Source organism: Pseudarthrobacter sp. J1763 (assembly GCF_050490295.1).
In the GTDB taxonomy this organism is placed as follows: Bacteria; Actinomycetota; Actinomycetes; order Actinomycetales; family Micrococcaceae; genus JBNPEO01.
The window spans coordinates 173015-230685 of sequence record NZ_JBNPEN010000003.1; the positions used below are offsets into that span (position 1 = coordinate 173015).

Annotated in this window: 49 protein-coding genes (2 of these 49 running past the window's edge); 11 read left to right on the forward strand and 38 right to left on the reverse strand. The window is 57.4% G+C overall.

From position 1 onward, the window contains the following. Both ACQQCD_RS04370 and ACQQCD_RS04375 read left to right on the forward strand, forming a co-directional pair. Nucleotides 1-655 carry the 3' portion of a DUF3097 domain-containing protein gene (locus ACQQCD_RS04370; RefSeq protein WP_430267185.1) on the forward strand. It extends 185 nt beyond the left edge of the window, so the window shows 655 of its 840 coding nt (coding positions 186-840); its start codon lies beyond the left edge, outside the window; its stop codon occupies nucleotides 653-655. Nucleotides 656-779: 124 nt separating this feature from the next. After that, nucleotides 780-1220: a DUF4870 domain-containing protein gene (locus ACQQCD_RS04375; protein WP_430267186.1), complete on the forward strand. Its 441-nt coding sequence runs from the start codon at nucleotides 780-782 to the stop codon at nucleotides 1218-1220. 41 nt (nucleotides 1221-1261) lie between these two features. Here the strand turns inward: ACQQCD_RS04375 and hemW are convergent, their stop codons facing one another. Next, nucleotides 1262-2494, reverse strand: a complete 1233-nt coding sequence (gene hemW / locus ACQQCD_RS04380; protein ID WP_430267187.1) for a radical SAM family heme chaperone HemW — start codon at nucleotides 2492-2494, stop codon at nucleotides 1262-1264. Nucleotides 2495-2506: 12 nt separating this feature from the next. After that, nucleotides 2507-4360 carry a translation elongation factor 4 gene (gene lepA, locus ACQQCD_RS04385; protein WP_430267188.1) on the reverse strand — a complete coding sequence of 618 codons (1854 nt, stop codon included), beginning with the start codon at nucleotides 4358-4360 and terminating at the stop codon, nucleotides 2507-2509. Nucleotides 4361-4544: 184 nt separating this feature from the next. Here lepA and ACQQCD_RS04390 point away from each other — a divergent pair, with 184 nt between their 5' ends. Then, complete coding sequence (locus ACQQCD_RS04390; RefSeq protein ID WP_430267189.1) at nucleotides 4545-5147, forward strand: type II toxin-antitoxin system PemK/MazF family toxin; 603 nt, start codon at nucleotides 4545-4547, stop codon at nucleotides 5145-5147. Between the two features lie 164 nt (nucleotides 5148-5311). Continuing rightward, complete coding sequence (gene rpsT, locus ACQQCD_RS04395; RefSeq protein ID WP_430267190.1) at nucleotides 5312-5572, forward strand: 30S ribosomal protein S20; 261 nt, start codon at nucleotides 5312-5314, stop codon at nucleotides 5570-5572. Nucleotides 5573-5673: 101 nt separating this feature from the next. On the opposite strand, the gene holA is transcribed toward rpsT, so the two are convergent. The 5 genes from holA to leuS form a co-directional block, all read right to left on the reverse strand. Further along, a complete protein-coding gene (gene holA / locus ACQQCD_RS04400; protein ID WP_430267287.1) occupies nucleotides 5674-6690 on the reverse strand; it encodes a DNA polymerase III subunit delta in 1017 nt (338 codons plus the stop codon). Nucleotides 6691-6762: 72 nt separating this feature from the next. Continuing rightward, a complete protein-coding gene (locus ACQQCD_RS04405) occupies nucleotides 6763-8130 on the reverse strand; it encodes a ComEC/Rec2 family competence protein (RefSeq protein WP_430267191.1) in 1368 nt (455 codons plus the stop codon). Between the two features lie 282 nt (nucleotides 8131-8412). After that, entirely contained in the window at nucleotides 8413-9378 is a 966-nt protein-coding gene (locus ACQQCD_RS04410) for a ComEA family DNA-binding protein (protein ID WP_430267192.1), read from the reverse strand. A gap of 74 nt (nucleotides 9379-9452) precedes the next feature. Next, nucleotides 9453-10433, reverse strand: coding sequence for a DegV family protein (locus tag ACQQCD_RS04415; RefSeq protein WP_430267193.1), 981 nt, complete (start codon nucleotides 10431-10433; stop codon nucleotides 9453-9455). A gap of 76 nt (nucleotides 10434-10509) precedes the next feature. Then, on the reverse strand, nucleotides 10510-13020 hold the full coding sequence (gene leuS / locus ACQQCD_RS04420) for a leucine--tRNA ligase (protein WP_430267194.1): 2511 nt from the start codon (nucleotides 13018-13020) through the stop codon (nucleotides 10510-10512). A 350-nt stretch (nucleotides 13021-13370) separates the two neighbouring features. Here leuS and ACQQCD_RS04425 point away from each other — a divergent pair, with 350 nt between their 5' ends. After that, nucleotides 13371-16871 carry a bifunctional proline dehydrogenase/L-glutamate gamma-semialdehyde dehydrogenase gene (locus tag ACQQCD_RS04425; protein ID WP_430267195.1) on the forward strand — a complete coding sequence of 1167 codons (3501 nt, stop codon included), beginning with the start codon at nucleotides 13371-13373 and terminating at the stop codon, nucleotides 16869-16871. An 84-nt stretch (nucleotides 16872-16955) separates the two neighbouring features. On the opposite strand, the gene glpK is transcribed toward ACQQCD_RS04425, so the two are convergent. The 3 genes from glpK to ACQQCD_RS04440 form a co-directional block, all read right to left on the reverse strand. Continuing rightward, nucleotides 16956-18470: a glycerol kinase GlpK gene (glpK, locus tag ACQQCD_RS04430; protein ID WP_430267196.1), complete on the reverse strand. Its 1515-nt coding sequence runs from the start codon at nucleotides 18468-18470 to the stop codon at nucleotides 16956-16958. 99 nt (nucleotides 18471-18569) lie between these two features. Continuing rightward, the gene (locus ACQQCD_RS04435) at nucleotides 18570-19319 is read right to left on the reverse strand and encodes an MIP/aquaporin family protein (RefSeq protein WP_430267197.1); all 750 of its coding nucleotides are present in this window, start codon (nucleotides 19317-19319) and stop codon (nucleotides 18570-18572) included. A 75-nt stretch (nucleotides 19320-19394) separates the two neighbouring features. Further along, nucleotides 19395-21101: a glycerol-3-phosphate dehydrogenase/oxidase gene (locus ACQQCD_RS04440; protein ID WP_430267288.1), complete on the reverse strand. Its 1707-nt coding sequence runs from the start codon at nucleotides 21099-21101 to the stop codon at nucleotides 19395-19397. Between the two features lie 151 nt (nucleotides 21102-21252). On the opposite strand from ACQQCD_RS04440, the gene ACQQCD_RS04445 reads away from it, so the two are divergent. From ACQQCD_RS04445 to ACQQCD_RS04460, 4 genes are read left to right on the forward strand one after another with little or no spacing between them, the layout of a single operon-like run. Further along, nucleotides 21253-22227 carry a sugar-binding transcriptional regulator gene (locus tag ACQQCD_RS04445; protein WP_430267198.1) on the forward strand — a complete coding sequence of 325 codons (975 nt, stop codon included), beginning with the start codon at nucleotides 21253-21255 and terminating at the stop codon, nucleotides 22225-22227. 10 nt (nucleotides 22228-22237) lie between these two features. Beyond that, nucleotides 22238-23086, forward strand: a complete 849-nt coding sequence (locus tag ACQQCD_RS04450; RefSeq protein ID WP_430267199.1) for an aldo/keto reductase — start codon at nucleotides 22238-22240, stop codon at nucleotides 23084-23086. A 2-nt stretch (nucleotides 23087-23088) separates the two neighbouring features. Beyond that, nucleotides 23089-24027 carry an alpha/beta fold hydrolase gene (locus ACQQCD_RS04455; RefSeq protein ID WP_430267200.1) on the forward strand — a complete coding sequence of 313 codons (939 nt, stop codon included), beginning with the start codon at nucleotides 23089-23091 and terminating at the stop codon, nucleotides 24025-24027. Then, a complete protein-coding gene (locus ACQQCD_RS04460; protein ID WP_430267201.1) occupies nucleotides 24028-25128 on the forward strand; it encodes a glycosyltransferase family 4 protein in 1101 nt (366 codons plus the stop codon). It begins immediately after the preceding gene. Here ACQQCD_RS04460 and ACQQCD_RS04465 read toward each other — a convergent pair. From ACQQCD_RS04465 to pyrR, 13 genes are all read right to left on the reverse strand, one after another. Continuing rightward, complete coding sequence (locus ACQQCD_RS04465; RefSeq protein WP_430267202.1) at nucleotides 25125-27275, reverse strand: primosomal protein N'; 2151 nt, start codon at nucleotides 27273-27275, stop codon at nucleotides 25125-25127. The two genes, ACQQCD_RS04460 and ACQQCD_RS04465, sit on opposite strands and share 4 nt — an antisense overlap. Before the next feature lie 21 nt (nucleotides 27276-27296). Beyond that, nucleotides 27297-28505 carry a methionine adenosyltransferase gene (gene metK, locus ACQQCD_RS04470; protein ID WP_430267289.1) on the reverse strand — a complete coding sequence of 403 codons (1209 nt, stop codon included), beginning with the start codon at nucleotides 28503-28505 and terminating at the stop codon, nucleotides 27297-27299. Nucleotides 28506-28606: 101 nt separating this feature from the next. Then, nucleotides 28607-29869 (reverse strand): bifunctional phosphopantothenoylcysteine decarboxylase/phosphopantothenate--cysteine ligase CoaBC, encoded by a 1263-nt coding sequence (coaBC, locus tag ACQQCD_RS04475; protein ID WP_430267203.1) that lies wholly within the window; start codon nucleotides 29867-29869, stop codon nucleotides 28607-28609. Nucleotides 29870-29884: 15 nt separating this feature from the next. Further along, nucleotides 29885-30145, reverse strand: coding sequence for a DNA-directed RNA polymerase subunit omega (gene rpoZ, locus ACQQCD_RS04480; RefSeq protein ID WP_430267204.1), 261 nt, complete (start codon nucleotides 30143-30145; stop codon nucleotides 29885-29887). A gap of 38 nt (nucleotides 30146-30183) precedes the next feature. After that, entirely contained in the window at nucleotides 30184-30756 is a 573-nt protein-coding gene (gene gmk, locus ACQQCD_RS04485) for a guanylate kinase (RefSeq protein WP_430267205.1), read from the reverse strand. 20 nt (nucleotides 30757-30776) lie between these two features. After that, nucleotides 30777-31094 carry an integration host factor, actinobacterial type gene (gene mihF / locus ACQQCD_RS04490; protein WP_430267206.1) on the reverse strand — a complete coding sequence of 106 codons (318 nt, stop codon included), beginning with the start codon at nucleotides 31092-31094 and terminating at the stop codon, nucleotides 30777-30779. Nucleotides 31095-31299: 205 nt separating this feature from the next. Continuing rightward, entirely contained in the window at nucleotides 31300-32136 is an 837-nt protein-coding gene (gene pyrF / locus ACQQCD_RS04495) for an orotidine-5'-phosphate decarboxylase (protein ID WP_430267207.1), read from the reverse strand. Then, nucleotides 32129-35428, reverse strand: a complete 3300-nt coding sequence (gene carB, locus ACQQCD_RS04500; protein WP_430267208.1) for a carbamoyl-phosphate synthase large subunit — start codon at nucleotides 35426-35428, stop codon at nucleotides 32129-32131. Before carB ends, pyrF begins: the two co-directional genes overlap by 8 nt. Beyond that, entirely contained in the window at nucleotides 35428-36663 is a 1236-nt protein-coding gene (gene carA / locus ACQQCD_RS04505) for a glutamine-hydrolyzing carbamoyl-phosphate synthase small subunit (protein ID WP_430267209.1), read from the reverse strand. Before carA ends, carB begins: the two co-directional genes overlap by 1 nt. Further along, a complete protein-coding gene (locus tag ACQQCD_RS04510; RefSeq protein WP_430267210.1) occupies nucleotides 36641-37174 on the reverse strand; it encodes a hypothetical protein in 534 nt (177 codons plus the stop codon). Before ACQQCD_RS04510 ends, carA begins: the two co-directional genes overlap by 23 nt. Continuing rightward, a complete protein-coding gene (locus ACQQCD_RS04515) occupies nucleotides 37174-38514 on the reverse strand; it encodes a dihydroorotase (protein WP_430267211.1) in 1341 nt (446 codons plus the stop codon). The genes ACQQCD_RS04510 and ACQQCD_RS04515 overlap by 1 nt, the downstream gene beginning before the upstream one ends. Next, nucleotides 38514-39527 carry an aspartate carbamoyltransferase catalytic subunit gene (locus ACQQCD_RS04520; protein WP_430267212.1) on the reverse strand — a complete coding sequence of 338 codons (1014 nt, stop codon included), beginning with the start codon at nucleotides 39525-39527 and terminating at the stop codon, nucleotides 38514-38516. Before ACQQCD_RS04520 ends, ACQQCD_RS04515 begins: the two co-directional genes overlap by 1 nt. Beyond that, nucleotides 39524-40099 (reverse strand): bifunctional pyr operon transcriptional regulator/uracil phosphoribosyltransferase PyrR, encoded by a 576-nt coding sequence (gene pyrR, locus ACQQCD_RS04525; protein ID WP_430267213.1) that lies wholly within the window; start codon nucleotides 40097-40099, stop codon nucleotides 39524-39526. The genes ACQQCD_RS04520 and pyrR overlap by 4 nt, the downstream gene beginning before the upstream one ends. A gap of 122 nt (nucleotides 40100-40221) precedes the next feature. Between pyrR and ACQQCD_RS04530 the strand changes: the two genes are divergently transcribed. Then, a complete protein-coding gene (locus ACQQCD_RS04530; RefSeq protein ID WP_430267290.1) occupies nucleotides 40222-41382 on the forward strand; it encodes a PrsW family intramembrane metalloprotease in 1161 nt (386 codons plus the stop codon). A 111-nt stretch (nucleotides 41383-41493) separates the two neighbouring features. Here the strand turns inward: ACQQCD_RS04530 and nusB are convergent, their stop codons facing one another. The 14 genes from nusB to ACQQCD_RS04600 all read right to left on the reverse strand — a co-directional run bounded on the left by nusB (nucleotide 41494) and on the right by ACQQCD_RS04600 (nucleotide 54811). Further along, nucleotides 41494-41904 (reverse strand): transcription antitermination factor NusB, encoded by a 411-nt coding sequence (nusB, locus tag ACQQCD_RS04535; protein ID WP_430267214.1) that lies wholly within the window; start codon nucleotides 41902-41904, stop codon nucleotides 41494-41496. Next, complete coding sequence (gene efp, locus ACQQCD_RS04540; RefSeq protein WP_430267215.1) at nucleotides 41904-42467, reverse strand: elongation factor P; 564 nt, start codon at nucleotides 42465-42467, stop codon at nucleotides 41904-41906. Before efp ends, nusB begins: the two co-directional genes overlap by 1 nt. Nucleotides 42468-42599: 132 nt before the next feature. Continuing rightward, a complete protein-coding gene (locus ACQQCD_RS04545) occupies nucleotides 42600-43124 on the reverse strand; it encodes a tetratricopeptide repeat protein (RefSeq protein WP_430267216.1) in 525 nt (174 codons plus the stop codon). Beyond that, nucleotides 43124-44215, reverse strand: coding sequence for a 3-dehydroquinate synthase (gene aroB / locus ACQQCD_RS04550; protein ID WP_430267217.1), 1092 nt, complete (start codon nucleotides 44213-44215; stop codon nucleotides 43124-43126). The genes ACQQCD_RS04545 and aroB overlap by 1 nt, the downstream gene beginning before the upstream one ends. After that, on the reverse strand, nucleotides 44212-44796 hold the full coding sequence (locus ACQQCD_RS04555) for a shikimate kinase (RefSeq protein ID WP_430267218.1): 585 nt from the start codon (nucleotides 44794-44796) through the stop codon (nucleotides 44212-44214). Before ACQQCD_RS04555 ends, aroB begins: the two co-directional genes overlap by 4 nt. Before the next feature lie 77 nt (nucleotides 44797-44873). After that, entirely contained in the window at nucleotides 44874-46073 is a 1200-nt protein-coding gene (aroC, locus tag ACQQCD_RS04560) for a chorismate synthase (RefSeq protein ID WP_430267219.1), read from the reverse strand. A 31-nt stretch (nucleotides 46074-46104) separates the two neighbouring features. Further along, nucleotides 46105-46956, reverse strand: coding sequence for a shikimate dehydrogenase (locus ACQQCD_RS04565; protein ID WP_430267220.1), 852 nt, complete (start codon nucleotides 46954-46956; stop codon nucleotides 46105-46107). Continuing rightward, nucleotides 46953-48389, reverse strand: coding sequence for an endolytic transglycosylase MltG (gene mltG, locus ACQQCD_RS04570; RefSeq protein ID WP_430267221.1), 1437 nt, complete (start codon nucleotides 48387-48389; stop codon nucleotides 46953-46955). The genes ACQQCD_RS04565 and mltG overlap by 4 nt, the downstream gene beginning before the upstream one ends. Further along, nucleotides 48373-48927 carry a Holliday junction resolvase RuvX gene (ruvX, locus tag ACQQCD_RS04575; RefSeq protein ID WP_430267222.1) on the reverse strand — a complete coding sequence of 185 codons (555 nt, stop codon included), beginning with the start codon at nucleotides 48925-48927 and terminating at the stop codon, nucleotides 48373-48375. Before ruvX ends, mltG begins: the two co-directional genes overlap by 17 nt. Nucleotides 48928-48933: 6 nt before the next feature. Next, on the reverse strand, nucleotides 48934-51612 hold the full coding sequence (gene alaS / locus ACQQCD_RS04580; protein WP_430267223.1) for an alanine--tRNA ligase: 2679 nt from the start codon (nucleotides 51610-51612) through the stop codon (nucleotides 48934-48936). A gap of 145 nt (nucleotides 51613-51757) precedes the next feature. Beyond that, complete coding sequence (locus ACQQCD_RS04585) at nucleotides 51758-51988, reverse strand: hypothetical protein (RefSeq protein ID WP_430267224.1); 231 nt, start codon at nucleotides 51986-51988, stop codon at nucleotides 51758-51760. A gap of 25 nt (nucleotides 51989-52013) precedes the next feature. Then, nucleotides 52014-52391 carry a DUF948 domain-containing protein gene (locus tag ACQQCD_RS04590; protein WP_430267225.1) on the reverse strand — a complete coding sequence of 126 codons (378 nt, stop codon included), beginning with the start codon at nucleotides 52389-52391 and terminating at the stop codon, nucleotides 52014-52016. A 141-nt stretch (nucleotides 52392-52532) separates the two neighbouring features. After that, nucleotides 52533-53159 carry a 30S ribosomal protein S4 gene (gene rpsD / locus ACQQCD_RS04595; protein WP_430267226.1) on the reverse strand — a complete coding sequence of 209 codons (627 nt, stop codon included), beginning with the start codon at nucleotides 53157-53159 and terminating at the stop codon, nucleotides 52533-52535. 233 nt (nucleotides 53160-53392) lie between these two features. Then, entirely contained in the window at nucleotides 53393-54811 is a 1419-nt protein-coding gene (locus tag ACQQCD_RS04600) for a replication-associated recombination protein A (protein ID WP_430267227.1), read from the reverse strand. Between the two features lie 156 nt (nucleotides 54812-54967). Here ACQQCD_RS04600 and ACQQCD_RS04605 point away from each other — a divergent pair, with 156 nt between their 5' ends. Continuing rightward, a complete protein-coding gene (locus ACQQCD_RS04605; protein ID WP_430267228.1) occupies nucleotides 54968-57028 on the forward strand; it encodes a hypothetical protein in 2061 nt (686 codons plus the stop codon). Between the two features lie 90 nt (nucleotides 57029-57118). Here the strand turns inward: ACQQCD_RS04605 and ACQQCD_RS04610 are convergent, their stop codons facing one another. Beyond that, nucleotides 57119-57671: the 3' portion of an amino acid permease gene (locus tag ACQQCD_RS04610; protein WP_430267229.1), read on the reverse strand. The gene runs 992 nt beyond the window's last position; 553 of the gene's 1545 nt are visible here — the last part of the coding sequence; its start codon lies beyond the right edge, outside the window; the stop codon is at nucleotides 57119-57121.

Below are 57671 nucleotides of genomic sequence, written 5' to 3' on the forward strand. Positions count from 1 at the left end.
TAAGTCGTTCCGCCTAGGCTTCGGGTTTTTACTTGAAGGTGTGCCCATCAAGCTCACCGCGCCTGCCCCCAAATCACGCACCATGGCCCCAGCACTCACCGCATCCGGTTCAATCCGGGTTGAGCAGCGCGCTCAAGTGGCCAAAGCGAGCCGAATTTGGGTTGAAGGAAAACACGACGCCGAACTCGTTGAGAAAGTTTGGGGTGACGATCTGCGTGTTGAGGGCATTGTGGTTGAACCTCTTCACGGTGTTGACGACCTCGCCGCCGCCATCCGTGCTTTCCAGCCAGGGCCCCAGCGGAAACTAGGAATCTTGGTTGATCACTTGGTCCACGATTCAAAGGAATCAAAGATCGCAGCCGAGGCAATGGCGGTTCCCGGTGCAGCAGCAAACGTACTTATTGTGGGACACCCCTACGTAGATGTGTGGCAAGCCATCAAACCAACAACTTTGGGAATTCCGGCGTGGCCACAAGTCCCCCGCGGTACCGATTGGAAAACTGGAATCCTCAAGGCTTTTGGTTGGCCACACGGCACTGCCGAGGACACCGGTCTAGCCTGGCAACGTTTGCTATCTCGGGTTAATAGCTACGCAGACCTAGAGCCCTCGCTCTTGGGCCGCGTTGAAGAAGTCATTGACTTTCTGACGGCCTGAGTGTTGGAGCTCATTTACGCAAATAGCGGGGCACAGCAAGTATCCTTGATAGAGGCCGCATCCCGGCGAACCCAAAGCACCTCGGTGGACCAACCGCCGCCAAGAGATTTGAAGGAAACGCACCGTGGCACAGGACGCCAGCACCCCACCACCCGCCTCACAGAATTCCTCCCCAGGGCCGCATCACGGCGAGCCGACGGAATTCCATGGCGTAGCAGCAAATGCGTTGCCGCTCACGGCCAGTGAAGATCGTCAGTGGGCAACTTTGGCGCACTTTGGCGGGATTCTTGGCTTTGTGCCGTCTCTGTTGATCTACCTGATTTTCAAGGAGCGCGGCCCTTTTACAGCGCAAGAATCCAAAGAAGCATTGAATTTCACTTTGCCTCCAACGATTGCTGCAGTGTTGGCCAACATCTTGGTCCTTGTCCCCGTAGTGGGAAATATATTTGCGGTGATTGCCACGCTGATCTGGATTGCTCTGACCATTTTATCGGTCAACGCCGGTGTTCACGTAAACCGCGGCCAACCGCACCGTTACGCCTTTAATCTGCGCCTCATTCACTAGCCAAGAGGATAGAAATGATGGTCCCCCTTGGCGGCTAGCGTCTAGAGGTCAGGGAGGATTTGGCGCACCACAGCGTCAGCCAGCAACCGGCCCTTGAGGGTCAGCTTAAGCGTCCCGGCAAAGGCAGCTAGCGGTTCGACCAGCTCCTGGGCAATCAGACCGGCAATTTGTTTACGGCCCTCCTCGGACAACTCAGCAACGTCTAGACCGGTAGCCAAGCGGGTAGCCAGCATCACGTTCTCCACGTGTCTAGTTGCCTCATCTAGCGTTTCGCGGCCAGCCGCTGGCGAAGCGCCCGTCCCCAAGCGGTTGGCATAGGCGGTGGGATGCTTAACATTCCACCACCGGACACCGCCAACGTGTGAGTGGGCGCCTGGCCCAATCCCCCACCAATCAGTTCCGCGCCAATACGCCAAATTGTGTTCGCAACGATCTGCCGGTGTTCGCGCCCAATTGCTCACTTCATACCAACTTAGTCCGGCTGCGCTGATGAGCTCATCGGCGAGTTCGTACTTAGTGGCGTGATCGTCGTCGTCCACGTCCGCCACTTCACCACGACGAATCTGTGCAGCGAGTTTAGTACCGTCCTCAATGATCAAGGCATAAGCACTAATGTGGTCTGGACCGTAACTGAGCGCTGTCTCTAGAGAGGTGCGCCAATCGTCGACCGACTCACCCGGGGTTCCATAGATGAGGTCCAGACTCACGGCCAGCCCGGCTTCTCGAGCCCATGCCACAGCCTGCGGAACGCGATCAGGATTGTGGGTTCGGTCAAGAGTTTTCAGAACATGCGGTACTGCAGATTGCATACCGAAGGAGACTCTAGTGAAACCCGCATCCGCCAATAGCTGGAGCGATTCGGCAGTCACTGAGTCCGGGTTGGCTTCGGTGGTGACCTCAGCGTTTTCCGCGAGGGTCCAATGTGTGCGGGCACGGCCCAGAATCTCGGTCAAGTCAGCGGCAGGGAGCAAAGTTGGTGTCCCGCCACCAAAAAACACGGTGCTCAATTCACGCTTGGGCAGCCCCGATTTTGTCAGCACTTCTGCTGCGAAATCGACTTCTGACGCCGCAGTCTGGGCGTAGGCGTCTTGCGAAGCACCGCCGCCCAGTTCCGTTGCTGTGTACGTGTTGAAGTCGCAATAACCACAACGCACTGCACAAAACGGGATGTGGACATAGAGCCCGAAGGCTCGCTGCTCGGCACCAACGCCCGCTTGCGCCGGCAAAAGACCGTCAGCGGGCGCCGGATCCCCGAGAGGAAGAACACTTGGCACTAGGTAACTGCCCTACTTTTTCTCTTTGCCCTTGGACTCATCAGTAGTGAGCGCAGCAATAAATGCTTCCTGCGGAACTTCCACACGGCCCACCATCTTCATACGTTTTTTGCCTTCTTTTTGCTTTTCCAGCAGTTTGCGCTTTCGAGTGATGTCACCGCCGTAGCACTTAGCCAAAACGTCTTTGCGGATAGCTCGAATACTTTCGCGGGCAATAATGCGCGCGCCAATGGCAGCCTGAATGGGAACCTCAAATTGCTGGCGGGGAATCAATTCACGCAGCTTGCCAGTCATCATCACACCGTACGCATAAGCCTTATCGCGGTGAGTAATGGCGCTGAACGCATCAACTTGCTCGCCTTGGAGCATAATGTCCACTTTGACTAGGTCGGCGACTTGCTCGCCGTCGGCCTTCCAGTCAAGTGAGCCGTAGCCCCGCGTCTTGGACTTAAGAATGTCAAAGAAGTCGAAAACAATTTCCGCAAGCGGTAGCCGGTAGCGAATTTCAACGCGATCTTCCGAAAGGTAGTCCATTCCGCCCAACACACCACGGCGACCTTGGCACAGTTCCATAACAGCGCCAACGAATTCGCTGGGCGCCAAGATGGTGGCAGCAACCATAGGTTCGCGGACTTCACCAATTTTGCCCACCGGGAATTCGCTGGGGTTGGTTACCTTAACAACCTTTTTGTCCTCGAGCGTGACCTCGTATTCAACGTTGGGCGCTGTGGAAATCAGGTCCAGGTTGTATTCGCGTTCTAGGCGTTCTCGAGTGATTTCAAGGTGCAAAAGTCCCAAGAACCCAACCCGGAACCCGAACCCTAGCGCCGCAGAAGTTTCCGGCTCGTAGACTAGGGCGGCGTCGTTGAGCATAAGTTTTTCAAGAGCGTCCCGCAGCACCGGATAGTCGGCACCGTCCAGTGGGTAAAGTCCGGAGAACACCATAGGTTTTGCGTCCGCGTAACCCGGCAAGGATTCCGACGCCGGTTTGGCAAGGTTAGTGACCGTGTCACCAACCTTTGACTGGCGAACGTCCTTCACACCGGTAATGAGGTAACCCACTTCGCCAACACCCAGGCCCTTGGAAGGTGTGGGCTCCGGGGAGCTGACGCCGATTTCCAAAAGCTCGTGAGTGGCACGGGTGGACATCATCTGAATACGTTCGCGCGGAACGAGGTGACCATCCACTACACGCACATAGGTGACCACGCCGCGGTAGGTGTCGTATACAGAGTCAAAAATCATGGCCCGGGCCGGAGCGTTCGGGTCACCGACGGGTGCGGGGAGGTCGCTAACAATCTTGTCCAGCAACGCTTCAACGCCGGCGCCAGTTTTGCCTGAAACGCGGAGAACGTCTTCAGGCTCGCCGCCAATGAGGCTCGCCAACTCGGCTGCGTACTTTTCAGGCTGAGCTGCGGGCAGGTCAATCTTGTTGAGTACCGGAATGATCGTGAGGTTGTTCTCCATGGCCAGATACAAGTTCGCCAGGGTTTGAGCTTCGATGCCCTGCGCTGCGTCCACCAGCAAAATAGCGCCTTCGCACGCAGCCAATGAGCGCGAAACTTCGTAGGTGAAGTCCACGTGCCCGGGGGTATCAATCATGTTCAGCGCGTAGCTGGTGCCATCCAGCTCCCAAGGCATACGGACAGCCTGGGACTTGATGGTAATTCCGCGCTCACGCTCAATGTCCATACGGTCAAGGTACTGAGCCTTCATATCGCGCTGTTCAACAACGCCGGTGTACTGCAGCATACGGTCGGCCAAGGTGGACTTGCCGTGGTCAATGTGCGCGATGATGCAGAAGTTCCGAATGATTGCCGGATCAGTCGCGGCGGGCACCGGGGCGGTGCGGGCCATGGGAGACACGCAGGTTCCTTACTTTTGGATGGGCTCCCAACACCGTGGCGCGCCTAAAGGGGCCAAGACATCGGGATGCTCAGAATTCTTCGAACTACTAGTCTCCCACGACTGACGGCATTGCTCCGTAACTAGGCGGGCTTTTGCACGGTGAGCCGGTTCATTTCACCAGGTGAGTGGGTAACGTGGAGACATGGCAACGATTCTTGGGCGATTTTTTAACGCCCTCCTTAAGTCATTTGCATCAGGGGCCTCCACTAGAAGCGACCGCCCGTCACGCCAGACGTCTAGGCCAAAAACGTCTAGGCGAAAAACAACGACGCGCCCCGGCTCCAGTTCTGGTGTCCACAACGACCGCGTCGCCGCTGCCCGCAGCGGCGAGCCCGCGTCGTCGGACGCTGTATTAGCGGACTTTACTGGCGCAAGCACTGTCCAGTACTCCCCCAACCCTGACGGCAAGGCTGACCCAGGTGAAGTTGTATGGACATGGGTTCCGTACCAAGAAGATCCGAGCCAAGGTAAGGATCGCCCGGTGTTGCTAGTGGGAAAAAACGGCAAGCACTTGCTAGCACTAATGCTCACGAGCAAGGACCACACCGGTGCAGGTCGGCGCGACGAAGACTACCTGGACATTGGCGCTGGCCCTTGGGACAAACAAGGCCGCCCCAGCGAGGTCAAAACAGACCGCGTGCTCCGCGTGGACCCTGCCGGTATCCGTCGCGAGGGTGCCATTTTGGACCCTACTAAGTTCAAGCTCGTTGCTCACGCCCTGCGAGAACAACACGGCTGGACGTAAGACCCTTCGCTCCGCTCACGCTTCTGCTAAGATGTATAGCTGTGTGTCCGTGCAGGTCGACGGTCACTGAAGATTGGCCGCCATAGGCATCCCCACGCCGCTCAGTCAATGGCCAATCCGAAAGCCCTCTAGACCATTTTCCGCATTAAAAAGAGAGTTCACACGTGGCTAATATCAAGTCCCAGAAGAAGCGCATCCTGACCAACGAGAAGGCTCGCCAGCGCAACAACGCTGTCAAGTCTGAGCTGAAGACCGCCATCCGCGCGGTAGCAGTTGCTGTTGAGTCCGCAGACAAGGATGCTGCTGTCTCTGCAGTAGCAACGGCCAGCCGCAAGCTGGACAAGGCAGTGAGCAAGGGCGTTATTCACAAGAACAACGCAGCGAACCGCAAGTCGGCGATCTCCAAGAAGATCAACGCACTCTAAGGTTTTCCGGTTTATTACTAAACCGACGACAGTGGCCGGTACCCTTCGGGGTGCCGGCCACTGGTCTTTAACGCTCTTGACCTGGGGTGAGGAACGCGACCCTATCGGGGTGAGACCGAGCCTGCTATAACGGACACTGCATTTTCAACTGCGTAGAGCGGGTCCTTAGACAGGCCCTTCACTTGTGCGTCGGCCTCGGCAACTACCTTGATGGATTGCACTAATCCCTCGGGCGTCCAACGGCGAACTTCTCGTTGAGCTTGTTCTACCAGCCACGGCTGCATCCCAAGTTGACGGGCAATCGCAGCAGACGATCCCTGCGAACCGGCCACTTTAGCAATGGTCCGCAGCTTCGCCGCGAGAGCTGCCACAAGCGGCACAGGGTCCACACCGGTGGCAAAGGCGTGACGAAGCGTGGATAGAGCCAAGGGAGCGTTGCCAGCCATTGCCGCATCAGCAACCTTAAAGGCTGACGCTTCCACGCGGCCGCCGTAATACTTCTCGACCGTCTCAACCGTTATGGCTCCGTCAGTGTCTGCGATGAGTTGGGTGCACGCCGATGCGAGCTCAGTAGCATTGGCCCCCAAAGCGTCCACGAGTGCTTGGGCCGCATCCGATGCGATGCGCCGAGCCGCGTTTTTGAATTCACTCAGCACAAACTGAAGTTTGTCTGAATCTTTTTTCAGCGGCTGGCAGTCAAAAACCGGAAACCCGGAGGCCTTAATCGCATCCAAAACCTTTTTGCCTCTGGTGCCACCGGCGTGACGGAGCACCACCACAGTGTCCTCCGAAGGTGAAGCAACATAGGTCAATGCGTCGGCCAAAAAGGCCTCGTTCATGGATTCGAGCGAGTCAACTTCAATGAGCTTGTCTTCGCCAAAAAGTGACGGACTCGCAGTCATCAATAGCTGACCTACGGTGTAGGTACTTGCATCCATCCGAGTCAGTTCAACGTCCGGTGACTTCGAACGAACGGCGCCGCGAATCAAGTCCTTAGCACGGGAGCCGAAGTATTCTTCGGGCCCGAGCACTAAAACAACCGGCGCGGGGGTTGCCTCACGCCAGGACAGTCCGGAGCTGGTAGCTCCTGTTGTTCGCGTTGTCCGAGCCGCAGCCATGGTTGCCTTCTTCCAATGATTCTTGACCACCCAAGCTTGCCACCTTGCAGCCGACGATCCAAGATTCGGTTTCTAGAGCCCTACCTCCACTATTTTGCGATGAACCAGTTCCACCGCCTTGCCGCATTGAACCGGATGAAAGGCACACCACAAGGCGAGGTACCACAGTGCAGAAAGGGCAGCCATGGTAGCAAGGCCAAAGCCGCCTTCGGGCCACGGCAATGCAGCTCCTGGGAGATGCGCAAAGAAGGTAGCCACAGCCGCTATACCTTGCGCACACCAACCGGTAGGCACTAGAAGTATGCCGCTAATCTCCGGTACCAGAGTGCACAAAGCCAGGGCCGCTGTGCCCAAAAACGTCACCGGAGCCACTAGAAGGCCAGCTACTAAATTCGTGGGAAGCGAATAGGTGCTGACTTGGGGCTTCAAAAGAATCAGCACGGGGGCGCAAAAGAGCTGTGCACCCACGGTAATTCCGATCGCAGCAGCGCACCATGTAGGCACGTACCGCTCCAGCCACTTGGCGAGAACCGAGCCGCACAGGACAATCCCCAGTGTCGCTAACACGGAGAGGATAAAACCGAAGTCTGCAGCAAGGGTAGGTGTGGTCAGCAGCAGCCCCACGACAGCCAGGCACACAAACCCCAAGGACTGCCCACGCCGCCCGGCAAGGAGCGATACCAAGCCGATGGCACCCATTAGCGCCGCCCGAAGAACGCTCGGATCCGGGCCCACTACAAACACAAAGCCCAACAAACCAAGGCCTGCCACCACGCTTGCCATACAGCGCCGCAGCTTGAGCGAACGGGCGCCCAACAAGATGGCTCCAAGGATCAGGCTGCAGTTTGCGCCGGAAACCGCCGTGAGGTGAGTTGTCCCAGTTGTCTTCATGGCGGCGGTCAGCTCCTCCGGGGTCATTGAGGTATTGCCTATCACCAGTCCTGGTACTAGAGCGCCTCGGTCGGGGCTACGAGCCTTGGCTTGAGTCAGGAATGCAGCTCTGAGATTCTGGGCCACAGCGTGGTACCAAGGCGGTTCACTGAGGATGCGCGGATTCGCCCGTGCTTGTAGGCGTGGGGCACCAAAGAGGTTTTGGGGTGGCAGGAGTGCACCAGCGGCACGAACTTTTTGGCCAGGCACGACGTCAGACCAAGCTCCGCTGCCGGTAAGGACAACCGTCATCCGGCATGGGGTCTGTACCTGTGAGTCATTAACTCCCACAATCGTTGCTGCAACCTTCCACTGCTGGGCATCTCCTTGCCCATGTGAGGCAAGTGCTTTAGGTGGTGCATCAATCTGCAGTGTCGCAACAATGCCGGAGGCGCCGCCGCTATCCTGCGATACTGCAATCGGGGCAGCGAGAATTTTATTGCTTGCACTGACGCCTAGGGCCACCGCACCCATCAGCACCGCTAATGCCACCAAAGCCCGGCCACTCACCCTCGCACTTAACGCTTGGTACGGTATACGCTGTAGCCGGTTGTGCCTCCTAATAGTTGAGCCAGGGCTAGTGCTTGCGTTGAATGAAAAGAGCAGCACGGCCACACCTGCCCCTAAAACTGCAGCAAGCGTCAGTAGCCAAACGGCTGCAACCTCCAACCCTGCCAAAGTGCCTAACCACACCATGGCCGCAACGGGTACTAACCGCAGATCAGTTCGCGGGACAATCCTTCCCTCGGCATCCCTCCGGAGTACAGGCCGTTCCATGGGCGTAGTCATCCGCTACACCGAGACCAGAGGCAGAAGAGTCTCGAGCATCTTCGGTCCAACTCCATCAACCGCGTCGAGTTCCTCAGGGCTGGAGAATTTGCCATGCTCCGTGCGCCACTGAACAATGCGTTGCGCCAGGACCGGTCCCACACGAGGTAGCGTCCCCAGCTCTTCAGCAGAGGCGGTGTTGAGATTCACCGTCTCGCCCTTGCCGGACGGAGTGCCAGAACCTGAAGACCCGGAACCGCTTGCGGAGGTACCTGAGCTGGAATCACCAGTGCCGCCAGTATCTTTGCCAGCGGTGGAAGGAACCGCATCTTTGACGCTGGAACTAACCTCGCTAGAGCCCTCCCCTTGCAGCCCAATTTGGACGTGTTGCCCGTCTTCAAGCGGTGCGGCCAAGTTGATGGAGCCAAGGTCTGCTGAGGCCTTGGCTCCCCCGGCTGCCGCCAAGGCCTGATAAATTCGGCTACCCTGTGCCAGCCGCACTACACCCGGCCGCGCCACTGCCCCACTCACATAAATCACCAGGTCAGCCCCGTCATTTCCTTCCGCAGTAGCTGCGGCGGTAGGTGCAGCACCCCGCAAACTCGAGGAGGTTGAGGTCGGTGAAACTACTGTCTCTGCCGGCCGCGCAGCATCATCATCCAGCGGTACGGACGCTGCAGCATGTGGCCACATCACCCACAGAAGCAGCAACACGGTGATCCCCGCAATAACTCCGGCAAGCAAAAGGACACCTGAGTGCCCGGTACGCCACCGAAATCGGGAAAGGAGGCTTGAACGGAGGCCCTGCGCTGTTGGCGCCGTCAGGAGATCGGCGTGTTGTCCCTGTTCAGGAGGAGAAAGCGGTGGGCGTGCCTCTACAGGCTCAAGGAGGCTTTCCACTCCGGGCGGCGGACCCAAGAGCGCATCAAGGCGATGAACGCGTCCACGCGCACGCGTTCGCCGAGCGGTGCTTGCTCCTGGCGGTGACATGCTTCAAGCCTATTTACGGCTGCAGCACCCGTAAGAAAAAAGCCTGGCTATGTGGATAACCAGGCCAAAATAAATTAGTGCGGTATTGAACTTTCACCAATGACTGTGGCGATCACACCTAAACCAGCGTGTGCGGCCAGCACGGCGGGCAAGGCACTAATTTGTGCCTTGGGAGCTTGGGGAAACCGAAGGGCAAGCCGTTGGGCAAGTTCCTCAGCCTCAGATTGGTTACCAAAATGGTGTACCGCGAACCTTAAGTCTTGCTCGGGGTGAACAGCTGCAGCCTGGGCCACCAGTTCTTCTAAGCGAGCCACGGCTTTCGCAGCCGACCGCACCCGCTCAAGCGGTACCACGCGTCCATTCTCTACTTTCAAAATGGGTTTGATGGCCAGCATGGTCCCCAACCACGAGGCTGCTGCGCCAATCCTGCCTCCGCGCCTTAGTTGTTCCAGGCTTGGCACGTAGAAGAGAATCGACGTCGACTCGAGCCTGGCCTGAGCGAAGGCAAGAACAGATTCGGCATCTTCCTGTGCGGCAGCCGCAATAACAGCACTCTGCACTGCCATTCCTTGGGCCATTCCCACGCTCAGGGTGTCCAGCACCAAAACAGGTATTTCAACACGTTCTGCGGCTAATTTGGCCGCATCCACGGTGCCGGACAACGCTGAGGACAAATGGATGGAGACGATGGATTCGTAACCACGCTCCGCGAGCGATCGGTAGGCGCTCTCCAGCCGGCCAGGTGATGGCCTGCTGGTTTTGACTGACACACCGGACGCCAAAGCAAGCGCCAAAGCATCTCCCACTTCGGCATCAGCTTCACCGTAAATGTCGTCACCAATGAGCACTGGCATGGGAACCACAATCAACCGGTGATCCGCTACAAAGGCTGCTGACCACGCCCCCGGCAGGGCTGCCGCCGAGTCTGTCACCACAGCAACCCGAGGTTGTGCCGTCATCTCCGGTGCCGCTGTGTCTTCAACAGCGCCGGCTTGCCGGAGGCGAGCAAGCCGTTCTTTGAGCCACAACCATGCTGCTGGTTCACGCTCCGGCATACTCGCCTCCTTCATGGCGCCAATGTTCGCTGAGCTACATCAGCCCAACGTCGGATCTACCTGCGCACTGTGGTGACTAAGCCGGGACGATGTTCACAAGCTTGGGCGCCCGAACAATTACTGTACGAATTTCGCGACCTTCGAGAGTCCTTTGTACGTTCTCCGAGGCCAACGCGAGTTCACGCAGTTCGTCCTCGCTGATGGAAGGGGAAACTTCCAGACGATCGCGGACCTTGCCCTGAACCTGAACAATGGCCGTCACAGTGTCCTGTACCAAGAGTGCAGGGTCATGCTTGGGCCAGCCAGCGTTAGCCACCGAGGCTTCGTGTCCCAAGGCGTTCCACATGTCTTCTGCCGTGTAAGGGGCAAAGAGCGAGAGGATCACAGCGGCTGCTTCAGCGGCCTCACGCACCGCAGGATCAGCGGCACCCGCGCCGGAATCAATGGCTTTGCGGGTAGCGTTCACGAGCTCCATCAAACGGGCAACAACAACGTTGAACTTGTTGTTGGCCAAGAGCTCAGCAGCATCCGCAACGGTCTTGTGGGTCACTGTTCGAAGGGCGCGGTCCCCCGTGCTTGGATCCACACCAGCAGCACTCGTAACGTCTTGGGCCAAGCGCCAAGCGCGGGCCAAGAACTTCGCAGAGCCCGACGGCGAAACATCCGCCCAGTCCACGTCGTCTTCTGGTGGGGAGGCAAAAATCATGGTCAGACGCACAGCGTCAACACCAAACTTGTCCAGCTGCGCACCCAGATCAACACCGTTGCCCAAGGATTTGCTCATGGCCTTTCCGCCATTGAGTACTTGGCCTTGGTTCAGAAGTGCTGAGAACGGTTCCGTAGCTTCGATCAATCCGAGGTCGCTGATGACCTTGGTGAAGAAACGTGCGTACAGCAAGTGCAAAATCGCATGCTCAACGCCGCCCACATACTGGCCCACTGGCATCCAGCGGTTGACTGCTTCAGGGTCGAAGGGGCCGCCGGTGTAGTCCGGGGACGTAAAGCGCAAAAAGTACCAAGAAGAATCCACAAAGGTGTCCATGGTGTCTGAATCGCGCTTGGCCGGGCCACCACAGGATGGGCACGCAACGTTGACCCAAGCCTCGGCCGCAGCCAATGGTGAGGTGCCCTTCGGAGCCAAGTCTTCGCCACGCAGGTCAGCTGGCAGAACTACCGGGAGCTGATCGTCGGGGACTGGCACTTCACCACAACTTGGGCAGTGGATGATCGGGATGGGTGTTCCCCAGAACCGCTGACGGCTCAGCAGCCAGTCACGCAAACGGAAGTTGACGAACTTATCTCCCGTGCCCTGTTCGCGCAGGATCGCAATCGCTGCGGGAATGGCTTCCACCTTAGGCAGTCCATCCAAAGCGCCAGAGTTGACTAGGGTTCCATCGCCAGCTGCAGCAACACCACTAATGGCAGGGTCCTCTTCACCACTGTCCAAGACCACCCGAATGGGCAGATCAAACTTCTTGGCAAAGTCCAGGTCACGCTGGTCGTGCGCCGGGACAGCCATAATGGCACCGGTGCCGTAGTCGGCCAAAACGTAATCCGCAGCCCATACCGGCAACTTCTCACCGTTGAGCGGATTGATCGCGTAGCGACCAGTGAACACGCCGGTCTTCTCACGCTCGGTGGACTGGCGTTCGATCTCCGAAAGCGCCTTGACGCTCTCACGGTAGTCACTGAGAGCTGCAGAGTGCTCTGGTGTCACGAGTTCAACTGCCAGCGGAGCATCGGCAGCAACCACAAAGAAAGTAGCACCGTAGAGAGTGTCCGGACGCGTGGTAAAGACGGTTACTTCCTTGGCCGCAAGCTCACCTTCGGCCGGGATCACAAAATTAACGTGGGCGCCCTCGGAGCGGCCTATCCAGTTCTTCTGCATCGCCAAAACACGCTCGGGCCAGTGGCCTTCCAGCTGCTCCATGTCATCGAGCAGCCGGTCTGCGTAATCGGTGATACGGAAGTACCACTGATTCAGTGACTTCTTAGTAACGAGGGTTCCACAACGCTCGCAAGCACCGTTAACAACTTGCTCGTTAGCCAAAACGGTTTGGTCTTTAGGACACCAGTTGACCGGCGAGTCCTTACGATATGCCAAACCCTTTTCGTAGAAGCGCTTAAACAACCACTGGGTCCAGCGGTAGTACTCAGGATCGGAGGTGTGCAGGCGTCGATCCCAGTCAGCAGAGATCGCGTAGCGCCGGAAAGAAGCAGCCTGAGTGTCAATGTTTTTGTACGTCCACTCGCTCGGGTGGGCGTTGCGCTTGATAGCCGCGTTCTCCGCAGGAAGGCCAAAGGAGTCCCAGCCAATCGGGTGCATCACGTCATAGCCCTGTTGACGCCAGTAGCGGGCCACAACATCGCCCATGGCAAAGGCCTCGGCGTGACCCATGTGCAGGTCACCAGAGGGGTAAGGGAACATATCTAGGACATAGCGTCGCTCACGGCTCGAATCGTCTAGAGGTTTGAAGACTTTGAGGTCGTCCCAGACTTGAACCCACTTTGCTTCGATGGCTGCAAAGTTATAGACGCCTTCTTCGGCTACTTCATTCCCGGTCAACGCTTCCGGTTCCACGCTCACTATTGCCCTCTTCTGCTCAATTTCGATGCTTTCGCGCTTCCACAGCCCGGCGGTTGGGGGCGCTTAAAAGTGCGCGCGCATTCACCAACTTTAGCGCAGTAGCACGGCATCAGGGGCAGCGCACCGGCGGTCCGGGCAGCCAGTAACTGCCGCTCGGTGCGGTTCAATGCCCATAAGCCGGACTACGTGGACAAAAGGGGCTAGAACCGGGTACTTTGTGCCACCGCCCACACGGGCCTATTGTGTTCTTGGGCACATCTTCGCCCACGCCGAGGAGGAGTGCTCCCGCGGCTGATCGGCCGCCCTCAACAACCAATAATGGGCCGCCCGTCATTGATAGGTGGTTTGTCTTGACAACACCAAGCTTTATCCCCGTTTCCCCCCGCCCACATGAAGTGGCGAATGATGCCGTAGCTCTAGTCCACAAGTGGCTTGGTCTGGGCATCAACGCTCACAAACCAGAGGCGCCAAAGGCCAAAGAGGCCAGGAAGCTTCTTGACTCGGCGGCACTGCTTGCCGAAGTACTCAAAGATCCCAAAGGACTCGATTTCACCATCGGATTTGTGGACCGGGTGATCCGCCCAGAGGACCTTAATGTAGCGGCCGGGAACTTGGCCGCCCTAGCCGGGGACGCGCCGTCGTTCTTGCCCTGGTATATGAAGGCAGCAGTCCGCACCGGCGGGGTGCTGGCGCCAAAACTCCCCTGGCTTGTTGTGCCCGCCTCCCGGGCAGTATTGCGCCAAATGGTCTCTCACCTCATTGTCGACGCCCGGCCCAAACAACTAGGCACCGCCATCAACAAACTCCGCGCCGATGGCACACGCCTCAACGTCAATCTTTTGGGCGAGGCAGTACTGGGCGATGCCGAGGCTGATGCTCGATTAGCCGGAACCCGTGAACTGTTGGCCCGCGAAGATGTGGACTATGTCTCCATCAAGGTTTCCTCTGTGGTGTCTCAACTGAACATGTGGGCCTACCAAGAAACCGTTGAGAAAGTCTCCGAGCGGCTATTGCCCTTGTACCAACTGGCCGCGGATTCTGCTGTCACCAAGTTCATCAACCTCGATATGGAGGAGTACCACGACCTCCACCTCACCGTGGACGTGTTCAAACGCATCCTCTCCAACGAGAAACTCAAAAACCTGGAGGCTGGAATTGTCCTCCAAGCCTATTTGCCGGATGCGCTCGCCGTCCTCCAAGACCTTTCGGCTTGGGCTGCGCAACGCAAGCAAGCCGGTGGCGCCGGAATCAAAGTGCGTCTAGTTAAGGGTGCCAACCTAGCCATGGAACGCGTTGATGCGCAATTACACGGCTGGGAATTAGCCACTGTTGCTTCTAAACAAGACGCCGACACTAACTACAAGCGTTGTTTGGACTGGGCTCTGACCCCGGAGCACACTGCTGCTTTGCGTTTGGGTGTTGCTGGCCACAACCTCTTTGACATCGCGTTCGCGCACGAATTATCCGTACGCCGCGGAGTAGCGGACCGGATCGAATTCGAGATGCTCTTGGGGATGGCCGAGGAACAAGCCACCGAGGTTCGCAAGGATGTTGGCGAACTCCTGCTTTACACGCCGGTGGTCCGTCCGAAGCAATTCGACGTTGCCATTAGCTATCTGATTCGCAGGCTTGAGGAGAATGCCAGTCAAGACAACTTTATGTCCGCCGTATTTGAGCTCGATTCAAGCCCTGAACTGCTGGAACGGGAAACTCAGCGGTTTTTGAATTCCCTTCATGCAATGGATACCTCTATTCCTGCGGCTAACCGCCATCAGGAACCCACCAGAGCCCCAGCTGTTGATTCAGGAACGTTCATCAATGCCACCGATTCGGACTCCTCTTTGCCCAATATTCGCCAGTGGGCCACCGAGGTGTTGTCTCGAGTGGAAACTTCCAGCTTGGGTGTGCAGTTGATCCAGGACTCGGCTGCAACCACTACTGAGGCTGTGGATGCTCTGATCACCCGAGCCACCTCAGCTCAGAAAGCGTGGGCCTCATCCGGTGGCAATGCACGGGCTCAGATCCTGCGCCAAGCTGCAGTGGAGCTCTCGGCCCGCCGCGCCGAGCTGATAGAAGTGGCTGCCAACGAAACGGGCAAAACCCTTGCCGAGGGTGACGTAGAAATCTCCGAGGCAGTTGACTTCGCCAACTTCTATGCCTTGGGCGCTGAAAAATTGGAACAGGTTCAGGGAGCGCGGTTTGTTCCCTCACGCCTGACAGTGGTGACTCCCCCATGGAACTTCCCTATTGCAATCACTGCAGGCTCAGTGCTGGCGCCGCTGGCCGCCGGTAGCAGTGTGATCATCAAACCTGCACCCCAAGCCAAACGTTGCGCAGCAGTGGTAGTTGAGGCCTTGTGGAACGCCGGTGTGCCACGTGACGTATTGATCTTGGCGGACGTGGAAGAAGGGCCCTTGGGTCAGCGTCTGATCTCTCACCCGGCCGTAGACCGGGTGATCCTTACGGGTGCTTACGACACCGCGAAGTTGTTTAAGTCCTGGCGCCACGACTTGCCGCTTTTGGCAGAGACCAGCGGGAAAAACTCGATCATTGTGACCCCCAGCGCCGACTTGGATGTTGCAGCAAACTTCGTGGTTAAGTCCGCCTTTGGACACGCTGGCCAGAAGTGTTCGGCGGCGTCCTTGGTTATTTTGGTGGGGTCCGTGGCAACTTCAGAGCGCTTTCGGCACCAACTGCTGGATGCAGCAGCATCGCTCAAGGTTGGTTTCCCTTCCGATCCCGAGACCGAGATGGGCCCGATCATCGAGCCAGCTTCCGGCAAGCTCAAGGATGCATTGACCACGCTCGGAGGTGGCGAGCAATGGCTGCTTGAGCCCCGCAAACTCGATACCGCGGGGCGTCTCTACTCCCCCGGTATCCGGACCGGTGTGGCACCACAAAGCTATTTTCACCTCACGGAGTTTTTTGGGCCGGTTCTTGGTGTGATGACTGCCGCAACGCTTGAGGAAGCCATAGAGCTGCAGAATGCAAGCGCCTACGGACTCACTGCTGGTCTGCACACTATGGACCCGGCAGAGCTTCAATTGTGGTTGGGTACCGTCCAGGCCGGAAACCTGTACGTGAACCGAGGCATCACCGGTGCCATCGTTCAGCGCCAGCCCTTTGGCGGTTGGAAGCGGTCTTCTGTGGGTGCTGGCGCAAAGGCTGGTGGCCCCAACTACTTGATGCATCTGGGACATTGGGACCCTGTGGCCTTGGACTCTGTTCTTGAGGCCACACCGCTGGCTCAGATCACTGCGGCCATCACCATGGCAGAAAGTGATCTGGGCCCTGGCGGCGTTGCGATGGTTTCGCGTGCCGCTGCCGAGGATCAGTTCCAGTGGGATAACGAATTTGGCATCAACCGCGATGTTTCAGCGCTGGCGGCAGAGCGCAACGTATTCCGCTACCTACCGGTTCCGGTTGAGTTGCGTTTGGGCTCCACAAGCGCCAATGCGAATGTGCTGCGTGTGGCCATTGCCGGAGTTCGTGCAGGGGCCAAAGTTACGCTCAGCGTGCCAACGGCTTTGCCTCCAGCGCTGAGCAGCGCCTTGTTACGGTTGGGCGTTCGCCCCGTGGTGGAGAACGAAGCCGATTGGTCAGTTCGTGTTGCCGGCTTGGGATCCTGCCGCGTGCGTTTGGTAGGTGACGACGACGGCGCTGCCGCCGCCGCGCTTTTCGCCGCTAGCGAGGGCTCACCGGATGTAGCGATTTACGCTGGTCCGGTGACGGAGGCAGGCCGCGTTGAGCTTTTGCCTTTTGTGCACGAGCAGGCAGTGACGATCACCGCGCACCGCTTTGGTAACCCGGACAATGTCTCTGCCACAGTTCTGCAAAACACTCAGAACTAGCTTGCCCTGGAAACGAAGAAGCCCGGTTGTTTGCACTGTGAATGGTGCAAACAACCGGGCTGCTTTGTTTAGATCGTTTGATGATTACCGAACGTCTTCGTCAACCCAGTCCATGGACTTGGTGACTGCCTTCTTCCACAAACGCATCTGGCGCTCGCGCTCGGAGTCTTCCATGGAAGGCTCCCAACGCTTGTCTTCGTTCCAGTTTGTGGAGAGTTCGCCGAGGTCCTTCCAGAAACCAACAGCAAGACCTGCAGCGTAGGCTGCACCAAGTGCGGTGGTCTCGGTAACCTTTGGACGGACCACTGGAACACCCAGGATGTCTGCCTGGAACTGCATCAGTGCCTCGTTGGCGACCATTCCGCCGTCGACCTTCAACTCGGTGAGGGGAACACCCGAGTCAGCGTTGACAGCGTCAAGTACCTCGCGCGTCTGGAAAGCTGTTGCCTCCAAAGCAGCGCGGGAGATGTGGCCCTTGTTGGCGAAGCGGGTGAGGCCAACAATGGCGCCACGTGCATCCGAACGCCAGTACGGTGCGTACAGACCGGAGAACGCCGGAACAATGTACACGCCACCATTGTCCTTAACCGAGGCGGCCAAGGTTTCAACCTCTGGGGCCGAGGAAATCATGCCCAAGTTGTCACGCAGCCACTGGATCAAAGACCCGGCAACAGCGATGGAACCTTCAAGGGCGTAGTGAGCCGGCTGGTCACCAAGCTTGTAGCCCACGGTGGTCAGCAGACCGTTCTTGGAGTGAACAATGTTGGTGTCAGTGTTGAAGATCAAGAAGCAACCCGTACCGTAGGTGTTCTTAGCTTCACCAGCTTCGAAGGCTGCTTGACCGAAGGTTGCTGCCTGCTGGTCACCGAGGATGCCTGATACGGGAACTTCGCGCAACAGCTGAGAAGTGTGAACCGTACCGTAAACCTCGGAGGAGGACCGGATTTCCGGAAGCATAGAAGCCGGAACACCGAAGGCGTCCAAAATTTCCTGATCCCAGCTCAAGGTCTCAAGATCCATAAACATGGTGCGCGAGGCGTTGGTGACGTCAGTAGCGTGAACGCCACCGTCTACACCACCGGTCAGGTTCCACAGAACCCAAGCGTCGGTGTTACCGAAGATCAAATCGCCGGCTTCTGCCTTTTCACGTGCACCTTCAACATTGTCCAAAATCCACTTGATTTTGGTGCCGGAGAAGTAGGTTGCCAGGGGCAAACCGACTTTTTGCTTAAAACGGTCCAGGCCGCCGTCCTTGGCAAGCTCTTCAACGATGGACTGAGTGCGGGTGTCTTGCCAAACGATTGCGTTGTAAACAGCTTCACCCGTGGTCTTATCCCAAACAACAGCGGTTTCGCGCTGGTTGGTAATACCGACGGCTGCAATATCATGCCGTGTGAGGTTTGCCTTGGACAATGCAGAGCCGATGACTTCGCGGGTGTTGTTCCAAATCTCTGCCGGGTTGTGCTCAACCCATCCGGCCTGCGGGAAAATCTGCTCGTGTTCCATTTGACCGGTGGAAACAATGTTTCCCGAGTGGTCAAAAACGATTGCGCGGCTGCTCGTGGTGCCTTGGTCGATGGCGATGACATATTGCGACATGGTGACGTCCTTGTCAGTTGCTTGGATTTTTGGGTGCGGCGCCTATCAGCGCCGCACCCCTTTCAACGTGCTAGATGTAACTGATGCGATGCAGCGTGACTAGGCAGCTGCGGTAAAGATGATCGGCAAAACGCGGCCCAGCAGACCAGCGATCACACCACCCACGAGTGGGCCAACTACCGGGATCCAGGCGTAGCTCCAGTCGCTGGAACCCTTGCCCTTGATCGGCAGAAGTGCGTGAGCAATACGCGGGCCAAGGTCACGTGCCGGGTTGATGGCGTAGCCGGTGGGTCCACCAAGGGATACACCGATACCAACAACCAATAGAGCTACCGCCAGTGGGCCCAAGCCCGAAGGGGTGCCGCCGAAGGCCAAGATCACAAATACCAATACGAAGGTACCGATGACCTCAGTAATAACGTTCCAGGTGTTGTTACGGATCGCAGGACCGGTGGAGAAAACACCGAGCTTGTTAGCCGCCTCAGGCTCAGCATCGAAGTGCTGCTTGTATGCCAACCAGCAGAACACTGCACCGAGGAATGCGCCGAGGAGCTCGGCGCCAAGGTAAGTGACTGTGGATCCAAAGGAGATCGGAACGCCGGCAGCGTATTCTGCCTTGCCAGCGGTCAGCAAGCCGATGGTGACGGCAGGGTTCAAGTGGGCACCTGATTTCGCAGCTACATACACACCTGCGAACACGGCAATACCCCAGCCCCATGTCACCATCAAGAAACCGGCGTTATTGCCTTTGGTTCCCTTGAGCGCCACGTTAGCTACAACGCCACAACCAAGCAGCGTGAGCATACCTGTACCGAACACCTCGGACAGGAAAACAATTCCAAGAGACATCTTTGACTCCTCTATTTTCTGTTGTCAGTTCTTCGTGATGGAAAGAACCGTATTCAATCCCTTGTCCGGAAAGACTTAGGACACCAGGCTGTCTACCTGAACCCCATGGCGGCGGTCCAGAATTTCAACAGCGTTCTGGATTTCCTTAGCTACTTGAACCTTGTCCCAATTCAAAGTTTCTGACAAGACCTCTGCTATTTCGAGCAGCATCTCACCAGTAACTAATCCCCTAAACGCCAGGGAGGTGCGGCGAATCAAGACGTCAATCAAGTGACCAATTTGTTCGTTCTTGGCAATGAACTCTAATTCACGAGTGCTCAACTCGTGGGTTGACTGCAACGGCGCGTTGTTACCGGCAGCCATAAATTCAAGAACTTCGTCAGCACGGGCACCGTAACGAGTCAAAAGGACCTCGAGGCGAGCAGCATCCAGGCCCGGTGCAATCCGCTTTTTGATCCATTCCTGCTCAGCTTCAGCGCTTCGCGGATAGTTAGCACCGCCACCGATAGCCAGCTCGGCAGTTGACTGACGTCGCTGGACACCAATGATGTCCATTACTTCGTTGGACATGTGCTCGGAGAGGGCACGGAAGGTGGTCCATTTGCCACCAACCAGTGAGAGTACCGGGGTGCTGCCCAAGGATCCGCGCTCAATGCGGTAATCGCGGGAGACAAAGCCAGGCTGCGTCTCATCGTGGCGCGGTAGCGGACGTACACCTGAGAAGGTGTAAACGATCTGCTCGCGTCCCACAGCGATATCTGGGAAAACGTGAGAAATCAGGTCAAAGAAGTAGTCGATCTCTTCTTCCGTGCAGACTGCGTCTTCACTCATGTCCGCATCGATGTCGGTGGTTCCTACCAACACACGGTCACCCATGGGGTAGATCAGCACAATACGGCCGTCGGTGTGTTCAAAGAAGATTTCTCGGCCAGCACAAGCGGCTAGAAGCTCGGGGTGATCCAGAACAATGTGCGAACCCTTGGTTCCACCCATAAATGCGGTGGCAGTGCCAAAGGTGGCGTTAGTCTGGTCCACCCATGCACCGGTGGTGTTCACAATGAGGTCAGCAGTGAAATCGAATTCTTCTCCGCTCAGTTCATCCCGCAAACGTACGGTGCCGTTACCCTCGCCAGCCGTTCCGGTACCCACCATGGAGAGGTAGTTGGAAGCACGGGCTTTGTCTCCGCCGGCTTTCTCGCCGTCCTGGAGGACGTCAAGGGTCAAACGTTCCGGGTTGTGAACTGAAGCATCGAAGTAGGTAGCCGCGTACTTGATATTGGAGTTCAAACGCGGCAGTTCCTTGAGTGCTTTCTCGCGGCCAGCAAACTGGTGACGCGGCACCGTTCCACCGTCACGGGAGAAGGAATCGTAGAGGCTCAAACCCAGCTTGATCAGGAACGCGCCACGCTCTTGCGGCTTTCCTTGCTTGTGGGTGAGGAAACGCAAAGGTGCGTTCAGAACGCCAGAGAAAGTGCTGAAAATCGGGATGGTGGTCTGCAGCGGCTTCACGTAGTGAGGTGCAATCTTCATCAGGCGGTTGCGTTCCACTACGGACTCACGAACTAGGCGGAATTCACCGTTTTCGAGGTAGCGGATGCCGCCGTGGATCATGTGTGAGGATGCCCCACTGGCGCCTTGGCAGTAGTCGCCACGCTCCACGAGGACCACGTCTACACCCTGCAGGGCTAGGTCACGGAACGTTCCGACGCCGTTGATACCTCCGCCAACAATCAGGACCTTAGCGGCCGGTCGGCGTCGAATCGACTCAACACTGTTGCGCACCTTTACTTGCGCATCGGCCTGCTGGGCATTCCTAGCCACGGTTTCTCCCTTGAATCTTCACAACATGCGTCTAAAGCACTTACCTCGACTATTCTTGAAACTCTGGGAAAAGGCGTCAAGCCATGTGCACATATGTGCAGAACGGAAAATAATGCGCAAACAGTCTGATGCCTTGCGGGCCGCCCAAATGTACTATCTGCAAGATCTGACCATGAATGCGATAGCCCGCGAGTTGCGCACGTCACGCTCTACGGTTTCACGCTTACTCTCGGCAGCCAGAGAGAGCGGTTTGGTCCAAATTGAAATCCGCAGCACCGTAGAAAGTGCCCCAGAACTTGAACGCGCCATCCGCCGCAGATATGGAGTGATGGCCCATGTGGTGCCGGTTGCTGACACACTCGACGAAGCTCAAACTCTAGACCGCGTAGCGCTTCAGGCAGCACGCACTATCTCTTCACTAGTGGATTCCAATGCCATCGTAGGGGTGGCTTGGGGATCTACCGTGAGCGCGGTGAGCAGACACTTGAACCGCAAAATTACCCACGACACCGTTATTGTCCAGCTCAACGGGGCTGGCAATACTCAAACAACCGGAATTAGCTATGCAAGCGACATTATGCGCCGCTTCGGCGTGGCCTTCGGCGCCAAGGTAGAGCAGTTCCCGGTTCCTGCATTTTTTGATCGGGCACAGACCAAAGAAGCCATGTGGCAAGAACGCAGCATCAAACGGATGCTGGACCTCCAGTCCCGGATGACAGTAGCTGTCTTTGGTGTGGGCTCCATAGAGTCCGGATACCCGAGCCACGTTTACGCAGGTGGCTACCTTGACGAAGATGATCTTCGCTCGTTGCGGGAAAGTAAGGTCAGCGGCGACGTGGCCACTGTCTTTTTTCGCGCCGATGGCAGCACCGACGGTATTGATCTCAACGACCGTTCCTCTGGCCCCTCGCATGCACTCTTGCGTCAAGTGCGTCGCAGAATCTGTGTGGTGTCTGGGGCGGCCAAAATCAATGGCCTCCGCGGCGCTCTAGTGGCTGGGCTTGCAACAGACCTGATCGTTGACGAGGCCACGGCTCGCCGTCTGGTGGACAGTGATCTTGCCGCTGAGGCACAGCCCCAAATGTAGACTCGAGGTCATGAGACTTTCGCCCAAAGTAGCGCTGAACAATGGCGTCTTAATTGACCAGTTGGGCTTCGGCTTGTACAAGGTTCCCTCTGAGGACGCCCGTTCCCTGGTGTTCACGGCCCTTCAAACCGGCTACCGGCATGTAGACACGGCGACGCTCTACGGCAATGAGATGGGTACCGGCCAGGTCGTTGGGATGGCTGGCGACGTTCCACACGACGGCAGGCAATTGGGCCGTGAAGATATTTTTGTCACCAGTAAGTTGTGGAATGACGATCAAGGCTACGACTCAACCTTGCGGGCCTTCGATGAATCCATGTCCCGTCTGGGTCTCCAGTACCTAGACATGTACTTGATTCACTGGCCGGTACCTGGCCGCGGGCTTTTTGTGGAGAGCTACCGTGCCATGGAAACCCTGTACAACGAGGGCAGAGTCAGGGCCATTGGTGTCTCCAACTTTCAGCCGGAACACCTAGAGAGGCTCCTTGAGGCCAGCACGGTAGTTCCGGCAGTGAATCAAGTAGAGCTGCACCCATGGCTACAGCAAAACGAGCTCCGCAATCTCCACGATTCCTTAGGCATCAAGACTGAGGCTTGGAGCCCATTGGGCCGGGGCAAAGTTCTCGAGGACCCTACGATTGGTGAAATCGCTGCACAACACCAGCGGACCCCAGCCCAGATCATTCTCCGCTGGCACATGCACCAGGGGAACATCGCCATCCCCAAGGCGAGCAGCGCTGCACGAATGCGCGAGAATCTGAACATCTTTGATTTTGAACTGAGCGCCCTGGACTTGGCCGCCATCGCTGCTTTGGACCGCGGCTTCCGCAGTGGCTCTGACCCCAACAAGGTTGTCTAGAAATGACTCAACACGTGAATGAAATCCCCACGCGGGGCTTCCTGAGCCCGCAGCTGGCCCAACGTACGCAACGCCACAGCTTGACCCTAGAATCCGGTACAGAGGTGGCCTACTGGGAATATTCCCCCGTGGTCACGGACTCATCCCCGGAAAGTTTTGTCCCCAAGACCATTTTGGTGATCCACGGTTTCCGGGGAGACCATCACGGTCTTGAGCGGGTGGTTGATGCCTTGCCTGAGTACCGGTTTCTGATGCCGGACCTTCCTGGTTTTGGCGAGTCCTCGGCCTTTACTGACCGGATACACAACATTGCTGGCTACGTGAGCTTTGTTGAGGAATTTGTTTCATCCTTAGATCTTGGCCCTGACACCGTCCTTGTTGGGCACTCATTCGGGTCAATTGTGGCGAGTCACTTCACGGCAAAAAACCCGCAGGCGCTGCGTCCGCTCATTCTGATCAATCCGATTGCTTCCCCTGCCCTCGAAGGCCCCAAGGGGATTATGACAAGGCTTGCTGTGGGCTATTACCTGGCCGCCGCACGGCTTCCAGAGGCGGCCGGACAGGCAATTTTGCGCAACAAGGCAATCGTCCGGGTGATGAGTGTGACAATGGCAAAAACGCGCGACGCGGGCCTGCGAAGATTCATTCATGGCCAGCATGGCGCCTACTTCAGCGCCTTCGCCAACCGGACATCACTGCTTGAGTCATTCAAAGCATCTGTGAGCACTACGGTCCGCCAAGTAGCTCCACAACTCAAGCTGCCTGTCCTGCTCATTGCCGGTGAAAAGGACGAGATCGCCACACTGGACTCACAAAAAGTCTTACTCGCTGATCTACCGAACGCTGAACTTCAGGTGATTCCCGGCGTCGGACATTTGATTCACTACGAAACGCCGGAAGCGGCAGCGAACTTTATTCGCCGCTTCCTCAAGGAGCACTAAATGAAGATCGTGATCGATGCCCGCTTTACTCGCACCGAACAGCACGATGGTATTAGTCGCTACGGTGCCAGCCTGATTGCTGCCACAGCTAAGCTCGCTGACGTAACCATGCTTATCAACGACGACCGGCAGCTCAAGCTTCTCCCCGATGTTCCACACGTAAAAATTAGTAGCCCGCTCTCCCCGCGCGAACTCTTTGTGGCCCGTGAAATCAACAAGTTGAACGCCGACGTTGTGGTGTGCCCCATGCAAACTATGGGCAGTTGGGGCCGCAAATATGGTTTGGTCCTGACTTTGCATGACCTCATTTACTACGAACACCCCGCCCCTCCCGGCTTTTTGCCAGCACCGGTGCGTGTGCTGTGGCGTCTCTATCACAAGGCGTTTTGGCCGCAGCGATTGTTGCTGAACAGGGCTGACGTAGTGGCAACCATCAGCAAAACAACCGAAGCGCTGATCAAAAAGCACAAATTGACCCGCCGCCCGGTAAAGATCATTAGTAACGCACCCCAGCCCGGTGCCATTGCGCGCGACCCTGAGGACTCTCCTGAGAAAACGTTGCTCTACATGGGCTCCTTTATGGAGTACAAAAACGTAGAAACACTGATCAAAGGTATGGCTGGTCTCGCTGAGTATTCTCTTCACTTGCTGAGCCGAATCACCCCCGAGCGCCGATCGCAGCTGGAAACCCTGGTGCCCGCTGGCGCGAAGGTTATATTCCACAACGGTGTGAGCGAAGAAGAATACAACTCGCTTTTGCGCACGTGCACTGCCCTCGTCACCCTCTCCCACGCGGAAGGGTACGGCCTGCCGTTGGTTGAAGCCATGGCTTTGGGCACGCCGGTGGTGGTAAGTGACACCGATATTTTCCGTGAAGTGGGCGGCGAAGCTGCGGCTTATGTTCCTGCTGACTCGCCCCAAGACTTCGCGGCGGCCGTCCACGAGCTGGAGGCGCCAGGGGTATGGAGCGATCGTTCGCGCGCCGGTGTGGAACGCGCTGCTGCTTTCTCTTGGGCAGACTCGGCACGCCAGCTGCTTGACGTGGCGGAAGGTATAGTTCAGGACCGCGCACTCGACGCAGCGAGCAAAACGAAGCGTTAGAGTACGTCTACGCCGTCGAGCCGAACCTGCACCGGCTGGTGTGTTCGTTTGGCAGCTGAAGCGGCTTTGGCAGCACGCAAAATAGCTGTGGCTCTAGCGGCTTGAGCGTAAGGGATAAACACGAGGGTGCGGACTTCGTCCTCTGTCTCTGACACACCAACGTGGTTCCCTGGTGCCGCGGCTGGACCGGCAACTCGTAATGAAAGTTCCGCGGTCAGGGCTTGGGTTAAGTGTTCGACGCCGGGGCGTGGCCCGGTAAGCGCTGCCACGCGCACCGCCGGTGGGAGGCCAAGGTCCCGGCGAAGTTCTAGTTCCCGGCTTGCGAAGCCAGCCGGATCCCAGCGCAACAAGGCACCAACGGAGGCTTCGTCGTCGGCCGTAACCACTATGACACCACCATCTTTGGCTGGCCGCACCAAGGCAGCAGCGTTGAACCACCGGCGCACTGTATCTTCACCGGCGCGGAGTGACTCGCGGCGTAGAAGCATGTTGCCGTCTAGGAGCAGCGCCGCAGCATAGCCGTCCTCAGCAACGGGTTCCGCACCCACGGTGGCAACTACTAGGGTGCGTTTGCCTTTGACGACGCTCTTGACGTGCTCGCCCGAGGAATTAACCACAGTAGCCCCGGGGAATGCACGGCCTAATTCTTCGGCGGTTCGCAACGCTCCGCTGCCAGCCATTTGAAGCCCGTGACCTTGGCAATACTGGCAGGTGAATTGTGGTTCGGGAGTGGAGCACCATCGGCATTGTGGAATGGGGGCTTGCTGCGTGGTGTTAGCGGCGGCCGTTACAGCTAATGGCCCTTGGCAGTGAGTACATCGCGCCGGTTCGCGGCAGGTGGTGCAAAGAAGTGTTGGCGAGTAGCCACTTCGAGCCACTTGCACCAGAACGGGGCCGTGATCAAGCGCCTCTTTAGCACTTTGCCAGGCGACGTGTGGCATACGGGCTATGGCGGCTAGAGGATCGTGCTCTTGCTGGAAACTATCAGCTGTATTAACCACGCGTGCCGTGACAGCACGCAGAATATTTCGTGGCGCGGTAATGGAGTTAGCCCATTGACTCTCAACCAGCCGCTGGGCTTCGGTGCTGCGCGAATGTGCCGCCAAGAGCACTGCTGCATTGCTGAGCCCGGCCCGTAACAGTAGAACCTCGCGGGCGTGTGGGTAAGGTGCGCGTTGTTCGAGGTGCAGATCATCGCCGTCGTCCCAGCACACCACCAGGCCAAGGTTTTTGACTGGGGCATAGGCAGCAGAACGAGTACCAATCGCTACCCCAGCTTCCCCATGCAACAAACGCATAAAGTGCCCGTAGCGGATGGTGGGGCCGTCCTCCCCCGTCAGCCGCGCAATGTCGCTGGCTGGCAGGAGCTCCAACATGGCGGCTTCCACACGAGCTAGGTCCCGTTGGTCTGGGACCACCAACACTACTGTCCGGCCACTGGCACGGACCGTTGCTGCAGCTTGGGCCAAGAGCTCGGGCCAGCCGTGGATTCCATATCCCTGGGCTGCACTGAGCACAGCTCTGGGCGAGTGGCCTTCCCGCAGGTGGGCCAAAAATGCAGTCCCACTGGTGTACGCATCCCAGCCGGAATCCTCAAACGCATCAACGTCAACGGGTTTAGCCGCGGAAGGAACACCGGGGTAACGGTTTAGATACTCCTTTTCGATCCCTGCCACGCGTGGCGGCACCGCTAAGCGAATGACGTCACTAAGGGTTCCCGCGTACCGCGCAGCCACCGCTTCACACAAGGCAGCGACTTCTGCGCTGAGCGCCGGTATCGGTGAGACGAGCTTGCCCAGAGGTACCAAGTCACGGTCGGCGTCGCTACTTTGAACGCGTTCCAACACAAAACCAGGGACGTCCCTGCCAGAGAAAGGGACTTTAACTCGCACACCTGCTTGAGCTGTGTCTGCCATACTCGCCGGCACCCAATAGTCGAAGGTTCGGTCTAGGTGCGGCAAGGACGATTCAATAACCACTCTGGCGATGGGCAAGTCAGTGGCCAGTGGTACCCCTGCCTTGGCCGGCAGCTTTTGAGGCGTGCTAAAACCTTGGAGCAAGCTCGGTTGCCGGTACTCTGCCTCTGTGGCCTCCGCCGGAACACTACTCGCGAAGGTGCGAGCAGCGGAGCGAGACTGATGGTCCATCATCGCTCCCCCTGCATTGTTTTAGGCGTTAAAGAAAGACTTAAGATCCTCAACCCGGTCAAGGCGTTCCCACGTAAAGTCAGGATCATCGCGGCCGAAGTGTCCGTGCGCCGCGGTTTTGGTGTAGATCGGTCGTTTGAGTTTCAGAGCATCAATAATGGCTCGCGGTCGTAGATCAAACACACTAGCAATTGCCTCGGAAATCTGCTCCGGATCAACAGTCTCTGTTCCGAAGGTTTCAACGTACACACCAACGGGGCGTGCTTGACCAATGGCGTAGGCAATCTGGACTTCTGCACGCCGTGCTAGGCCGGCGGCAACCACGTTCTTGGCTACCCAGCGCAAGGCGTAGGCTGCAGAGCGGTCAACTTTGGACGGGTCCTTGCCGGAGAAAGCTCCACCGCCGTGGCGGGCGAATCCGCCGTACGTGTCCACAATGATCTTGCGGCCAGTCAATCCGGCATCGCCCACGGGGCCACCAATAATAAAGGGGCCAGCGGGGTTAAGAATGTATTCCAGCCCTGCAACATCCAAGTTTGAGGTTGCCATCACTGGATCAATAACGTGCTCAGCAAGGTCTGCCCGCAACTGAGCCAACGAGGCGTCCTCGGCGTGCTGGCTCGAGATTACTGCCGTTTGCACACTGACCGGACGGTCGCCGTCGTACCCTACCGTGACTTGGGTTTTGCCGTCGGGGCGCAAGTACGCCAACTCGCCGGTCTTGCGCACCTGGGTGAGGCGCTCGGACAAACGGTGCGCCAACCAGATCGGTGTGGGCATGTAGCTGGGAGTCTCGTCAGAGGCGTACCCAAACATAATGCCTTGGTCCCCGGCACCCTGAAGATCGTACTCATCGACCATACGGCCCTCGCGGGCTTCAACTGATCGGAAAACACCATCAGCAATGTCATTGGACTGCTGACCGATGGACACCGAAACCCCACAGCGGGCCCCGTCGAAGCCATTAGCGGAGGAGTCGTAGCCAATACCCAAAATGGTTTGACGAACAATCTGGGGAATTTCAACGTATGCGTTGGTGGTAACTTCACCGGCAACGTGAACCAAACCCGTGGTGGCCATAGTTTCAACGGCTACACGGGATTCGGGGTCCTCTGCGAGCAAAGCGTCCAAAATCGCGTCACTAATCTGGTCACAGATTTTGTCCGGGTGGCCTTCAGTCACCGATTCGGACGTGAATTGGCGAAGTTTGGCGCTTGCATTGCTCTGCATAGGGGAAGTCACTTATCTACTCTACTAGCTGGCTACCACGCACAAGGTTGGGCCGTAGTACAGCTCAACAATGCCGGAGGTAACTCGGTTTCTATCGTGTTTTAGCGTGGAAGGGGCGCTGATGTAGCAAGTTCCAATTCGCGCCCAACCCGCGCGATGACCGCTTGGGCCACATGTTCCTTACTACCTTGGACAGCGTCTGGAGCCGCTCCCCCTTGCGCCAAGATCAACACGGAATTTTCCTCTTGTCCAAACACCAAATTGGTACCCACCTGGTTCAGAACCAGAAGCTCGCAGCCCTTACGTTCCAGCTTGGCTTGAGCGTACTGAAGAACATCAGACTCAGCATCGCCAGTTTCGGCGGCAAAACCCACAATCAGGCGGGGCCATTGGCCAGTACCACGACGTTGAACCAGTTCTTGCAAAATGTCCGGGTTGCGAATCAGTTCAATAGGAGCGTCAGGAGCATCCTGACGCTTTTTGATTTTGCTGGTGGAGACATTCGCTGGCCGGAAATCTGCCACGGCCGCTGCCATAATCACTGCGTCGGCTTGCTCGCTTGATTTGAGTGTGACCTCACGCAGCTCCAAAGCCGTCTCAACGTTGAAAAGTTCTACACCTTGCGGTGCCTGAACATCCATGTGCGCTGCAATAAAAGTCACTCGCGCGCCAGCGGCCAATGCGGCTTTGGCAAGTGCCACACCCTGTTTGCCAGATGACCTGTTTCCCAAGAACCGCACGGGGTCTAGGGGTTCACGAGTTCCACCAGCCGTGATCACCACGTGCCTACCGGCTAGCTGACCATCCGCCGGTGCGGCGTTTGACTGATCTACCGGGCCATCATTAACGAGGGCTATTGCAGCGGCAAAAATCTCTTCAGGTTCAGGCAAACGTCCAGGACCGCTATCGGCGCCGGTCAAACGTCCGACGGCGGGATCAAGTACATGGGCACCTCGCCGGCGCAGGGTGGCAACGTTCTCCACTGTGGCCGGGTGCTGCCACATTTCTGAGTGCATTGCCGGGGCGAAAAGAACCGGCCCAGACGCCATAAGCAAGGTGTTTGTGAGCAGGTCATTAGCCTGCCCGCTTGCGGCACGCGCCAGCAGGTCAGCCGTAGCGGGCGCAACCACTATCAAATCGGCGTCGTGACCAAGACGGACATGCTGCACTTGGTCAACCGCGTCAAAAACGGTGGTGCTCACTGGCTTTCCGGACAACGCTTCCCACGTAGCGATTCCTACAAACTTCAAGGAAGCTTCGGTGGGCACCACTGTGACGGAATGTCCCGACTCAGTGAAAAGTCGAAGGAGCGATGCCGCCTTATAGGCAGCAATCCCTCCTCCGACTCCTAAAACTATTTGCACGCGCGGATCCGGAATTTACTCGGCGGATTCGATCGGGGCAGAAACTAACAGGCCCTCGTTGATTTCACGGAAAGCAATGGAGAGCGGCTTTTCGTTCAGGTGGGTGTCTACGAGCGGGCCAACGTACTCGAAGAGGCCCTCGTGGAGCTGTGCGTAGTACGCGTTGATCTGGCGTGCACGCTTGGCACCAAAGATCACCAGACCGTACTTGGAATCGGCTGCTCCGAGGAGGGAGTCGATCGGCGGGTTGATGATGCCTTCATTGTTCGTGGACACGAATTCTCCAAAATCTGTTCTGACAATAAATCCCGGCTTTAGCGCGGGTTAGGCGTAAGCCCCATTAGTGAAACAAGTTCGTCAGCTGCCCGGCGAACGTCGTCATTAACGACGGTGTGGTCAAACTCCGGTTCGGCAGCAAGTTCCAGTTTAGCGGTTTCCAAGCGTCGCTGCTGTTCTTCTGGGGTTTCCGTGCCGCGCCCCACAAGCCGGCGGACCATTTCATCCCAGCTGGGCGGGGACAAAAACACAAAACGAGCGTCCGGAACTGCTTTTTTGACCTGGCGCGCACCCTGCAAATCAATCTCCAGGAGAACGGCTTTGCCGTCTGCCACGGCGTCCTCAACACTACTGCGCAGCGTGCCGTACCGGTTTTGACCGTGGACAACTGCCCACTCAAGCATTTGGCCATCGGCTACTAACTGGTCAAACTCTTCGGCAGATTTGAAGAAGTAGTGAACTCCGTCAATTTCGCCGGGCCGCGGTGCACGTGTGGTGGCAGAGACGGAAAGCCAAACCTGCGGGTAGTTATCTCGGATGTACGTAGATACGGTGCCTTTGCCCACGGCGGTGGGGCCGGCGAGGACCGTTAGTCCCAGAGTCTCGCTCACATTTTCCTTCGACTGCGCAGTTATTTGTGGTCAATAAAATTTACCAGTGCCTGACGCTGATGAATCCCAAGTCCTCTGATTCGTCGCGAGGCAGCAATGTTCAAGTCTTCCATAATTGCCGCTGCCCGAATTTTGCCAACGCCCGGAAGCGCTTCTAGAAGTTCATTCACCCGCATACGGGCCAAAGCTGGATCACTCTCTGCCGCAGTAATTAACTCTGTGATCGAAACTGAACCAGCTTTGAGTTGTTCTTTGACCCTGGCACGTGCCGCGCGCGCTTCGGCGGCCGTCTTTAGGGCTTCAAGCCGCTCCTCGGTGGTCAGTGCGCGAAGACTCACGTTGTATCTCTCCCTGGGCTCATAAACAGGTGCCACAGCGGGCGGCATGTGGACGTTTCCTGAACCTACCTGAACTCTTGGCCAGTGACCAGTGTCACAAAATAATAGTGCCACTTAAATAGCTTGGCCAGAACTACTGGGAGTAGTTCTGGCCAAGCTCAGTACCGTTGTAGGTTCGACGACGGCAAGAACGCATACGACAGGTTTAGGCCAGTGCGTCCCGGGTCCGTTCAACGGCCTGGCGAAGTCCGATCACCGTGGGTCCAGCTGCCAAGATGTCTCGGCTTGAGGTCGCTAGAACCGCGCTGAAAGCAGAACCAAAACCGCTGCGCAGATCTGCAGCAGTTGCACCCTGAGCGCCAAGCCCGGGCGCTAAGATGGGGCCGCGAACTGAGAGCAAATCGATTTCGAGTTCTTCGAGGAACTCCCCCACTGTTGCACCCACCACAAGGCCTACCGAACCCAGCCGGGCACCGTAGCGTTCGTTCTCTGTGGCGGCGGCTTGAACAATCCGCCGTGCCACGGAATCGCGGCCGCCCACGTGCTGAACCGCAGCGCCTTCTGGGTTCGAGGTCAGGGCCAGAACAAACACGCCTCGCCCCGTCTTTTCTGCCATGTCCAAGGCAGGACGCAGAGACTCGAACCCTAAGTAGGGGCTCACTGTGAGAGCGTCGGCGGCAAGTGGAGAACCATCACGAAGCCACGCATCAGCGTAGGCGGCCATGGTTGAACCAATATCTCCCCGCTTAGCGTCAGCAATGCTCAGCACCTCAGCTGCCGCCAAGTCCGCGAGGACTCTCTCAAGCACTGCCATACCTGCCGAACCGTGCCGCTCAAATAGCGCAACTTGGGGTTTGGCGGCAGCGGCAAGCCCGGCAAAGGCCTCCACAGCGGTTCGCGAGAAGCGCTCTAGCGAGGCGACGTCGTCGTTCAGTCCCCACGCCTCGAGGAGGCTTGGGTGCGGATCAATTCCCACGCACAACTGTCCGCGGGTCTCCATTGCCGTCGCCAAACGGGCTCCGAAGCTCAGTTGCTCAGACACCGCTAGAGGCCTTCAACGCCGCTGCGTGTTCTTGCAAACTCGTAACGGACCATTCGTAGCTGCGTACGGCTTCGATGGCCTGAACTGCCGCGTTGAACTCGGCAACCGTGGTGATGCAGGGGATGCCGATCGAGGTTGCAGCTGCACGGAGTGCATAGCCATCGCTACGTGCTTCACCACCGGAAGGTGTGTTGAACACCATGTCAATTTCCCCAGCAATGATGAGGTCTTCGATGGTGCCTTCGCCGTCGGCGCTGCTGCCTTCGGCAACCTTACGTACCGTCGAGGCCTGAATACCGTTGCGGCGCAGAACATCAGCAGTGCCACCGGTTGAGACGATTTCGAAGCCGAGATCTGAGAGGCGCTTGACGCCCATAATCACAGCTCGCTTGTCCCGGTTCGCCACCGAAACAAATACTTTTCCTTCGGTGGGAAGGGCGTTGTTCGCTGCTGCCTGGCTCTTAGCGAACGCTGTATCAAAGTGCTTGTCGATACCCATGACTTCACCCGTGGAGCGCATTTCCGGGCCCAAGAGGGAATCAACAACAGTGCCTTCCGGGGTACGGAAGCGGCTAAATGGCAGCACTGCTTCCTTGACTGCAACCGGCGCGTCCAAGGGCAGCGTGGAACCATCGCCGGTCTCGGGGAGCATCTTGTACGCGGTACGCAACTGGTGGATTGTCACACCGGTACCAATCAAGGCTGCTGCCTTGGCCATCTGCACACCCGTTGCCTTGGAAACAAACGGAACGGTGCGCGAGGCACGCGGGTTTGCTTCCAAAACGTAGAGCACATCCGAGGCTAGGGCGAACTGAATGTTGATCAGACCGCGTACCCCGACACCCTCGGCGATGGCACGGGTAGCTACCCGAACGCGCTCGATCACATTGTTGCCCAAGGTGATCGGAGGCAGCACACAGGCGGAGTCACCGGAGTGAATGCCGGCTTCTTCGATGTGTTCCATAATGCCGCCGAGGTACAAGTCAGTGCCGTCGAAGAGCGCATCAACGTCAATCTCAACCGCGTCCTCAAGGAAGCGGTCAATGAGTACCGGGTGATCCGGGGTGATCTCAGTGGCGTTGGCAATGTACCGCGAGAGGTTGGCCTCGTCGTAGACGATTTCCATACCGCGTCCGCCCAAAACATAGGACGGGCGAACCAGCACCGGGTAGCCAATTTCGTCAGCGATCTTTTTAGAATCCTCGAAGGAGACTGCTGTGCCGTTTTTGGGCGAAACCAATCCGGCCTGATCCAGAACACGTGAGAACGCGCCGCGGTGCTCAGCCAAGTCAATAGCCTCGGGAGACGTGCCCAGGATCGGCACACCAGCATCAGCGAGTTGCTGCGCGAGCTTAAGCGGCGTCTGACCACCGAGCTGAACGAACACACCCATCACACCACCGGTGCGTTCTTCCGCAGCGATGACCTCAAGGACGTCCTCAAGGGTCAGTGGCTCAAAGTACAAACGTGTGGAGACGTCGTAGTCAGTGGAGACTGTCTCAGGGTTGCAGTTGACCATCACTGTCTCGTAGCCAGCCTTGCGCAGGGCCATAGACGCGTGAACACATGAGTAGTCGAACTCGATGCCCTGACCAATGCGGTTAGGGCCAGAGCCCAGAATAATCACTGACGGCTTGGCGTGCAGCGCAACCTCGTCCTCCTCGTCGTAAGAGGAGTAGTGGTAGGGGGTGTACGCGGCAAACTCGGCTGCGCAAGTATCCACCGTTTTGTACACCGGACGGATGCCCAAAGCCTGGCGAACACCGCGCACCACTGCCTCAGCGTTGTGCGTCAAAGCACCAATCTGCTCGTCAGAGAAGCCGTGACGCTTTGCCTTCTGAAGCATCTCGGCGTTGAGCGAACCGGCCTGGCGGATTTCCACCGAGATCTCGTTGAGGAGCTGGAGCTGATCCAGGTACCAAGGATCAATCTTGGTGGCTGCGTAGAGGTCCTCCACGCTGGCTCCCCCAAGCAAGGCGCGCTGAACCTGTGAGAGGCGTTCCGTCGTCGGACGTTTTGCCTTCTCAATAAGTTCTGCAACTTCCCACTCCGGAACTGGCGTGAAGTCCAGCGAAGCGCCCTTTTGTTCGAGGGAACGAAGCGCCTTCTGGAGTGCCTCAGTGAAGTTACGGCCCATTGCCATAGCTTCACCCACCGACTTCATGGTGGTGGTCAATGTGTCATCCGCGGCCGGGAACTTCTCAAACGCAAAGCGAGGAACCTTGACCACAACGTAGTCGAGTGTCGGCTCGAAGGAAGCCGGAGTCTTCTGCGTGATGTCGTTGGGAATCTCGTCCAAGGTGTAGCCGAGCGAAAGCTTCGTGGCGATCTTGGCGATGGCAAAACCGGTTGCTTTCGAGGCGAGAGCTGAAGAACGGGAGACACGCGGGTTCATCTCAATGACCACAACGCGGCCGGTGCTCGGCTCAATGGCGAACTGGATGTTGCAGCCACCGGTATCCACACCAACTTCGCGAATCACAGCAATAGCGATGTCACGCAGCCGCTGGTATTCACGGTCCGTCAGGGTCAACGCCGGGGCAACAGTGATCGAGTCACCAGTGTGGACACCCACCGGGTCAAAGTTTTCGATCGAGCAGACAACCACCACGTTGTCGTTTTTGTCGCGCATCATTTCGAGTTCATACTCTTTCCACCCGAGGATGCTCTCTTCAAGCAGAACCTCAGAGGTGGGGCTGTACTGAAGGCCCTGACCCACAATACGGCGCAAGTCGTTCTCGTCGTACGCGAGGCCTGAACCCAAACCACCCATGGTGAACGAGGGGCGTACCACCATGGGGTAGCCCAAATCCTCAGCCGCTTTGATGGCCTCGTCGATGGTGTGGATGATGTGGCTGCGAGCCGATTCGGCGCCACAACGCTCAACAACACCCTTGAACTTCTCGCGGTCCTCACCGAGCTCAATCGCTGCAATGTGGGCGCCGATCAGTTCAACGTTGTACTTGGCCAGCACACCGTTTTTATCCAAGGCGATGGCAGTGTTCAGTGCTGTTTGTCCACCCAAGGTGGGCAGTACGGCGTCGGGCCGTTCCTTGGCAATAATCTTCTCAACCACCTCAGGGGTGATCGGTTCCACGTAGGTGGCATCGGCAAACTCAGGGTCCGTCATAATCGTGGCCGGGTTGGAGTTGACCAGAATAACTCGCAGCCCTTCCTCTTTGAGGACGCGCAGGGCCTGGGTTCCGGAGTAGTCAAACTCTGCAGCCTGGCCAATAACAATGGGGCCGGAGCCAATAACAAGGACGCTTTTGAGATCTGTACGCTTGGGCATTACTTGGAGTCCTTCTGCTTGCTGGAAGCCATCAGATCGATGAAACGGTCAAAAAGGTAGGCGGCATCGTGTGGGCCAGCCGCGGCTTCGGGGTGGTACTGAACTGAAAACGCCGGGATGTCCAAGCAGGCAAGTCCTTCAACCACGTCGTCATTGAGGCTGACGTGGGAAACTTCCACCCGGCCGTAACGCGACTCTGGAGCCGTGGTGGCGCCCTTCATCGGAGCGTCCACAGCGAAGCCGTGGTTCTGCGAGGTGATCTCCACTTTGCCGGTCTTCCGGTCAAGAACGGGCTGGTTGATTCCACGGTGGCCGTACCGCAGTTTGTAAGTGCCGAATCCTAGAGCACGGCCTAAGATCTGGTTTCCAAAGCAAATACCGAAGTACGGAACTTTGGCGTCCAAGACAGAGCGGAGCAGGGAAACCTGCTGGTCTGCCGTGGCAGGATCGCCAGGGCCGTTTGACATAAAGAAGCCATCCGGGTTCACTGCCTGAACGTCTTCAAGTGTGGAGGTAGCAGGCAGAACATGTACCCGCACGCCACGCTCAGCAAAACGGACGGGCGTCATGGCTTTGATACCGAGGTCAATCGCAGCGATGGTGTAGGCGGGCTCGCCTTCCCAGCCGTAATCTGCGGGCTCTACGACGTAGGCCTCATCAACTGAAACTTCCTCGGCCAGCCGTGCACCTTCCATAGGTGCACTGGCCTTCACCTGCGCCAGCAGTTCAGCCTCAGAGGCTTGGGCAGCTGCACCAGAGAAGATGCCGGCGCGCATGCTTTTGTGTTCACGCAAGTGGCGGGTGATGGCACGAGTGTCTACGCTCTGGATGCCAACAATGCCCTGCTCCACCAGCTCTTCGTCAAGGGAACGCTCGGAGCGCCAGTTCGACGGGCGGCGTGCAGCGTCACGCACCACATAACCAGCCACCCAAATACGCCGAGATTCAGCGTCTTCTTTATTAACGCCCGTGTTTCCAATGTGCGGTGCCGTCTGGACAACGATCTGGCGCGCATAAGAAGGATCGGTGATGGTTTCTTGGTAACCCGTCATGCCGGTGGCAAAAACAGCCTCTCCCAGACTGGTTCCAACGGCGCCGTAACTGCGCCCCTTGAAAATTCGGCCGTCTTCGAGAACCAGCACCGCAGGGGTATCTGTTGCTGCTCGGGTGGAATCTGTAGTCACTGTTCCCTCTTGTTCACTGTGTGTTGCTTTAATTTCCACGGCTGACCTCATCTGAGTTCTCCGCGGGAAGAATATTGTTTGGAATCAAAGCGGCGATCGCTTCAAGGACTTGTTCGCGCTGTTGCACCACACGAACCCGGAAGCCCGTGTCCACTTCTTTGTCTCCGAGCCACCATGAAATCACGGTCAGCCCGTTGTTGGCCACGAACTTTCCAGCCATCCCGGACTCAGTACGGACTCCGGTGAGTTTGGTGCTGCTGATATAAATTGCCGGAGCACCGGCACGGTCAATCACGATCCCACCCGGGTACACGTGTAGTTCACCGAGGGTGCGAATACCCAAGGAATGAACGGCGATCCGGTCCAGCCAGTCCCCCGCACTGGTAGTGGCCACATACTGCCCGGTGACGCTCAATGTTGCGTCACCGAGGTGTTCTGGTAGGGGTTCCAAAGCTTGGACGTCGGCCTGACGTTTGACGCGGTTCCGCCACCCAACACCAAGCATGGCAATAACTGCCAGGGCTACCAGCAGCATCACTATGCCGGGGAGAATTTTGTCCACTAGTTCACCGAGCCCTCGGCGCCAGCAACACGGTACGGGGTGTTGAGTTTGCCGTTCAGCACGGTTGGATGACCGCGGAAGAACGTTGCCTGAACCGCACCGGGAAGTTCCCGGCCTGCGAAAGGTGAATTGCGGCCCATAGTGGCCATCTTATTAGGGTCTACCGTCCAACGGGCAGCCGGGTCCACCAAAATGACGTTTGCTGGTTCGCCAACCTCAAGCGGCCGGCCTTGGTCCGTGAGGCGTCCAATGGCTGCCGGGGCTGTGGAAGTTACGCGAGCGAAGTCCGCCCAACTCATCAAACCGGTTTCAATCATGGTGGCCTGAACTACGGAAAGCGCTGTCTCCAAACCGGTCATCCCCATGGCCGCCTGGGCCCATTCGCAGTCTTTGTGCTCACTGGGGTGCGGGGCATGGTCTGTCCCGATGACGTCGATGGTGCCGTCCGCGAGGGCAGCACGCAGTGCGTGTACGTCCGTTTCTGTGCGCAGCGGCGGGTTCACCTTGTACACCGGGTTGTAGCTACGCACCAGTTCATCGGTAAGAAGCAAATGGTGCGGAGTGACTTCGGCTGTGACGTTGATGCCACGCTGCTTGGCCCAGCGAATGATCTCGACCGATCCCGCCGTTGAAACGTGGCATACGTGCAATCGAGAATCAACGTGTTGGGCCAGCAGAACATCGCGAGCAATGATCGATTCTTCTGCGACGGCGGGCCAGCCGGTGAGGCCGAGGACCGAGGACACAATGCCTTCGTTCATTTGCGCCCCAGCGGTCAGCCTTGGTTCTTGGGCGTGCTGAGCAATAACGCCGTCGAAGGCCTTGACGTATTCCAGAGCCCTGCGCATCAGTACCGGATCGTGAACACAAATACCGTCGTCAGAGAACATCCGCACTTGAGCACGCGAATCGGCCATGGCACCAAGCTCGGCCAACTGCTCGCCGGCCAGTCCCACTGTGACAGCACCTACTGGACGAACGTCCACCCAACCGGCGGCGATGCCGAGGCTGTGAACCTGCTCAACAACACCCGCGGTGTCAGCAACAGGGTTGCTGTTGGCCATCGCGTGGACAGCCGTGTAACCGCCCAGCGCGGCTGCTTGAGTACCGGTCTCTACTGTCTCGGCGTCTTCGCGCCCTGGTTCACGCAAGTGAGTGTGAACATCCACCATGCCCGGAAGGGCTACCAGCCCGGCTGCGTCAATGACCGTGGCATTTTGCGCATCGGCATGGTTGGTGGCGTCATCGCCGATTGCTGCGATAACGCCACCGGAGATAAGTAGGTCAGCTGTGCGTTCGCCAAGAATCGAGGCGCCTTTGATCAAATAGCTGGTGGTCATTACTGGCTCGCTTTCGCTGAAGAAGATAGGGCGCTTGCGTCCGAAGGGTGTTGAAGTCCGCCTGACATCAAGAGGTACAGGCTGGCCATCCGGACCGACACGCCGTTGCGTACCTGATCCAAGACTGTGGAGCGCGGGGAATCTGCAGCGGCTGAGGAAATCTCCAGCCCGCGGTTCATTGGCCCAGGGTGCATGATGATGGTGTCTTTGAGGCCGAGTGTGTCCAGAGCATGCAAACGTGAATCGTCGAATCCCCAGCGCCGCGAATATTCACGGACCGATGGGAAGAACGAGGCATTCATTCGCTCACCTTGAACCCTGAGCATCATCATCGCGTCGATGCCACCTTCGATGACTGCGTCCAGATCGTAGCTGACCGCACACGGCCAAGATTCGACGCCGATGGGCAAGAGAGTGGGTGGAGCCACCAACGTTACGTGGGCACCGAGGGTGTGGAGCAACCACACATTTGATCGAGCCACACGGGAGTGCAATACGTCCCCAGCGATAGCCACACGCATACCGGCAAGGTCCGCGCCGATTGAGGCGTTTCCGGAGAGCTTGCTCCAATGCCTGCGCATCGTAAAGGCATCCAGGAGGGCCTGGGTGGGGTGTTCGTGTGTGCCGTCACCGGCGTTGATGACTGCTGCGTCAATCCAATCAGTGTTAGCGAGCCGTTGCGGCGCGCCTGACGCCCAGTGCCTGATGACCACTGCATCCGCGCCAATGGCCGCAAGGGTTTGCGCAGTGTCCTTGAGTGATTCGCCCTTGGAGACTGAGGACCCCTTGGCCGAAAAGTTGATAACGTCCGCTGAGAGTCGCTTGGCTGCAGCTTCGAAGGAGATTCGTGTCCGGGTTGAGTCCTCGAAAAAGAGGTTCACTACGGTTCGGCCACGAAGTGCTGGAAGCTTTTTGACTTCACGTTCACCAACGTGAGCCATCTCTTCGGCGGTGTCCAAAATTCGGACAGCGTTCTCCAAGCTCAGGTCTTGAGTTGAGAGTAGGTGCTTCACAGGCTTCCCTCGATAACAACCTCGTTGTTATTGGGGCCGTCTACTTCTTCGAGGTGGACCCGGACTTTTTCTTCACTTGAGGTGGGGAGGTTTTTGCCTACATGGTCGGCGCGGATGGGCAGCTCCCGGTGGCCGCGGTCAACCAGTACAGCGAGGCGTACTGCGCGGGGGCGGCCAAGATCAACCAAGGCGTCGAGTGCTGCTCGGATGGTGCGTCCGGAATAGAGAACGTCATCCACGAGGACCACTACTTTGCCATCAATTCCGCTTTGTGGAAGTTGCGTTGGCAATGGCGGCCGGGTGGGTTGCCGGGCCAGATCATCCCGGAACATGGTGACGTCTAATTGGCCGGTGATTGCTGCGGGATCAACACTAGGATCCACCGCTGCAATTCTTGCGGCCAGACGCTGGGCTAGCGGATAACCGCGGCGAGGAATACCCAACAGGACCAGGTCCTTGGGGCCTTTGTTAGCCTCGAGAATTTCGTGGGCGATACGGGTGAGCGCTCGGTCAATATCCGCTTGGTTTAATACAACGCGTTGCGGATGCTGCGCTTCGTTGACATGTGTCACCGTTCGTTCTCCCCTTTCCCCGCCTCACAGGACGGAATTAAAAAAGGATGATTGCGGTTTCCAAACTATCACAATTGACACCTGATCCTGCCGTGAGAACTACTAGGCTGTGAGCCATGAGTATGCAGCAACCGTGGAACAACCCGGGTACTACACAGCTTCAACCTGTATGGACACAGCCCTTACCGGCGGCCGCTGAGAAGCCACTAAATGCCACCACTTTGATCCTTTCAATCGGCGGTGGGGTGCTCGCCTTTGCCAGCCTGGTCCTGGTCCTACCGTTTCTTCTACGAAACACCGGGAGCAGCGGCTTTTTCTATGGGTTTTTAGCATCGCTGGTGCCATTGGCTGTTGTTCTAGTGGCCGTCTATTTGATGGATCGTTGGGAACCAGAACCCAAGAGGTTGCTAGTTTTTGCCCTGGTGTGGGGTGCCACCGTCTCGATCGCCACCACTACTTTGATTCAGCCAGTTTTTATGGCGCTTTTTGGGCCTCGTGGCGGCAACAAGAGCGAGTACCTCAACTTCCTAGCCACTGTTGAAGCGCCAGTGGTTGAAGAATTTTCAAAGTCATTAGGTCTGCTCGTTTTGATCTTGGTGGCCCGTAAGTATTTTGACGGCCCGGTGGATGGTGTGGTTTTTGCTTTTACCATCGCTGCCGGCTTTGCCTTCACCGAGAACATCCTCTACTTCGGCCGCCAGTATGCCGAGTCTGCAACTGTAGGCCCAGACTTTTGGGTTTTGGTGTTTATGCGTGGGATTCTCTCGCCGTTCGCCCATGCAATCTTCACCGGAACCACCGGCCTTCTGATGGGCCTAGCGGCACGCCGATGGAATACCGCTTTGTCTGTGGCCGCCTTTGTGGTGGGTTTGATCCCCGCCATGTTCTTGCATAACCGGTGGAATAGCATGGGCGAAGACTTTCTCTGGCTCTACCTTGTGGTCCAGTTCCCCATCTTTGTGGCTGCTGTTGTGGGGTTCATTCTTCTGCGAGTCCACGAATCAAAACTTACCCGTAAGCGCTTGAGCGAGTACGCTGCGGCGGGCTGGTTTACCCCGCAAGAGGTGCAAATGCTGGCCACCGGCGCTGGACGCAAGGCTGCACGGCGTTGGTCCCAAACTGTGGGACGTTCCGAGCCGATGAAGGCATTTATTCGGGCTGCCACTTCTCTAGCTTTCACCCGTCAGAGGATGTACAGCGGGCGCAGTATCAACGAACACCAGCGCGATGAGCAACGCCTCTTGGAGCAGATCACCGTGCTGCGTGCCGCCGTCGTGAATTAATCTGGGAGCGATTTACATACTGTGCGAAGCAGCGAATGAAAACTAGCACTTAACTAAAAAGTGGCGGCCCCTAAGGGCCCGCCACTTTTTAGTTGCTGATGTCTTAGCTGTCTACGCGAGCAAACTCGGCTTGAGCTGCTGCAAACGGCCCAAGAGGCCATTGATAAACGCTGGAGATTCATCGGTAGAGAGAGTCTTAGCCAAGGCCACTGCTTCGCTGACGGCCACGTTGTCCGGCACGTCGTCGTTGTACAGAAGTTCCCAAGTGCCAATCCGCAAAAGGATCCGGTCCACGTTCGGCATACGCTCCAAGGTCCAGCCCTGCGCGTAAGTGGTCAGGAACTCATCAATGGTTTCCTGCATGGAAACAACACCTTCTACGATTTCCATCGTGTAAGGGTTGATGATCTGATCCGTCTTGTCACGACGGTCACGCATTACGTCAAACGCCGAAACCGAACGCTGCTCGGCTTCGAAGAGTACATCCAACGCCCGGTTACGGGCTTTACTGCGGGCACTCACTATTCGCTGACTCGTCCCAGGTAAGAACCGTCGCGGGTGTCAACCTTTACGCGGGTGCCCTGCTCAACAAACAAGGGGACCTGAATTTCGTAGCCGGTCTCCACGGTTGCTGGCTTGGTGCCTGCCGAGGAGCGGTCGCCCTGAAGGCCCGGCTCGGTGTACGTGATTTCCAAGGTAACGCTGGCAGGCAGTTCCAAGTACAAGGGAGCGCCGTCGTGCATAGCAATGACAACGCTCTGGTTCTCGAGCATAAAGTTAGCTGCGTCGCCAACGGTCTCTGCCGTAACGGTGAGCTGATCGTAGTCCTGAACGTCCATAAAAACGTAGTCGGCACCATCCTGATACAGGTAGGTGTAGTCACGGCGGTCAACGGTTGCGGTCTCGATCTTGGCGCCGGCATTGAACGTCTTGTCAACCACCTTGCCGGAGAGCACATTGCGCATCTTGGTGCGGACAAAAGCGCCACCCTTGCCTGGCTTGACGTGCTGGAATTCAATGATGTTCCAGAGATTCCCCTCAAGCTTGAGGACTGTACCGTTCTTGATGTCGTTGGTGCTTGCCACTGTGTCTCTCTCTGTTGACCGGCTGCTCAGGCGGGCGGACCCAGAGCCCGAGCGCCCGTGTTTATCAAAAATCCAAGAACTATTCTAGCTGGAATAACAGGTACCCGGGGACGAAACCGTCCTAGCACCTCTTTAGGAAGCCTCATCCAGACTAATACGAGCTTGGTGAAGCGCAATGGTTGAGGAGTAGATCAACGCAGCATCGGCAGAAACTGCAACGCGCAAATCCAGTGCCTTTTCGAAGCAATCCACGGCCCGGGCATAATCACCCAAACCAAAGTAGGTGTTCCCCAAGTGCTGGCGAATATAGGCCTCTTGCTCTTGGCCTTGGTACTCAGCCAGCAAAAACTTCAATCGCTCTACGGAACGTTCAAAGCGCCCCGAAACGTATAGAAGCTCCGCGTCTAGAAGCAACAGGTCAAAGGACTCGGGCTCGTGGAAGCGTGCCTCGGCCAAAATCTCCGCGGCCTCGGAAATCTTTCCGCGAGTCATCAGGACAAACACTTTGTCCGCAGGACGGTCTGACGCAGCCAAGGCGCGATCACACATGTCTTCATCAACCACTTCAACCCGGCGGGTCAGTGGGTTAACTTTGATGCCCGGGAAACCTGACTCGGGCCATTCGGAAGTGCTGAGTTTTAAGGATTCAGAATCCATTACTGTGCAATCTCCTGATAGGCGGCAAAAAGCAGAGAAGTGTCTGGCACGTCCAGAATGCCAGGACGGCCGACCCCATCAAGGACCACAAAACGGAGCAAGTCGCCGCGAGCTTTTTTGTCTCGACGCATTCCGTCTAGGAGTCCAGCCCAACGGTCTTTGCGGTAGCTCACAGGCAACCCAAGCAATTCCAGAATGCTGCGGTGACGGTCAGCATCTTTATCAGACAAGCGGCCCACACTACGTGCCAGTTCTGCGGCGAACATCATGCCCACTGACACTGCAGCCCCGTGACGCCATGAGTAGCGTTCAACCAATTCGATGGCATGTCCCAAGGTGTGTCCGTAGTTCAAAATCTCGCGCCGACCAGACTCCTTGAGGTCCTCGGACACCACCTCTGCCTTGACGCTGATTGCTCGCTCGATGAGTTCGCGCAGCACCTCTGAAGACGGGTCCATAACCTCGTTGGGGTGTGCCTCAATCAAATTCAAGATCTCTGGATCAGCAATAAAGCCACACTTAACAACCTCTGCCAATCCCGAGATCAACTCGTTTTTGGGCAGAGTTTGGAGCGTATCCAAGTCCACTAGTACACCTGCTGGCGGGTGGAATGATCCCACCAAGTTTTTACCTTCAGCGGTGTTAATCCCGGTCTTGCCACCCACAGAAGCGTCAACCATGCCCAACAAAGACGTGGGCATGTGAATGACCTTAACTCCTCGCAGCCACGTGGCTGCCACAAAACCGGTCACGTCAGATACTGCGCCACCGCCCACAGAGACAATGGCATCGGAGCGGGTGAAGTCATTCTGGCCCAAAACCTGCCAGCAAAACGCTGCAACCTGAATGTGCTTTCCCTCTTCGGCGTCAGGGATCTCAGCAGTAACTGCGGTGTATCCCTGCCGTTCGAGGTCTTCACGAACCGCATCGCCGGTGATCCGCAGCGCACGCGGGTGGATGACCAACACACGCTTGACGCGCTGTGTCAGGAGTTCCGGAAGGTGAGCCAAAAGACCGCGCCCTACAACGACGTCGTAATTTTCCGAAGGCTGCGCCCCGGTGACCTTAATGACGGTTTGTTCAGTACTCACTTTTGTTCTTCTTCCTGGGCCGCTTCTAAGCCATGCCCTGGTGCGTGGAAGTCCTGCAGCTTTTGCTCCAGGCCACGCGCCAATTCCTCAATAGTTCCCTTGCGGACGTCATACACAATGTCTGCAAGCCTTTCATAGACCGGGCGCCGAACGTCCATTAGCTCGGTCCACCGGTTGATGGCATCGCCACTGAGCATGGGCCGGCCGGAATTGCGCAAGATCCGCTCGCGAACCGTGTCTAAGTCCCCCTCGAGGTAAACAACCGTGCACTCAGCCAAGAGTTGCTGAGTACCGGTATCGAGGACCGCTCCCCCACCCAAGGAGATGACTGTGCTGTGTTTCCGTGCGGCATCAAGGCTGGCTGATACTTGCCGCGCTTCAATATCCCGGAAACCAATTTCACCTCGGGCCGAGAAGATTCCAGCAATAGAACCATGCTCGGCAACGATGGACACGTCTGTGTCCACAAACTCGGCACCACACAGTGCGGCGAGCTGTTGGCCAATCGCAGACTTCCCCACAGCCATAGGGCCAACCAGCACCACGGGGGCTGGGAAGGCCGCAGACGTGGCAGCACCCATTGCACCACGGACATGCCCACCCCGGCGGTGAGCCTCACGGCGGTGACTATGGTGTGACTGGGCGGCAGACTGTTTCACTAGCTCGAAGCGGAACTGAGCGATGCCGGGATCGACTCGAGGTAGCTCTTGAGGTTGCGGGCTGTCTCAGCGATCGAGTCGCCACCGAATTTCTCGCTAACGGCCTGGGCCAGAACCAACGCCACCATGGCCTCAGCCACTACGCCCGCAGCTGGCACAGCACACACGTCAGAACGCTGGTGGTGAGCCTTTGCGGCATCGCCGGTAGCAACATCAATGGTTTTGAGCGCCCGCGGTACGGTGGCGATGGGCTTCATAGCGGCACGAACACGTAGTACGTCTCCGATGCTCATACCGCCTTCGATGCCTCCGGCGCGGTTGCTGGTGCGTACGGCATTGCCGTTAGCGTCCTTAACAATCTCGTCATGCGCGGCCGAGCCACGACGGCTTGCGGTCAAGAAGCCGTCGCCAACTTCAACACCTTTAATGGCTTGGATACCCATCAGAGCGCCAGCAAGCCGTGCGTCCAAACGACGGTCCCAGTGCACGTAGCTGCCGAGTCCTGGCGGCAGACCGTAGACAACTACTTCCACTACACCGCCCAGGGTTTCGCCTTCTTTATGAGCAGCGTCCACCTCGGCAACCATGGCGTGTGAGGTTTCACGATCAAAACAACGCAAAGGATCTGCATCCAGCATCAAAACATCAGAAGGCAGCGGCAATGGTTTCCCCTCGGGGACAGCAACATTGGCAATAGCCACGGTGTGGCTCACGAGCTCGATCCCCAAGTGCTTAAGCATGCGCGAAGCTACGGTCCCAAGCGCCACGCGGGCGGCAGTTTCGCGTGCACTCGCGCGTTCTAGGACTGGACGAGCCTCGGAGAAGCCGTATTTTTGCATGCCAGTAAAGTCAGCGTGCCCTGGCCGGGGCCGGGTTAGAGGAGCGTTACGTGCCTGCTCGGCCAGAACTGACTCGTGTACCGGGTCAGCAGACATAATCTGTTCCCACTTAGGCCATTCGGTGTTGGCCACTTGGATGGCCACCGGGCCACCTTGAGTGAGTCCGTGCCGGACGCCGCCAACAATTGTGACTTCGTCTTGCTCGAACTTCATTCGGGCACCGCGGCCGTAGCCAAGGCGGCGGCGAGCTAAGGCCTCTTGAATGTCCCCGGTGGTGAGTTCAACTCCAGCGGGTACGCCTTCAACAATTCCCATAAGTGCCGGGCCATGGGATTCACCGGCGGTCAACCAACGCAACATCGTTCTATCCTGCCATGTCTGAAAGATTGGACTAGCGTCGAGGGGCCCCAACTGAGTCGCACATCACATCTATGACATGGCCGCTGACACGCTCCGGAGCGCCCGTAAACATTTTCACTTGCTCCACCGCTTGATACAAAAGCATCTCAAGACCAGGGACGATCGTCCCTGCAGCCTGCTGCCAGGCCGCCGCTAAGGCGCTGGGCCAAGGATCATAAGCGACGTCTAGGAGGATCTTGCCACTTGCCTGAGCAGTGGAAGATCTTTGACTAAATTCATCAGCCAAAAAGTCTCCCGCTTGGGGCGGCAAGGTAGAAATAACGACGTCGTACTCGGCCAAATTCGCTGCCGCACCTGTGAAGTCACGGACAGAGATTGTGGTTCCGATTGCGGCTGCCGCCCTGACTACATCATCCGCCCGGTTTCGGTTCCGAACCAACACCTCGATGGTGGATGCCGCGAGCTCGGCTGCTGCCGCTACCGCCGCTATGGCGGTGCCACCACCGCCAAGAATTGCGACGCGCGGCTCCGGCACCACGTTCACGTACCGCAGGGCGTTCACAATCCCGGCGACGTCGGTGTTGTAGCCCACCAAAGATTCGCCTCGTACCACCACGGTGTTGACAGCTCCGAGGATTGCGGCGATGCCGTGTACCTCATCGAGTTCACTGACCATTGCCCGTTTGAGTGGCATGGTCACCGACAGCCCGCACCAGTTCTGCTCCGCCCGAACCCGAGCTACCAGTTCAGGTAACTCTTGTTCGGTAACGTCGATCCGTTCATATCCGATGTCCAGCCCCAGCGCCTTGTACGCTGCCAAGTGCAATGCTGGTGACTTTGAGTGTCCAATCGGGTGCCCTAGAACGGCTGCCCGTTGGTTCACGAGCAACGCCCTGCGTGAGCTTCGCACCACGCAGTGTATTGACTTACGTAGCCGTTGTGTTCCTCGAGGGTTTTCGCGAACTTTGTCTCACCGGTGTCCAAATTAACGGTGACCCAATAGAGGTAGTCGTTACTATCTGGTTTGGCTGCCGCGTCCAAGGCCGACTTTCCGGGCGAACCGATGGGGCCCACTGGAAGCCCGGTGTGGGCGTAAGTGTTGTAGAGGTTGGACTTGTCCGCTTTCTCTTCAGGCGTCAATTCGTAGCTCTTGCGTCCCAAACCGTACGTGACCGTTGCATCCGATTGGATAAAGCCGTTGGTCTGATCATTGGGCTTGAGCCGGTTGTAGATGGCCCCGGCGACTGTGGGGTAATCTGCCTTGCCACCTTCAGCCTGGAGAATACTCGCGATCGTCACAATGTCGTACTGCTTTTGAGGGTCAGTGACGCCTTGGCTCTTCAGTTCCTCGAGTGTGGAAGTCACCAGCTTTTGCAAAACTGCCTTAGCAGTGGTGTCTAGCGGGAAGCGGTACTCCCCCGGCATCAGGAATCCTTCAAGGTTCTTGGCCTTAGCCGGTACACCGAATTGAGCCGGAGCATTGGAGAGCTTCTGCAGCTCTGCCACCGAGAACCCAGTGCCCTTGGAGATAGCGGCGAGCGATTCGTTGATACGCAGGCCGGCGTTCAGCGCGAAGTAGAACACCTTTCCCGCGTTCTTGTCCTGAAGGACCGCAACGGCGTCGGAGGCTTTCATTTCTTTTTTGAACTCGAAATTGCCCGGGCTCAAGGTGGCTCCGGCGTTGTTGAATTCGTCCAAGAATGTTTCAGCGTCTGCAATCACGCCAGCGTCTTTAAGCGCAGTGGCTACCTGCCGAGGACCGGCACCCTGCTGAACCTCAATGGTTTCTGAGCCTGAGCCTGGTCCTGGGTAATCCTTCACAGCATCTAGGCCAAAGAGCGGCCGCAAAAACTGCACACCCACCACAATGGCCACTACAATCACGGCAAGCGCGATCAATAACGCCCAAATACCTCGACGACGGCGGGCCTTGGGGCTGGGGCCGGAAGGCAGGACTACAGCTTCCGCCGGCAAAAAACCGTGTTCTTCGGTCACTTGCCCTTCAGAGGCAAGGTGCTGCTCGGGCAAGACTTCCTCGTGCTGAGTCTCGTCGAAGTACTCCTCGCCGGCAGAACCTTCATCCGCATAAAGTTCGTCCGTATGAGGATCCTCGGCGTGAAGGTCATCAGCCTTGTACTCGTCGGCGTGAAGTTCGTCCGTAGAAGGCTCAGCACCAGCAGTTGGCGGCTGGCTCGGCAGGGCGGGAAGAGCCGATTCAGGGAGACGGTCGCGCTCCATGGCGCGCAGTTCCTTGCGAGACAGCGGAATTCCGCCCTCAGGGTGTGCCGCTGACGGATCGTTATTGTCCGGACCCACTGGTATCCGCCTCTCTGTGCTCGGTTGACTCTAATGAGGTCACCCGAACCGGCGTCCCCACGTCAGCGCCCCGGGATTTCTGCATATCGATAGCATGCTGGAGAATTCCAGCAGCCGCCACCTGATCAACTACTTTACGATGATCCCTGCTACTGACTCCAGCTTCGTGCAGTGATCGGTGCGCCGAAACCGTGGTCAGACGTTCGTCAACCATGCGCACCTCCACTGTGGATCCGGCTGCTGCCAGGCCCTCCGCTAGGAGCTGCGCATAGTCATAAGCCATGCGGGCCGAAGCGTGCTCCTCGCCCTTCATGGTTCGAGGCAGGCCAACAAAAACCTCCACAACGTTGAGATCTTGAATATGTTTGAGGACCACCGCGACGTCGGTGTTCTTCTTGGGATTGCGCGCCACAGTTTTGAACGGTGTCGCCAGAATTGAATCCGGATCACACATTGCCAACCCCACGCGGACTGTTCCTACATCAACGCCAAGTTTGACGCCATGCGGGAAGTCCGCGTCAGGGCCAGAATCAAACAACGGGCGCTACCGCTTCGCAATGGCATCAACGATGCCAGCCAATGCGGTAGGGATCGCCGAAGCATCCGTACCACCACCCTGAGCAACATCATCCTTGCCGCCACCGCCACCGCCGAGAACACCTGCCGCATAGCGGACAAGTGCACCAGCTTTGACCCCTGCACTCCGAGCGGCCTCATTGGTAGCCACCAAAATAATGGGACGATCGTTACTGACACCGGCTACCGCCACGGTTGCAGCTCCGTCGCCAAGGCGAGACCGAAGGTCCATGGCCAAGGAACGGACATCGTCCGCGCCGCCAACGGCACCGGCGTTGTGGGCAATGACCCGCACGCCAGAAGCGTCTACAGCCGTGCCAACCAGGTTGGCAGCTGCTGCGCTGAGCTGTTCCTTGCGCAAACGCTCGAGTTCCTTCTCAGTGCTCTTGAGCTTGCTCAAGGTAGCCGAAATACGCTCAGCCAATTGTCCCGAGGGGACCTTAAGCATGTCCGTGAGCTCAGTGACCAAAGCACGCTCAGCAGCCAAGTGGCGGAACGCATCCATGCCCACAAAAGCTTCAACACGGCGGTTTCCTGAACCAACCGACTGCTCACCAAGCAGCGACAAGCTACCAATCAGTGAAGTCTGAGAAACGTGGGTACCACCACACAGTTCACGCGACCACGCGCCGTCGATCTCTACAACACGGACTTCGCTGCCATAGTTTTCGCCGAACAGTGCCATAGCGCCAAGAGCTTTAGCCTCTGCGAGGCCCATAATCTTGGTGTCCACGGTGAAGTTGTTACGGATGGCGAGGTTAGCTACTTCCTCAATTTCAGAACGGGTAGCAACGCTGAGACCTTCACCCCAAGAGAAGTCAAAGCGCAAGTATCCAGCCTTGTTGAATGAACCGCGCTGGAGCGCTTCCGGGCCAAGAATCTGGTGCAGTGCAGCGTGAACAATGTGTGTCCCGGTGTGGGCCTGCTCGCCAGCCCGGCGACGCTCACGGTCAACGGCTGTCTGAACTAGAGCATCTGAAGAGATTTCACCTTCACGCACCACTGCTTTGTGAACACTCAGGCCCTTGATGGGGCGCTGAACGTCAAGAACTTCAACAACAAAACCATCACCGGTGATCAGACCAGTGTCAGCAGCTTGCCCACCGGCTTCGGCGTAGAACGGGGTCTCAGCTAGTACCAGTTCAATCTCTTCACCCGTGGAGGCCTGAGAGATTCGCTGACCGGCGCTGAGCAGACCACGGACCTTGGATTCGCCGGAGAGCTCGGAGTAGCCCGTAAAAACTGTCTCGCCCTGCGCTAGGAGCTCTTGGAAAGCACTAAGGTCTGCGTGGCCGCCCTTTTTCCCCTTGGCGTCTGCCTGGGCACGCTGACGTTGTTCCAACATAAGGCGACGGAACTCACCCTCATCAACCTTCAGGCCAGCTTCTTCGGCCATTTCCAAAGTCAGGTCGATCGGGAAACCGTACGTGTCGTGCAAAGCGAAGGCATCTGCACCGGACAGCGGGTGACCTGCAGCCTTGGACTCCTTTACAGCGTCTTCAAGGCGAGCCGTTCCAGAAGCGATGGTACGCAAAAACGCCTTTTCTTCGGCATAAGCGATCCGGGAGATGCGGTCGAAATCGCTCTCTACCTCTGGGTAAACACCCTTCATAGCGTCACGCGAAGCCGGCAAAAGCTCCGGCAAGCAAGCACGTTCAACACCAAGCAAGCGCATTGATCGCACAGCACGGCGAATCAGTCGGCGAAGTACATAACCGCGGCCCTCGTTGGAGGGGGTAACACCATCAGCGATCAGCATCAAGGAAGAACGAATGTGGTCAGCAACAACACGCATCCGCACATCGTCAGTGTGGTGCGGGTCAGTGGGTGATTCAGCAGAGGTGTACGTCTTGCCAGAGAGCTCAGCTGCGCGGTCAATCACGGGCCGGACCTGGTCTGTCTCGTACATGTTTTCAACGCCCTGCAGGATCATGGCCAAACGCTCCATGCCCAAACCGGTGTCAATGTTCTTTTTGGGCAACTCGCCCACAATGTCGAAGTCTTCCTTAGAACGCACGTTGTCGATCTGGTACTGCATAAAAACGAGGTTCCAGATTTCGATGTAACGCGTTTCGTCAGCGAGCGGGCCGCCGTCCACACCGTAGGCAGGTCCACGGTCATAGTAGATCTCAGAGCAAGGCCCAGCGGGACCCGGCTGACCAGTGTTCCAGTAGTTATCTCCCTTGCCCATCTTTTGGATGCGGTCGGCGGGAACACCAGTGTTCTTGAGCCAGAGTTCTTTGGCTTCTTCGTCTTCTTCGTACACCGTGACCCAAAGACGCTCGGGCGGCAGTCCGTAGCCGCCGTCGTCCACGCTGGTGGTCAGCAGTTCCCAAGCGAATTTAATAGCGTCTTCTTTGAAGTAATCACCAAAGGAGAAGTTGCCGCACATCTGGAAGAACGTACCGTGGCGGGCTGTTTTACCAACCTCTTCGATGTCTCCGGTGCGGATGCACTTCTGAACGCTGGTGGCCCGGTTGTAAGGAGCTTCTTCGCGTGCGGTCAGGTACGGAATAAATGGCACCATACCTGCGACGGTGAACAACAAGGAGGGGTCGCTGGAAACCAACGAGGCGGAAGGAACCGCGGTGTGCCCCTTGCTGACGAAAAAGTCCACCCAGCGTCGTGTAATCTCCTGCGACTTCATTGCGTTCTAACTAACCCTTCATAGTGCGGTTACATCACGGCCCACGCCAGTGATGCACATTCAAATCTGCCCCACCTAGACATTCTGCCCTGTCCGGGGCGGGCCTGCCAGCGCAGACCAGTCAGCCAGGCTGACTTAGGAGCCTTTAGCGGCCGGCGCGCGGGTCCTCATTGAGGCCAAGCGCTTGGCGTAGATCTTCCTCGCGCTCACCCATACCTTCACGAACCGCTGCGGCAAAGTCGGCAACACTATCCGCTACCCGGCCAACTGCACGATTGAGCCCTTCGGGGCCGGCCATGGATCGCGTTTGGGAAAGTTTATTAAATGCCAAGGCTCCAACGGCGATACCCAGGCCCATCCAGAAAATTCGTTTCATGCTCTTACTCCTGATCCGCTCGAGACTAGCGGCTACGACGGCCGGCTGGTTTGTTCGCTTTGCGGCCGCTCAGGGCCGAACGAACACCGTATGAGAACGCGGCAACCCGGATCAGCGGTGACCCAACAGTTGCGGCAATCAGCGAGGAAAGTGCCGAAATGTTCGCTGACGCATCAGAGACATTCGAGGAAATGCCGTCAACTTTTTTGAGTTGCTGATTCGTGGTGGAGACGGTGGCTGCAACTTCATCCATCAGGGGCTGTGCACCATCGGAAATCCCGCGAATAGACGTCCGGACCTCATCCAGGACTTTGCCAAGTTTGAGAATAGGCACGGCCAGAAGCAATACGAGCAAGAGGAAAACCCCCGCTGCGATCAGGCCGGCAATATCGCCACCACTCATGAGTCAGTTCTCCTTGTACTTTTCTTCGGCGGAATGCACGGCCCAATGACTACCGACATCCTCAAAGCTTCCCTGAGTACCTTACATACAAAGGAGCCCGCGGCGCGTGCCACGGGCTCCTTTGTATCAGTGCAAGCTGATTTAGCGTGCGTAGAATTCCACAACAAGCTGCTCTTCGCAGGTTACGGGAACTTCCGAACGCTTGGGGCGACGAACCAGGCGAGCCTGGAGTGCCTCGAGCTTGACGTCCAAGTATGCGGGGACGGCGGGCAGAACGTCGCGGTGTGCGCCGGCTGCTGCTACCTGCAAGGGAACCATGGTCTGGCTACGCTCGTGAACGTGGATGAGCTGGCCTTCAGCAACACGGAAGGACGGGCGGTCCACGCGGGCGCCGTCAACCATGATGTGACGGTGCACAACGAGCTGGCGAGCCTGGGCGATGGTGCGGGCGAAGCCTGCACGCAGAACCAAAGCGTCAAGACGCATTTCCAAGAGTTCAACCAAGTTTTCACCGGTCAGGCCCTTGGTGCGGCGAGCTTCTTCGAAGACGCGAGTCATCTGAGCTTCGCGGATACCGTACTGAGCGCGCAAACGCTGCTTTTCACGCAAACGTACTGCGTAGTCAGAGTCCTGCTTCTTGCGGGCGCGGCCATGCTCACCGGGGCCGTACGGGCGGCGCTCCATGTACTTGGCGGCCTTGGGGGTCAGAGCAATGCCGAGTGCACGCGAGAGGCGTGCCTGACGGCGAGCACGAGTGTTGTTAGCCACTTGTGTCCTTCCAATATCTGCGGTGTGTTGATGTTACTGGCCTCCAGTATGGAGAGCATCGGCCAACCGCTGCCTTTTGCTACGGGGTCTGCGCGCACACCTGATCAACCAACAAATTCAGGATGACTCGTGAATTGCTGTTCAGAAGTTCATGATGAGCGCGGCAGTACCTTGCCAGACGAAGATCAATCCTAGCATGAGCAAGCGAGTGGAGCTCGGCGGGCGGACAGGGCTCAGAGCCCACGGATGATTTTGCGTAGCCGTTCAAGTCGTGGGGCAATCTCTCGCTCGGCACCATTGGAGGTTGGCGTGTAGTAATCAGTGCCCACAAGATCATCCGGCGCGTACTGCTGCTGAGCAACGGAGTGTGGTTCGTCGTGCGCGTAGACGTAGCCCTTGCCATGGCCTAATTGGCCAGCACCCGGGTAGTGCGCATCCCGCAGGTGTTGCGGGATTCCTTGGCCTTTCCCGGCGCGAACATCTGAGATGGCCTTGTTGATCCCCATATAGGCGGCGTTCGATTTTGGCGCTGTGGCCAAGTGAACTACTGCTTCAGCCAACACGATTCGCCCCTCGGGCATACCGATGAGTTGTACGGCTTGGGCGGCAGCCACTGCTGTTTGCAATGCTGTGGGGTCCGCCATACCAATATCCTCAGCAGCAGAGATCACAATCCGTCGAGCAATAAAACGCGGATCCTCCCCCGCTTCGAGCATTTTTGCCAGGTAGTGAAGTGCTGCGTCAACATCCGAGCCGCGCACCGACTTGATAAAGGCACTGGCCACGTCGTAGTGCTGGTCGCCTGCACGGTCATAACGCACGGCCGCGGCGTCTAACGCCCGTTCGGAATGTTCGACGCCGATAGTCACCTCGCCGTGAACTGCTCCGGAATCGCTCACGTCACCATAGGCCACTCCGGCAGCCGCTTCCAGTGCGGTGAGTGCACGACGCGCGTCTCCAGCGGAAAGTCTCACCAAATGGTCCAGCGCTTCCGCGCTTAAGGTCACAGCGCCGTCGAGCCCGCGAGGATCACCCACGGCGCGCAGAAGAAGTGCTTCGATATCGGCGTCCGTCAACGGTTTGAGTGTCAGCAATAGAGAACGGGAAAGTAGCGGTGAGACAACTGAGAAGGCTGGGTTTTCCGTTGTGGCGGCCACAAGAACCACCCAACGGTTCTCCACTCCGGGCAACAGCGCATCCTGCTGAGCTTTGTTGAAGCGGTGAATCTCATCCAAAAACAACACTGTAGTTTGGCGGTGCAAGTCCCGGGCTGTGAGTGCCTCATCCATCACACGGCGGACGTCCTTAACGCCAGCAGTAATCGCGGACAGCTCAACAAATTTCCGTCCCGGACCGCGGGCAATGACATGCGCCAAGGTGGTTTTCCCTGTTCCAGGCGGGCCCCACAAGATGATCGACGTTGGTCCTGCTGGACCTTTTGCATCCGTTCCAGCAGCGAGAGTACGCAAGGGCGAACCATGGCCCAATAGGTGCTGCTGCCCTACCACCTCGTCAATGCTGCGGGGACGCATCCGCACGGCAAGCGGCCCACGGGCCTGTGCACGCGCATTGGAGCTCTGCCGCGCCTCCGTACCGTCACTGTCCACGGACGTATCCGCATCATCGGCCTGTTGGGCAAAGAGATCATCCACCTATACAGGCTACTCATAGTCGGCCCAGATCAAGACCTTAAGAACTTATCCACAGCCTCTTGGACGTGACTGGTTGGCGGCCAATCAAAACGCTAGCGTCTTTACAAATGCAGTAAACACTGTGTGAGAACGCGTCACTTATCCCGGGGGAACAACATGAATAGCTGGACTCGACGCGCAGTACCAGTGGTGATTGCAGCTGCACTGGTAGCTTCCACCACCGCGTGCACTGATGGTGGTTTCTTAGATCAACGCCGGATGAGCCTTTTTCAAGAAGGACTTTCAAGCGAACTGACAAAGGCTCCATATACTGGCGCGTTTATCGATGAGATGGCCGCTCAAGGGAATACGGCTTTGGTTTCTGTGGACGGTGGCCAAAGCGATGGACCCGTTCACCGTGCTCTGTTTACCGCTGACGCAGGGAAATCATGGAAGGAAGCCAAGTTCGCAGATAGCACGAGGGCGAAGGGCAGCATTCTGGGACTGGGGTTTGGGGGTGGTAAATGGACGGTACTTGCTGAAGAAGGCACTGGATACCGGACCTACCAGAGCACCAACGGTGTTTCCTTCGCCCCTGGTGGAGAGGTAGGCCTACCCGCTCGTGGCCGGTCTATTTTGCACTTTGGTTACGTTGGCAAGCAGTGGAGTGTTGTTTTTAGCCCCACCACGGGACTACCCGGTACGTACCTGAGTTCTGACGGTGTGCATTGGAAAGCATCCAAAACTGCCTGGCCCAATTCTTCTGGGCTGAGGGTCAACTGGATTGCCGCTGGTGGCGGTCAATTGATGGCAGTGGGCAACAGACTCAATGAGAGCACCAAGGTTTCGCTCGCCGTCTCCTATGTCTCAGCGGACGCCGGGGCAACGTGGAAGGAAGTACCTACTGGTGCGCTGGCAATTGCCCCGCGCAATAGCGGATTCAGCACGGTTGCTTGGAACGGAACAGGATTTTCGGCCATGGGGTGGGAATGGCAAGATTACCGCCGCAGTGACTACACGCCCCTCGGATTGCGCGGTGAATACTCCACGGCCAGAGGTTGGATTGTGGCCCAAGACGCCTCCTGGAGTGACGGGTACCTCAAGGCGTTTCCCAACACCACAGCCATGGTTCAAGCAGGCAAGTCGCTCATTGCTCTAAACCAACGCGGAGAAGGGACTGCCGAGAAATCTGAAGTGCTACTCCGAAAACCGGGTGGCACGTGGACAAATGTGGCACTTCCCAAGGTGGGCAAAGCGGGCCTGCCGGTGAGCCGATCAGCGGTTCCGGTGGACGGCGGCGCGCTGGCTAACATTGTGTATTTTGACCAAGGAACTGTGGACTCACGACTGTATTTTGTCGACGCCAACGGGAAAATTCAGGATCGCAGCCCCAAAATTCCCGGCGTCGCCACCGAGCAGCCCGTCATCGAATCCATCGGTGCCGCCAACGGGGGAAGCCGCATGTTTGGCCACGTTGGCCGCCAAGCAGTGGTCTGGGACTCCACGGGAGATAAGGACTTTAAGAACTTCAGCAGGCTCAACGTCACAGGCAACATCGATCTGAAGGAAATGGTCACTAACGATGCCGGAGACATCATCTACGGTACCGATCAAAGTAAACCAGACGTCAAAACAGTTTTGTGGAGCCGGAAACCTAACGGTCAGTGGCAGTCGTATAACGCAGACGTATTTGGAAACGAACAATTTGACGAAGATGGAGCGGTTCAAGATGCCCTGCCACTGGCCGACGGTTTTCTGATCGCGGGCACTTACACCAACCCTGTGGGTGGCGGCGATGCCACCAGCGCCGGCATTGCCTTCTCTGCTGACGGTAAATCTTGGGAACGGTCCAAAGAAAGCGCCCTGAGCGGCAAGACGTCGGCCGACCGGGGAATCAACAGCCTTGAAATGACAGACTCAAAGACAGTGATTGCCGGTGGCTTTATTGAAACCGGAAGCAAAGATGCGCCAGCCGTCTGGACCAGTAAGAATCACAAAAGTTGGGCGGCCGTGAAGCTACCTGCCATCAAGGGCTACTCAGATGCCGAAGTGATCGATGTTGCCAGCGGCCCCCAAGGAACAACGGCGCTAGTCCAATCACATGAGGCCGGCAAGAAAACCACGTACTCCACGTTCCTCAGCAAGGACGACGGCGCTACGTGGCAACAAGGCACCAGCTTTGAAGACGGTCCGGGATCCTCCCAGGGCTACTGGCCACTCCGTTTTGCTCCTCTCTAGGGCAACTTCACAGTTAACAAACATCGGCTGGAACCGAGGTGTCTCGGTTCCAGCCGATGTTCATGGCCGCTTTATATTGCGTCTCAGTTACTACTTGAATGCCTGTGCATCCGCCGCATCTGCAGCGAAGGTTTTTGCACTGTGATGTGCAATGACCGGATGGGCGCCGGTGTAGCCGTCACGGCTTGCGGCGATCTCCTTGATCCTGCCCCGCGAGGCGTACCAACCAATAATGAGTGCTGGCACAATGACCACAATCGATGCAACGGTCCAGGTACCAACGGGGGTATCAAAGGCCATCAAAACGACCACAGCAAGCAAAAACACGAGGGTTAAATAACCGGTCCACGGGGCACCGATCATCCGGAAGGAGGGACGAATGGCCATTCCCTTTTTGGCCAGGCGGTACAGAGCCAACTGGCACAGCACAATCATTCCCCAGCTGGAAATGATGCCCAGTGCAGCAACGTTCAGGACTATCTCAAACGCAGCTGCCGGAACAATCGCGTTCAGAATCACGCCGAGACCTGCAACCACCGCGGTGAGTGCAATGCCACCGTAAGGCACACCACGCTTGTTCAATTTGGCCGCAAATTTGGGGGCCGAACCTGCCAAAGACATTGACCGCAAAATACGTCCCGTG

Coding starts and splice junctions, on each gene's coding strand:
- ACQQCD_RS04390 (WP_430267189.1), top strand. CDS start 4,545: ATGGCAACGATTCTTGGGCGATTTTTTAACGCCCTCCTTAAGTCATTT.
- holA (WP_430267287.1), bottom strand. CDS start 6,690: ATGGCTGCGGCTCGGACAACGCGAACAACAGGAGCTACCAGCTCCGGA.
- ACQQCD_RS04410 (WP_430267192.1), bottom strand. CDS start 9,378: ATGTCACCGCCAGGAGCAAGCACCGCTCGGCGAACGCGTGCGCGTGGA.
- ACQQCD_RS04415 (WP_430267193.1), bottom strand. CDS start 10,433: ATGCCGGAGCGTGAACCAGCAGCATGGTTGTGGCTCAAAGAACGGCTT.
- glpK (WP_430267196.1), bottom strand. CDS start 18,470: ATGTCGCAATATGTCATCGCCATCGACCAAGGCACCACGAGCAGCCGC.
- ACQQCD_RS04435 (WP_430267197.1), bottom strand. CDS start 19,319: ATGTCTCTTGGAATTGTTTTCCTGTCCGAGGTGTTCGGTACAGGTATG.
- ACQQCD_RS04445 (WP_430267198.1), top strand. CDS start 21,253: ATGCGCAAACAGTCTGATGCCTTGCGGGCCGCCCAAATGTACTATCTG.
- ACQQCD_RS04450 (WP_430267199.1), top strand. CDS start 22,238: ATGAGACTTTCGCCCAAAGTAGCGCTGAACAATGGCGTCTTAATTGAC.
- ACQQCD_RS04455 (WP_430267200.1), top strand. CDS start 23,089: ATGACTCAACACGTGAATGAAATCCCCACGCGGGGCTTCCTGAGCCCG.
- ACQQCD_RS04460 (WP_430267201.1), top strand. CDS start 24,028: ATGAAGATCGTGATCGATGCCCGCTTTACTCGCACCGAACAGCACGAT.
- ACQQCD_RS04465 (WP_430267202.1), bottom strand. CDS start 27,275: ATGGACCATCAGTCTCGCTCCGCTGCTCGCACCTTCGCGAGTAGTGTT.
- metK (WP_430267289.1), bottom strand. CDS start 28,505: ATGCAGAGCAATGCAAGCGCCAAACTTCGCCAATTCACGTCCGAATCG.
- carB (WP_430267208.1), bottom strand. CDS start 35,428: ATGCCCAAGCGTACAGATCTCAAAAGCGTCCTTGTTATTGGCTCCGGC.
- carA (WP_430267209.1), bottom strand. CDS start 36,663: ATGAGGTCAGCCGTGGAAATTAAAGCAACACACAGTGAACAAGAGGGA.
- ACQQCD_RS04515 (WP_430267211.1), bottom strand. CDS start 38,514: ATGACCACCAGCTATTTGATCAAAGGCGCCTCGATTCTTGGCGAACGC.
- ACQQCD_RS04530 (WP_430267290.1), top strand. CDS start 40,222: ATGCAGCAACCGTGGAACAACCCGGGTACTACACAGCTTCAACCTGTA.
- ACQQCD_RS04545 (WP_430267216.1), bottom strand. CDS start 43,124: ATGGATTCTGAATCCTTAAAACTCAGCACTTCCGAATGGCCCGAGTCA.
- ACQQCD_RS04555 (WP_430267218.1), bottom strand. CDS start 44,796: ATGGGTGCTGCCACGTCTGCGGCCTTCCCAGCCCCCGTGGTGCTGGTT.
- aroC (WP_430267219.1), bottom strand. CDS start 46,073: ATGTTGCGTTGGTTGACCGCCGGTGAATCCCATGGCCCGGCACTTATG.
- alaS (WP_430267223.1), bottom strand. CDS start 51,612: ATGAAGTCGCAGGAGATTACACGACGCTGGGTGGACTTTTTCGTCAGC.
- ACQQCD_RS04585 (WP_430267224.1), bottom strand. CDS start 51,988: ATGAAACGAATTTTCTGGATGGGCCTGGGTATCGCCGTTGGAGCCTTG.
- ACQQCD_RS04590 (WP_430267225.1), bottom strand. CDS start 52,391: ATGAGTGGTGGCGATATTGCCGGCCTGATCGCAGCGGGGGTTTTCCTC.
- ACQQCD_RS04605 (WP_430267228.1), top strand. CDS start 54,968: ATGAATAGCTGGACTCGACGCGCAGTACCAGTGGTGATTGCAGCTGCA.